The following is a 50,292-nucleotide window of genomic DNA, read 5'->3' on the forward strand; positions in this document are numbered from 1 at the left end:
AGACGAAGCAGATCGAGGCGGGTTTCATCGTGCGGCCGGAAGGCGGCAAATGGCCGCGAAAACAGAAAGCGCGCCATTATACAGGCGCGCTTCGAGTCCCGTGGCAGCCCAGCTCGGCATGGCTTACAGCGACTTTACCGCTGCGATCGGCGCACCCGACGCGGCGTCGGGCACATCGCCCACCAGCCCGAACGACACCGTGCGAGCCAGTTCCGCCGACACCTGCGCGATCGGTTGTGTTTCGCTGGGGCGCGCGGCGTTCGACGCGTACAGATAGGCGGCGGCGGCAAGCGGGACGATGATCGCGAGCGGCCAGTAGATCGATATTGTCTTTCTCATGATGCGACCTCCGGTTCAAGCCTGTCGAATCCAATGTTCGACATTGACAGAACCTATTCTATAGATCGCACCTATTGAGATAAACCATCAAATAGCGAACGCAGTGTTGTCGTGCGGCGAACAGTCACTCGCTATCTGCAATGTCCACCACGTTCCCATCAACGCGCCCCGCCCTGCTTTGAATTAACCGATGTGCGTCTTCGACGCGGCGTACAACTCGCGGAACGTGCGGCCGGTGGGGGTCGGCAGGTCGCGCGTGTCGGTCCAGCCGGCCGCGAACGGCAGTTTCGCGATGCCGCGGCCCGAAGGCTTGTCGCCGCCGACGCGTTCGAGAATCCGCACCGCGAGCTTGGTCGCGAGGCCGTACAGCAGCGGCCGGCGCACCGTGAAGCCCCACACCGCCAGCGCCGCGCGCTCGCGCCACGGCCGCAGCCCACGCTCCACCTGCTTTTCGCGCAGCGTGCGCAGCAGGCCCGACAGCGGGATGCCGACCGGGCAAACACTGTCGCACTCGCCGCACAGCGTGGCCGCCTGCGGCAAATCGAGCGCGCGGTCGAGCCCGACGTAGCTCGGCGTCAGCACCGAACCCATCGGCCCCGGATAGACCCACCCATAGGCGTGACCACCGACCTTCTGATACACCGGGCAATGGTTCATGCAGGCGCCGCAGCGGATGCAGCGCAGCATGTCCTGGAATTCGCCGCCCAGCAGGCCGGTGCGCCCGCCGTCGACCAGCACCACGTAGTTGTGTTCGGGGCCGTCCTCGTCCTGCGGGCCGCGCGGGCCGGTCAGCAGCGAGAAATAGTTGGAGGTTTTCTGGCCGGTGGCCGAGCGCGGCAGCAGGCGCATCGCCGTGGCGAGATCCTCCAGCGTCGGCAGCACCTTCTCGATGCCGGTCACGGCCACGTGCACACGCGGCATGACCGTGCACATGCCTTCGTTGCCCTCGTTCGTCACGAGCGCCACCGAGCCGGTTTCGGCCACCACGAAATTGCCGCCGGTCAGCCCCATGTCGGCGCCGAGGAAATGCGGACGCAGCACCTCGCGTGCTTCGCGCGTCATGGCCGGGATCTCGGTCAGGCGCGGCCGGTCGTGGGTGCGCGCGAACAGGTCGGCGATCTCGTCGCGATCCTTGTGCACCACCGGCGCGATGATGTGGCTCGGCGCCTCGTTGTCGTTGATCTGCAGGATGTATTCGCCCAGATCGGTCTCGACCGACTGCACGCCCATCTCGGCCAGCACCGCGTTGATGCGCATTTCCTCGGACACCATCGACTTGGTCTTGATGACCTTCTTCACGTCGTGGCGCCGGGCGATATCGGCCACCAGCTTCGCCGCGTCGGCCATCGATTCGGCGAACAGCACCGTGGTGCCGCGCCGCGTGGCCTCACGCTCGAACGCTTCGAGCCAGACGTCGAGATGCTCGAGCGCGCGGTTGCGGCGCGCCTTCAGCGCGGCGCGCGTGGCCGGAAAATCGATTTGTTCAAGCGATTCGGCGCGCGCCGACACGAACTTGGTAGACAGTTTCTTGAGGTTCTGCTGGAGGCGCTGATCGGCGAGCTTCTGGCCCGCGCGCGCCTTGAACTGCATCGATTGGACTTGCATGGCTGGCTGGTTCGGCTGGCGGCAAAGGTAACGGGGAACGAAAAACAGCGCTTACAGATCGCCGGCAAGCACCTGCGCGACGTGCAACACGCGCGTGTCGCGGTCGCCGGTGCGTCGCAGTCGCCCTTCGATATTGAGGATGCAGCCGAGATCGCCGAGCACCACGGTGCGCGCGCCGCTGGCCTGCACGTTGGCGCATTTTTCGTCGACGATCGCGGTGGAAATATCGCCGTACTTGACGGCAAACGTGCCACCGAAGCCGCAGCAGTGCTCGCAATCCTTCATCTCGACAACGTCCACACCGCGTTGCGCGAGCAGCGCGCGCGGCTGCGCCTTGACGCCGAGTTCACGCAAGCCCGAGCAGGCATCGTGATACGTGACGGGGCCGGTGAATTCGCCGAGCGGCAGCGCCACCTTGGCCACGTTGAGCAGGAAATCGGTCAGTTCGTAGGTGCGCTCGCGCAGCCGGCCAAAGCGCGTCATCAGATCGGGATCGTCGCGGAACAGGTCGCCATAGTGCACGCGGATCATGCCGCCGCACGAACCGGACGGCACCACCACGTAATCGAACGGCTCGAATTCGCGCAGCGTCTTTTCGGCCAGATCGCGCGCGAGGGCGCGCTCGCCCGAGTTGTAGGCGGGCTGGCCGCAGCAGGTTTGCGCAGGCGGCACGTCCACCTCGAAGCCGGCTTCGCGGATCAATTTCAGCGCGGAAAACCCGATTTCGGGCCGCATCAGATCGATAAGACAGGTAACGAACAATCCGACTCGCATGGCGGCTCCTTCCAGAAAACGTCGCTCATTATCCGTGGTTCGGCGCGCCAGACCAACGCCGGCCGCCCCGAATCGGTGAAAACACGGCCCGCGTCCCGTTCCGAGCCTCTCCTCGAACGGCGTTCGCTTTTTTCACCATACGAGATACAATCGGCTCCTCACCGCTTGACAGGTCAACTGATTTTTCACGATGAGCACTCCGACTCCGGACCCGAAGACGTCGATCCAGGTGATCGAACGCATGATGCGGCTGCTCGACGCCCTCGCCGACCACAGCGACCCGGTCAGTTTGAAGGAGCTTGCCCTGCGCACGGAGCTGCATCCGTCCACGGCGCACCGCATTCTCAACGACATGGTGACCTGCCGCCTCGTCGACCGCTCCGACCCCGGCACCTATCGGCTCGGCATGCGCCTGCTCGAACTCGGCAATCTCGTGAAGGCCCGCCTGTCGGTGCGTGACGCGGCGCTGATGCCCATGCGCGAACTGCATCGCACGACCGGGCAGACCGTCAATCTGTCGGTGCGTCAGGGTGACGAGATCGTGTATATCGAGCGCGCCTATTCCGAGCGCTCGGGCATGCAGGTGGTGCGGGCGATCGGCGGCCGCGCGCCGCTGCACCTGACCTCGGTCGGCAAGCTGTTCCTGGCGGCCGACGAAACCACCCGCGTGCGCGCCTACGCCACGCGCACCGGCCTGTCCGGCCATACGCAGAACAGCATCACCGATCTGGGCAAGCTCGAACGCGAGCTGTCGATCGTGCGCCAGCAATCGTGTGCGCGCGACAACGAGGAGCTCGAGCTGGGCGTGCGCTGCATCGCGGCCGGCATCTACGACGATTCGGGCAAGCTGGTGGCCGGGCTGTCGCTGTCGGCACCGGCCGACCGCCTGCAGGACGCGTGGCTCGGCCAGGTCAGTCATACCGCGCTGACGATTTCCGAATCGCTCGGCTACCGGCCGCCGAAGGAACCGGAAAGCCCGGCATTCGCGAAATCGGTCTGAAGGCGGCACGCCTTCCAAAGCAAAAGCCCCGCAACTGCGGGGCTTTTTCATGGCGAAGCAGATGAGCGATCAGGTGCCGCCGGTAGCCGTGTTGGCGGCCGTCAGGCGCTCGCCGCCGCCGGCGTCGAGCCAGTTGCGCACGCGCACCGCATCGGCCGTACGCGAGTATTTGCCGAAAGAATCGAGCAGCACCATCACGATCGGACGGCCGTGCACGGTGGTCTGCATCACGAGGCATTCGCCGGCTTCGTTGATGAAGCCCGTCTTCTGCACGCCGATATCCCACGACGGATTGCGCACCAGCGCATTCGTGCTGTTGTAGACCAGCGAACGCTTGCCGGTGAACACCGTATAGGTGTGATCGGTCGAGAAACGGCGGATCAGCGGATATTGGTAAGCCGCATCGATCATCTTCACGAGGTCACGCGCGCTCGATACGTTCAGAACCGTCAGACCCGTCGAGTTCTCGAAATGCGTATCGGCCATGCCGAGCGCCTTCGCCTTGGCATTCATCGCCGCGATGAATGCCGGACGACCGCCCGGGTAGTAGCGCGACAGCGCCGCCGCGGCGCGGTTTTCCGACGCCATCAGCGCGATGTGCAGCATGTCTTCGCGCGACAGGACCGACCCCACGGACAGTCGCGAACCGGTGCCCTTCTCGTAATCGCGGTCTTCATCGGTGACCTCGATCTGCTCGGTGAGCGGCGCCTTCGAATCGAGCACGACCATCGCGGTCATCAGCTTCGAAATGGAAGCGATCGGCACCACCGAGTGCGAATTCTTGTCGAACAGCGGCTCCGAGGTGCCCTGATCGACCACGTAGGCCACGCTCGAACGCAGCGCGAGCGCATCGGGCGACTCGTGCAGGCCGAAAGCCTGAGTCTGGCGCGGCTCGAACGCCACGCGGCGCACGGCGCCGTGATGGCGGCCCGGCACGGCGGCCAGCGTCACGCGCTTGCGGCCCTTGTGCGGCTCGGCGGCGGCGACGCGCGCGGTTTTCTTCTGCGCGGCGACGGTGCGCTTCTTGCCCTTCGCGGCGGCGACAGGCTTGGCGGCTTTCGAGGATGGATGGGTTTTGGCGGTCGCGGCCAGCGCGTCGACAGGCACGACGGCGGCCGACGCGACGAGCATCGAGACGGCCACCGACACCGCGGTGCCGAGGGCCGCGCCGTGCATCATCTTCAGCGGCGAGAACAGTGAGACTTTCATTGGGGTCTGAGCAGAGCGGCGAGAGGTTTCCGCAAGTGTAGTAAAACCAGAAAAAATAAGCAATTTTAGGCACTTACCGGCTTTCGTTAAACCGGATTGTAAGAGTTGATTGCTTTGAGGCAATCACCCTCCCATTTCCATCGAGAAAACCAATGGCGGCCACACCCTGCCTGCAACGGGGCACCGGCCGAATACCCGGTATAACGGCACCGCGACAACGGATTGCAGCGGGAAAACAGAAAGAGCTTGTAGCACGAACCGGAACAGCCTGCTTGGAGCAGGTCGGCCACCAGCCCGACAGCGGCAACCTGGATCGCGCACATGAATGGCGTTTTTCGACCGGGATGCATAGCAAACGTTCCATCTGCCGTTTCGGTTTACCTGAGTTGAGCGAGGTAAACCCCCAAACCCCCGCCCCCGGCGCAATCTGCGCCGACCTCGGATGGTGCAGATGCACACGTGACATGTGATCACGGTGTGACAGTTCGCGTACCGAAACCGATTCCATATGAAACGATCCAAGCCTTTGTTTTTCCGTAAGAATTGCAATTTTGTGCAGCGCACAAATAGCGCTTGACAAGCGCTGTGGACGCCCTAAAATGGGAACCGTTGTTGCGATGCACCAACGCATTGCGCCAGACATCGCATACCGTTTGTGCCTTCTAAGTTGAGCCATTCACTCACGCGATCGCCACCTAGCCGCGATCGTCATTCAGGAGCCTGACATGTCCGTGCTGACCCCGGAACAAATCGCCGCCGCCCAGAAAGCCAACCTCGAAAGCCTGTTCGGCTTGACGACCAAGGCCTTCGAAAGCGTCGAAAAGCTGATCGAATTGAACGTGCAAGTCGTGAAGTCGACGCTCGCGGAAAGCCAGGAAAACGTGCAGCGCGCGCTGTCGATCAAGGACGCGCAAGAACTGGTCGCACTGCAAGCCAGCCTGGCCCAGCCGGCCGCTGAAAAGGCCCTGGCCTACGGTCGTCACCTGTATGACATCGCCACGTCGGCTCAAGCCGAATTCGCGAAGGTTGCCGAAGCGCAGTACGAAGATCACAACCGCAAGGTCCAGGCACTCGTCGACAACGTCGCGAAGAACGCCCCGGCCGGTTCGGAAACGGCTGTCGCCGCGCTGAAGTCGGCGATCAACGCCGTCAACACGTCGTACGAAACGGTGCACAAGGCCACGAAGCAAGCGGTCGAAATCGCCGAATCGAACTTCAACGCCGCTGCCGCCGTCGCTACGAAGGCCGCCACGGCCGCCGCCGCACGCCGACCGGCTGCGAAGGCCTGAGTTTCAAAGCCACACCGTCGAGCGGCCCCGAACCTCGGGCCGTAACGAAAAAACCGCGCAGCCGCGCGGTTTTTTTTCGCCTGTCGCCCATGTCCGGCTGACGCACGCCCCAACGAAAACGGCCCCGCCCGGACGAACCGGAACGGGGCCGTACTGCCCGCAACGCGCCCGGCCCGCAGGCCGGAGCACGCACGCGGCGCTTACTTCTTCTTGCGCACCGGCGGCAGGTCGGTACACACGCCTTCGTACAACTCGGCGGCCATCCCGACCGATTCGCCCAGCGTCGGGTGCGGATGGATCGTCTTGCCGATGTCCTCGGCGTCCGCGCCCATCTCCACCGCGAGGCAGACTTCGCTGATCAGGTCGCCCGCGTTCAGGCCGACGATACCGCCGCCGATCACGCGATGCGTTTCCTCGTCGAACAGCAGCTTCGTGAAACCTTCATCACGGCCGTTCGCGATCGCGCGGCCCGATGCGGCCCACGGGAACACTGCCTTGCCATACTTGATGCCTTCGGCCTTGCACTGGTCTTCGGTCTTGCCGGCCCACGCCACTTCCGGATCGGTGTAGGCCACCGACGGAATCTGCAGCGCGTCGAAATACGACTTCTCGCCATGCGCCGCTTCGGCTGCCACGTGGCCTTCATGCACGGCCTTGTGCGCCAGCATCGGCTGGCCGACGATGTCGCCGATCGCGAAGATGTGCGGCACGTTGGTGCGCAACTGCTTGTCGACTTCGATGAAGCCGCGATCCGTCACCGTCACGCCCGCCTTGTCGGCACCGATCTTCTTGCCGTTCGGGCTGCGGCCCACGGCGACCAGCACCAGGTCGTAGCGCTGCGCTTCGGCCGGCGCCTTCTCGCCTTCGAACTTGACGTAGATTCCGTCTTCCTTCGCTTCGGCGCCCACCGTCTTCGTCTTCAGCATGACGTTGCCGAAACGCTTCGCGTTGTACTTCTCCCAGACCTTCACGAGATCGCGGTCCGCGCCCATCATCAGGCCGTCCATCATTTCGACCACGTCGATCTCGGCGCCGAGCGTCGAGTAGACGGTGGCCATTTCGAGGCCGATGATGCCGCCGCCGATCACGAGCATGCGCTTGGGCAACTGGCGCAGTTCGAGCGCGCCGGTCGAATCGACCACGCGCGGATCTTCCGGCATGAACGGCAGCTTCACCGGCTGCGAACCGGCCGCGATGATCGCCTGCTTGAACTTGACGACCTTCTTGCCGTTTTCGCCCTGCACTTCCATGTGGTACGGATCGACGAACGTGCCGAGGCCCGTCACGACTTCGACCTTGCGGGCCTTCGCCATGCCGGCCAGGCCGCCGGTCAGCTTGCCGACCACACCCGACTTGAAGTCGCGCAGCTTGTCGAGGTTGACTTCGGGCTTGCCGAACGAGATGCCGTGATCGGCCAGCGCCGCCGCTTCCTCGACCACCAGCGCCGTGTGCAGCAGCGCCTTCGACGGGATGCAACCGACGTTCAGGCACACGCCGCCGAGCGTCGCATAACGCTCGACCAGCACCGTCTTCATGCCGAGGTCGGCCGCGCGGAACGCTGCCGAATAGCCGCCGGGGCCGGCGCCGAGCACGAGCATGTCGCATTCGATGTCGGCACTGCCCGAGTAGCTGCCCGCCTGCGGCGCTGCCGCCGGAGCGGCCTTCTCGGCAGGCTTGTCCGCCGGCTTCTCGGCCGGTTTTTCGGCTGCCTTGGCCGGTGCCGCGGCCGCTGCTGCGCCTTCGAGCACCACGATCAGCGTGCCTTCCGACACGTTGTCGCCGACCTTGACCTTCACTTCCTTGACGACGCCGGCTTCCGAGCTCGGCACATCCATCGTCGCCTTGTCCGATTCGAGCGTGACGAGCGATTGCTCCTTCTCGACCGTGTCGCCCGCCTTCACCAGCACTTCGATGACGGGAATTTCCTTGAAATCGCCGATGTCCGGCACTTTCACTTCGATGAGACTCATGAACTGTCCCCTGATTGTATGGGCTACCGCCGACCGCACGAGGCGCCCGGCCGGCCGCGCGGCGCTTCGAAAGCGCACCGCATGCCGGCCAGGCGACCGTCGGGGATCAGAGAATCACGCGGCGGAAATCGCCGAGGATCGACGCGAGGTATGCGTTGAAACGCGCCGCCGCCGCGCCGTCGATCACGCGGTGATCGTAGGACAGCGACATCGGCAAGGTCAGACGCGGCACGAACTGCTTGCCGTCCCACACCGGCTTCATCGCACCGCGCGAGAGGCCGAGGATCGCGACTTCCGGCGCGTTGACGATCGGCGTGAAGTGCGTGCCGCCGATGCCGCCCAGCGACGAGATCGAGAAGCAGCCGCCTTGCATCTGGTCCGGCTTCAGCTTGCCGTCGCGGGCCGCCTTCGACAGATCCGCCATTTCCTTGGCGATGTCGGCGAGGCCCTTCTTGTCCGCGTCGCGAATCACCGGCACGACCAGGCCGTTCGGCGTATCGGCCGCGAAACCGATGTGGAAGTACTGCTTGAGGATCAGGTTGTCGCCATCGAGGCTCGCGTTGAAGTTCGGGAACTTCTTCAGCGCCGCGACCACGGCCTTGATCACGAACGCCAGCATCGTGAACTTCACGCCGGACTTTTCGTTTTCCTTGTTCAGCTGCACGCGCAGCGCTTCGAGATCGGTGATGTCCGCTTCGTCGTTGTTCGTGACGTGCGGGATCATGACCCAGTTGCGATGCAGGTTCGCGCCCGAGATCTTCTTGATGCGGGAAAGCGGCTGCGCTTCAACCGGACCGAACTTCGTGAAGTCGATCTTCGGCCACGGCAGCAGGTTCAGCTCGCCACCGCCCGCCGGCGCCGCAGCGGCGGCTGCCGGTGCGCGCTGGCCCGTCATCACGCCCTTCACGAACGACGTGATGTCTTCCTTCGTGATGCGGCCCTTCGGACCGGTGCCGCCCACGCTGCCGACATCCACGCCGAGTTCGCGCGCGAACTTGCGCACCGACGGCGAAGCATGGCTGGCCTTGCCGCTCGAAGCGGGGGCCGGCGCCGGCGCGGATGCCTGCGCGGCGGCGGCCGGCTTCGATTCGGCTTGCGCCGGTGCGGCCTTCGGCGCTTCCGCCTTCGGGGCCTCGGCCTTCGGCGCGGCAGCAGCCGGTGCGCCTTCGCCGCCTTCGAGCACGACGATCAGCGTGCCTTCCGACACGTTGTCACCGAGCTTGACCAAGATTTCCTTGACGACGCCGGCGGCCGGGCTCGGCACGTCCATGGTCGCCTTGTCGGATTCGAGCGTGACGAGCGATTGCTCCTTCTCGACCTTGTCGCCGACCTTCACGCCGATCTCGATGACCGGAATGCCCTTGAAGTCGCCGATATCCGGCACCTTCACCTCGATCGTGCCGCCGCCGGCGGCCGGCGCGGCTTGCGCGGCGGCCTGCTTCGGCGCCTCGGCCGGCGCGGCTTCCTGCTTCGGCTCCTGCTTCGGCGCTTCGGCCTTCGCTTCGCCCGCATCGCCTTCGAGGATCACGATCAGCGTGCCTTCCGACACGTTGTCGCCGACCTTGACCTTCACTTCCTTGACCGTGCCCGCTTCCGAGCTGGGCACGTCCATGGTCGCCTTGTCCGACTCGAGCGTGACGAGCGATTGCTCCTTCTCGACCTTGTCGCCAACCTTGACCAGCACCTCGATGACGGGAATTTCGTTGAAATCGCCGATATCCGGCACCTTGACTTCGATCGCTTGACTCATCTGTAAGTGTCTCCTGGGCCGCGCGCACCCTGGCGGGCTTGCGCGGCGTCACATGGCACGATTGCGTTAAACCGTCATCGGGTTGGGCTTGGACGGGTCGAGGTCGTACTTCTTGATCGCCTCGGCCACGACCTTGCGATCGATCGTGCCTTCGTCGGCCAGCGCGTTCAGCGCGGCGACGGTCACCCAGTAGCGATCCACTTCGAAGAAGTGGCGCAGCGCAGCGCGGGTGTCCGAACGGCCGTAGCCGTCGGTGCCGAGCACGACGAAGCGGCGTTCGACCTGACCGCGGATCTGATCGACCAGGGCGCGCACGTAGTCGGTCGAGGCGATCACCGGGCCTTGCGTGTCCTTCAGCAGCTTCTGGACATGCGACTGGCGACGCTCTTCGGTCGGGTTCAGCAGGTTCCAGCGCTCGACTTCGTGACCTTCGCGGGCCAGTTCGGTGAAGCTCGGCACGCTCCAGAGGTCGGCGGCGACGCCCCAGTCGTTCTTGAGCAGGGCGGCGGCGGCAATCACTTCGTTGAAGATCGTGCCCGCGCCGAGCAGTTGCACGCGCGGCGCCTTCGCATCGGCGTCGGCCTTCTTGAACGAATACATGCCCTTGATGATGTCGGCAGCCACGTGCTCGCCCTGCGGAATCGCCGGGTGCTCGTAGTTCTCGTTCATCACGGTGATGTAGTAGTACACATCTTCCTGATCCGCGACCATGCGTTGCAGACCGTTCTGGATGATCACGGCCAGTTCATAGCCGAACGTCGGGTCGTAGCTGACGCAGTTCGGCACCGAAGCCGCCCACAGCAGCGAGTGGCCGTCTTCGTGCTGCAGGCCTTCGCCGTTCAGCGTGGTCCGGCCGGCGGTGCCGCCGAGCAGGAAGCCGCGCGAACGCATGTCGCCCGCGGCCCAGGCCAGATCGCCGATCCGCTGGAAGCCGAACATCGAATAGAAGATGTAGAACGGCACCATGATCTCGTTGTGCGTGGAATACGACGTTGCCGCCGCGATCCAGTCGCACATGCCGCCTGCTTCGTTGATGCCTTCCTGCAGGATCTGGCCGGTTTCCGATTCCTTGTAGAACATCAACTGATCGGAATCTTCCGGCACGTACTTCTGGCCTTGCTGATTCCAGATGCCGATCTGGCGGAACAGGCCTTCCATGCCGAACGTGCGCGATTCGTCCGGGACGATCGGCACCACGCGCTTGCCCAGCGCCTTGTCCTTCAGCAGGATGTTCAGGATCCGCACGAACGACATCGTGGTGGAGATCTCGCGGCCTTCGCCGGTGCCCTTGAGCAGCGGTTCGAACGCCTCGAGCATCGGCACCGGCAGCGATTCCGCCTTCTGGCGGCGCTGCGGCAGGTAGCCGCCGAGCGCCTGGCGGTGCGCGCGCATGTATTCGAGTTCCTTCGAGCCTTCCTCGAACTTCAGGTAAGGCACGTCGGCGATCACGTCGTCGGCGATCGGCAGGCGGAACTGGTCGCGGAAGCGCTTCAGTTGCTCGACCGGCAGCTTCTTCTGCTGGTGGGTGATGTTCATGGCCTGACCGGCCTCGCCCATCCCGTAGCCCTTGATGGTCTTCGCCAGGATGACCGTCGGCTGGCCCTTCGAATTGCTGGCCTCGTGGAACGCCGCGTAGATCTTGTGCGGATCGTGACCGCCGCGGTTCAGGTTCCAGATGTCGTCGTCGGACCAGTCGGCGACCAGCGCCTTCAGTTCCGGCGAGTTGAAGAAGTGTTCACGGACATACGCGCCCGATTCCGACTTGTACGTCTGGTACTCGCCGTCGACCACCTCCATCATGCGGCGCATCAACGCGCCCGTCTTGTCGCGCGCGAGCAGCGAATCCCAGCGGCTGCCCCAGACGATCTTGATGACGTTCCAGCCGGCGCCGCGGAATTCCGATTCCAGTTCCTGGATGATCTTGCCGTTGCCGCGCACCGGGCCGTCCAGACGCTGCAGGTTGCAGTTGATCACGAACACCAGGTTGTCGAGGCGTTCGCGGCTGGCCATGCCGATCGCGCCGAGCGATTCCGGCTCGTCGGTCTCGCCGTCGCCGAGGAAGGCCCAGACCTTGCGGCCTTGCGTCTTGGCGATGCCGCGCGCTTCCATGTACTTCATGAAGCGGGCCTGATAGATCGCCATGATCGGGCCGAGGCCCATCGAGACGGTCGGGAACTGCCAGAAATCGGGCATCAGCCACGGGTGCGGATACGACGAGATGCCGTTGCCGCCCACTTCCTGACGGAAGTTGTCGAGCTGGTTTTCCGACAGACGGCCGAGCAGGAACGCGCGCGAGTAGACGCCCGGCGACGAGTGGCCCTGCACGAAGATCAGATCGCCGCCGTGTTCGGCCGACGGGGCGTGCCAGAAGTGGTTGTAGCCGACGTCGTAGAGCGTCGCGGCCGAGGCGAACGAGGCGATGTGACCGCCCACGTTGGTGTCCTTGCCGGCGCGCAGCACCATCGCCAGCGCGTTCCAGCGCGTGTACGAACGGATGCGGTGCTCGAGATCCTGGTCGCCCGGGTTCTTGGCCTGCTGGCCGACGGGGATCGTGTTGATGTACGGGGTGTTCGCGGAGAACGGCAGATGCTCGCCGTTCATGCGGGCGAATTCGATCTGCTTCTCGATGAGGTAGTGCGCGCGGCCAGGACCGACGGACGAAATCACGCCGTCCAGCGCTTCGAGCCATTCGACGGTTTCCTGAGCGTCTTCGTCGTGCTCGGCGGCAACATACTTCATCACTTCATTGGGTACGGCGGACATGCTCGTCTCCTGAGTCCTGAGTGTGAGGATTGCGCTGCGTGCAGACGACGCGATTCGACCGGCTGCGGCAAGCTCCCGGCGGATTGTACGGAGGCTGCGCGGGCCGATGCAACTAAATTTTCGGTTGGTGAGATTGTTTCTCATAATGCGAAATAATGCTGCGCCGCACCTATGAGGAATGACGCAGGCGCGACAAATTTCGCTTTCAGTTCAACAATGCGGCACACCGTTTTGTCGGCATGGCGCTGCGCTACAATGCGTGCCATGTTGACCGATCGGCTCTTTACTCGCTCGGCGCGAGCGTCCGGTGCCCCGGCCGATTCGCAGCCGTCCCGCTGGCACCACGGACCGTGGTGGTCCAACTCCTATCTATTGACGCCGCTGCTGTCGATCCTGGTGTTTCTGGTGGTGATGAGCCTGATTCTCTGGAGCCTCAACCGCCGCGAGCAGCAGCAGCAGGAAGACACCCTCTACCGCAACGTCGCCTGGGCGCAGCAGCAGATCCGCCTGTCGATGACGAGCGCCCAGGAACAACTGCAGGCGTTCTCGCGCGACCTGGCGCTCGGCCGCATCAATGTCAGCGGCTTCCAGGCCGCGGCCGGCGACGTGATGCAGGCGCACCCCGAAATCCTCTACGTCAACTGGTACATGCCGGCCGGCACGCCGCGCTGGCCCGACATGCAGTTGCCCGCGCTCGGCCAGCGGCTGTCGCGCCCGAACGACGCGCAACTGGCCGAGATCGTGCGCGGCGGCTATGCCGAAGCGCGCGAAACGCGCCGCCAGGCCTACTCGGCGATCGCCTACGACGATTTCGGCAACGGCTTCGTGACGCTGCAAACCCCGGTCACGCGCGACCGCGAATACCTCGGCTCGATCGCCGCCGTGTTCTCGGTCGAGGGCATTCTCAAGCACGACATCCCGCCCGAGCTGTCGGCCAAGTACAAGATCTCGATCACCGACGTCAACAACCGCGAGCTGGCCTCCACCTCCTCGCGCCCGCGCCTGCCGCGCGACGCCCATTACGATCTGCCGCTCGATCCGCCGGGCCAGGGCCTGACGGTACGCGTCTATTCGTACCCGCAGATGACGAACCTGACGAACAACACGCTCGTCTGGCTCGTGGCCGGCCTGTCGTGTTTCGTGTTGTGGAGCCTGTGGAGCCTGTGGAAGCACACACGGCAGCGTTTCGAGGCGCAGCAGGCGCTGTACGCCGAGGCGTTCTTCCGCCGCGCGATGGAAAATTCGGTGCTGATCGGCATGCGCGTGCTCGACATGCACGGCCGCATCACCCACGTGAACCCGGCGTTCTGCCGCATGACCGGCTGGGACGAGGCCGATCTGGTCGGCAAAGTCCCGCCGTTCCCGTACTGGCCGCGCGACGCCTACCCGGAAATGCAACGCCAGGTGGACATGACGCTGCGCGGCAAGGCGCCCTCCTCGGGCTTCGAGCTGCGCGTGCGCCGCAAGGACGGCTCGATGTTCCACGCGCGGCTGTACGTGTCGCCGCTGATCGACAGCTCGGGCCGCCAGACCGGCTGGATGTCGTCGATGACCGACATCACCGAGCCCAAGCGCGCCCGCGAGGAGCTGGCCGCCGCGCACGAACGCTTCACGACGGTGCTCGAAAGCCTCGACGCGGCCGTCTCGGTGCTGGCCGCCGACGAGGCCGAGCTGCTGTTCGCGAACCGCTATTACCGCCACCTGTTCGGCATCCGCCCCGACGGCCACCTCGAACTGTCGGGCGGCGGCTTCGACAGCACCCAGGCGTCCTCCGATTCGATCGACCTGGTTGACGCCTTCGCCGGCCTGCCCGCCACCGCGCTCACCGAAAGCACGGCCGACGCGCAGGAGGTGTACGTCGAAAGCATCCAGAAATGGTTCGAGGTGCGCCGCCAGTACATCCAGTGGGTGGACGGCCACCTCGCGCAGATGCAGATCGCGACCGACATCACCACCCGCAAGAAGGCGCAGGAACTGGCGCACCAGCAGGAAGAAAAGCTGCAGTTCACCAGCCGGCTGATGACGATGGGCGAAATGGCCTCGTCGATCGCCCACGAACTGAACCAGCCGCTCGCCGCGATCAACAATTACTGCTCCGGCACGGTGGCGCTGGTCAAGAGCGGGCGCGGCACCGCCGAAACCCTGCTGCCGGCACTCGAAAAAACCGCCCAGCAAGCGCTGCGTGCAGGCATGATCGTCAAACGCATCCGCGAGTTCGTCAAACGCAGCGAGCCGAAGCGCGAAGCCGCCCGCGTGGCCGATATCGTGGCCGACGCGGTCGGGCTCGCCGAAATCGAGGCACGCAAGCGCCGGATCCGGATCGTCACCGAAATCCGCGCCAGAATGCCTATCATCTATGTCGACCCCGTGCTGATCGAGCAGGTGTTGATGAACCTGATGAAGAACGCGGCCGAGGCGATGGGCGAGGTCAAGGATCCGAACACCGACGGCGTGATTCGCGTGGTCGCCGACATCGAGGCCGGTTTCGTCGACATCCGCGTGATCGACCAGGGCACCGGCGTCGACGAAGCCAGCGCCGAGCGGCTGTTCGAACCGTTCTACAGCACCAAGTCCGACGGCATGGGCATGGGGCTGAACATCTGTCGCTCGATCATCGAGTCGCACCGCGGGCGGCTCTGGGTCGTGAACAATATCGAGGCGGACGGCCGCGTTTCCGGCGCGACGTTCCATTGCAGTCTGCCCATCGGGGCACCCGAGGACCACGGCCGTGGCGGCCTGGCATCACATACTGTTACGGGAGAGATATGAATAGCCCAGTCACCACCCCTCAGGAAACCGTCTTTGTGGTCGACGACGACGAAGCCGTGCGCGATTCGCTGCGCTGGCTGCTGGAGGCAAACGGCTATCGCGTGCAATGCTTCTCGAGCGCCGAGCAGTTTCTCGACGGCTACCAGCCCGCGTTGCAGGCCGGGCAGATCGCCTGCCTGATCCTCGACGTGCGCATGTCCGGCATGAGCGGCCTGGAGTTGCAGGAGCGCCTGATCGCCGACAACGCGGCGCTGCCGATCATCTTCGTGACGGGCCACGGCGACGTGCCGATGGCGGTCTCGACGATGAAAAAGGGCGCGATGGATTTCATCGAGAAGCCGTTCGACGAAGCCGAGCTGCGCAAGCTCGTCGAGCGCATGCTCGACAAGGCCCGCAACGAAAGCAAGAGCGTGCTGGAGCAGCGCGCCGCGACCGAACGCCTGTCGAAGCTGACCGCGCGCGAGCAGCAGGTGCTCGAACGGATCATCGCCGGCCGCCTGAACAAGCAGATCGCCGACGATCTCGGCATCAGCATCAAGACGGTCGAGGCGCACCGCGCCAACATCATGGAAAAGCTCAACGTCAACACGGTCGCCGACCTGTTGCGTCTCGCGCTGTCCAAGAAGCAGGCGTAAGCCTGCGGGGCGGCCCGCGCGGCCGCCCCGCCCTGCTGCACCCTGCCTGCTGCTCGATCAAGCCGCGGCCCCCGCCTGGAGGCCGCGGCTTTGCATTGGGCAGCCGCCTCGTCATGGCGCGCCAGCGCTGCCCGATGTCGGGTATCGACAGGCGATGGGTATAATTCCGTGCCTTGCAGCGGCCGAACCGCGTTCGCCGCGCCCCCGCTTTCCCAATCCGGACCGAATTTCACCATGACAGCCACCCTGATCGACGGCAACGCCCTTTCCAAGACCCTGCGCGCGCAAGCGGGCGAACGCGCCGCGGCCCTGACCGCGCGCGGCCACCGCCCCGGCCTGGCGGTCGTCCTGGTCGGCGACAACCCGGCGAGCGAGGTCTACGTCCGCAACAAGATCAAGGCCTGCCAGGACAACGGCTTCTACTCGAAGAAGGACCTGTTCCCGGCCACGCTGTCCGAAGGCGAACTGCTCGCGCACATCGACGCGCTGAACCGCGACCCGCTGATCCACGGCATCCTCGTGCAACTGCCGCTGCCGGCCCATATCGACAGCCACAAGGTGATCGAGGCGATCGCGCCCGAGAAGGACGTGGACGGCTTCCACGTCGCCAACGCCGGCGCGCTGATGACGGGCAAGCCGCTGTTCCGCCCGTGCACGCCGTACGGCGTCATGAAGATGTTCGAGGCGCACGGCATCGATCTGACCGGCGCCAACGCGGTGGTAATCGGCCGCTCGAACATCGTCGGCAAGCCGATGTCGATGCTGCTGCTCGAAGCCGGCGCGACCGTCACGATCTGCCACAGCAAGACCCGCGACCTCGCCGCCCACACGCGCCAGGCCGACGTGGTGGTGGCCGCGGTCGGCAAGCGCAACGTGCTGACGGCCGACATGATCAAGCCGGGCGCCGTGGTGATCGACGTCGGCATGAACCGCAACGACGAAGGCAAGCTGTGCGGCGACGTCGATTTCGACGGCCTGCGCGAAGTGGCCGGCTTCATCACGCCGGTGCCCGGCGGCGTCGGCCCGATGACGATCACGATGCTGCTGATCAACACGCTCGAAGCCGCCGAACGCGCGGCCGACGCGGCGGCCTGAGCGCCGCGCGCTGTCATAACGTATTGTCTGTACCCGCTTCACGCCTCACCGCCCTTGCGGCCGCGCGCGGATCTTTCCCGCGCGCGGCCCGTCAAAACGCAGCATGCCGGCCGCTTCGGCGGCACGCTGCCTGCCGTTTCCAATCGCCGCGTTAGAAACTTCCGATTGGAAACCGGCAACACCGCCCCAATAATGTCGACATGCCGCGGCCACGCAGCCGCGCCGTTCATTCGCCATCCGACCCCGCAGGGAGCCCCATGTCCGTCAGCGCCAACGCCAATCCGCTTCTCGATTTCTCCGGCCTGCCCCGCTTCGGCGAGATTCGTCCCGACCATGTCACGCCCGCCCTCGACGCGCTGCTCGAGCAAGCCGAGCGCACCGTCGAACACGCGGCCGATCCGGCCACGCCGGCTACCTGGGCCGACGTGGTCGAAGCCGTCGAGCGCGTGACCGAGCCGCTCGGCCGCGCCTGGGGCATCGTCGGCCATCTGAACGCCGTCGCGGACACCCCCGAATTGCGCGCCACCTACGGTGAAAACCTGCCGCGCGTGACCGAGTTCTGGTCGAGCGTCGGCCAGAACCTCGCGCTCTACGAGAAGTACAAGGCGATCGCGGCCGGCGCCGAATACGCCACGCTGTCGGCCGAGCGCCGCAAGATCCTCGACAACTCGCTGCGCGATTTCCGCCTGTCCGGCGCGGAGCTGCCCGAAGATCGCAAGCCGCGCTTCGCCGAGTTGCAGGAGCAGCAGGCCGCGCTGTCGAAGGCGTTCTCCGACCACGTGCTCGACGCGACCAACGGCTATGCGTACTACGCGCAATCCGAAGCCGAACTGGCCGGCCTGCCCGGCGACGCGATCGAAGCCGCCCGCGAAGCGGCGCAGCGCGAAAGCAAGGACGGCTGGAAATTCACGCTGCACTTCCCGTCGTATTTCCCGGTGCTGCAATACTCGGAAAACCGCGCGATGCGCGAGACGATGTACCGCGCCTACGTGACGCGTGCCTCGGAACTCGGCCCGCAATATGGCGGCGGCAAGACCGAATGGGACAACACCAGGATCGTCGCGGAAACACTCGCGTTGCGCCGCGAGGAAGCGCAGATGCTCGGCTACGCGAACTTCGCGGAAGTCTCGCTCGCGCCGAAGATGGCCGAATCGCCGGCCCAGGTCACCGCGTTCCTCGAAGATCTGGCCGTGCGTGCGCGTCCTCACGCGGAGCGCGACTGGGAAGAACTGCGCGCGTTCGCCTCGGGCACGCTCGGCATGAGCGAACTGGCGCCGTGGGATATCGCGTTCGCGGCCGAGAAGCTGCGCGAGCAACGCTACGCGTTCTCGGAAAACGAGGTCAAGCAGTACTTCCCGGAACCGGCCGTGCTGCAGGGTCTGTTCACCGTCACCGAAACGCTGTTCGGCGTGAAGATCCGCCGCGACGACGCGCCGGTCTGGCATCCGGACGTGCGCTTCTTCCGCGTCGAGAACCCGGACGGCACGCTGGTCGCCCAGTTCTACCTCGACCTGTACGCACGCGAAGGCAAGCGCGGCGGCGCCTGGATGGACGACGCGCGCACCCGCGCCAAACGCGCCACGGGCGTGCAGACGCCGGTGGCCTACCTGACCTGCAACTTCTCGGCACCGGTCGGCGGCAAGCCCGCCTGCTTCACGCACGATGAAGTGATCACGCTGTTCCACGAGTTCGGCCACGGCCTGCATCACATGCTGACGCGCGTCGAGGAACTCGGCGTGTCGGGCATCAACGGCGTGGAATGGGATGCGGTGGAACTGCCGTCGCAGTTCATGGAGAACTTCTGCTGGGAATGGGACGTGCTGACCTCGATGTCCTCGCACGTCGAATCGGGCGCGTCGCTGCCGCGCGAGCTGTTCGACAAGATGCTGGCCGCGAAGAACTTCCAGAGCGGCCTCGGCACGCTGCGCCAGATCGTGTTCTCGATGTACGACATGCTGCTGCACATCGATTTCGATCCGGCCGGCACGGTGGGTGCGGTGGAATTCGCGCGCGACATCAACGAGCGCTTCCACGTGATCCCGCAATCGCCGTTCTCGCGCTGGCCGAACACGTTCAGCCATATCTTCGCGGGCGGTTACGCGGCCGGCTACTACAGCTACAAGTGGGCCGAGGTGCTGTCGGCCGATGCGTACGCGGCCTTCGAGGAAGCGGCGAAAGCCGGCGGCACCGTGCTCGATGCGGCCACCGGCACGCGCTACCGCCGCGAGATCCTCGAAGTGGGCGGCAGCCGCCCGGCGATGGAATCGTTCAAGGCGTTCCGCGGCCGCGAGCCGGAAATCGACGCGCTGCTGCGTCACAACGGCATGACGGCGACGGCGCACTGAGGCCGGCACGGCCCCGAACCAGCGGCGCACGACCGACGCGCTGCCGGTGCACGACGGCGCTCACTTCGCGGTGAGCGCCGTTTTTCATTGGCCGCAGCCGGGCGCTCGGCTCAAGGCGCGACGATGCCCTCGCCCGCGTCATCCTCACCGTCGCCGTCCTGGCCGTCGCCTTCATCGTCATCGCCGAACAACGCGATCTGGCCGTGCCGCTCGGCCGTATCCTCATCGACACGCACGCCCACGCCGAGCAGCCGCACCGCCTGCTGCCGCCGCACCAGCCCTTTTTCGAGCAGCGCCACGGCAGTATCGGCGTCGGTCGCCTCGGCCACGCATTCGACCGTGGTGCGCTGGAAATCGGCGAAACGGATCTTCACGAACAGCTTGCGGATCGTGCGCAGCGAATTGGTGCGCGCAATCCGCGCGTCGAGCTGGACCACGAGCTTGCGCAACTCCTCGGCGCATTGCGCGGGCGTGGTCAGATCGCTCACGTAGGTGTTTTCGACGCTGACCGACTTGCGCTCGCGATCGGCATGCACGCGCCGCTCGTCGATGCCGCGCGACAGCTCGAACAGCCGCCGGCCGAACGAGCCGAATTCGCGATGCAGGTCGATCTGCGACCAGCCGCGCAACTGCGCGCAGGTCTCGATGCCGAGCCGCTCCAGCTTCGCGGCGGTCACGCGGCCCACGCCGAACAGCTTGCGCACCGGCAGCGCGGCCACGAACGCGTCGATCTGCGGCGGGCGCACCACGAACAGGCCGTCGGGCTTGTTCCAGTCGGAGGCGATCTTGGCGATGAACTTGTTCGGCGCGACGCCGGCCGAGACGGCCACCCCCACCGTGTCGCGCACGCGCTCGCGAATCTCGCGCGCGATCAGCGTGGCGCTGCCCTGGCAGCGCTCGGCGCGGCTCACGTCGAGGTAGGCCTCGTCGAGCGACAGCGGCTCGACCTCGGGCGTGTAGTCGCGGTAGATATCCATGATGGCGCGCGACGCGATGCGGTATTTCTCCATCGACGGCGGGATGATCAGCAAGCCCGGGCACTTGCGCATGGCCAGCGCCGACGACATCGCCGAATGCACGCCGAAGCGCCGCGCTTCGTAATTGCAGGTGGCGATCACGCCGCGCCGGTCGGGCCGGCCGCCGACCGCGAGCGGCCGGCCGCGCAGCGAGGGATCGTCGCGCATCTCGACCGACGCGTAGAAGCAGTCGCAATCGAGATGGATGATCTTGCGCGCGAACGCCGCCGCACCGCCCGGCGAGGCGGGCGGTGCGGCGGAATCAGCGGAATCGAGGGGCGTGGCGGGCGTATCCAAGGTAGCGATACTGTACAAAAAAACAGTGCCGCCGTGTTGTCGCGTTGCGATTTTGCCTGCGTGGGCAAAACCGGCCGGCGGGGCCGGATCAGCGGTTTATCCGTGCCGAAACGCGGCCAGTTTGGCGGCCAGCCCGAGGAAGAACGCACCGAGCGCCCGGTCGAGCCACGCCGACACGCGGCGGTTGGTGCGCAGGCCCTGCGAGAGCCTGGCGCCGAGCACGATCAGCGGCGGCTCGATCAGCGCCGCCACGGCGATGATCAGCGCGCCGTGCACGCCGAGCTGGAGCGGTACCGGGCCGGCGCCCGCCACCACGAACTGCGGCAGCAGTGCAAGAAAGAAAATCGCCACCTTCGGATTGAGGATGTCGATCAGCACGCCCTGCCGGTAGACCTGCGCGACGGTGCGCGGCGGCAGCGCCGGGATCTCGAGCGCGCCGCCCTTCGAGCGCAGCGACTGGATGCCAAGCCAGGCCAGATAGCCCACGCCGATCCACTTGACGGCCAGAAACAGGCTGGCCGACGCATACAGGATCGCCGACAGCCCCACGGCCGCGCACGCCACATGGAACAGCGCCCCGCTCCATACGCCGAGCATGGCCGCGAAACCGTGCCGCCGGCCATTGCGAACGGTGTGCCCGAGGATGAACGCGATGTCCGGCCCCGGCGCGATATTGAGCAGCACGGCCATGCCGAAAAACGCCATCCAGTGAGCCGGGTCGTAGTGCAGCATGGGAGCCGTCCTTGCGCATGCAAGCGCCGCAGAGTGGTCAGGCCACGAGCATACGGCAGCCGCGCTCGCCCGATCAACCTTCGCCGTCATGGCCCGATCGCTCGATCCGTACCGGCCGTTCCCGCCCCGAACCGTACCGCCACCGCGGCGGCCCGCGACCTATACTCGGCAGCACCTCACGACCCACACGCACGGAGTACGAATGAAGACGATCGGCCTGATCGGCGGCATGAGCTGGGAATCGTCGGCGGAGTATTACCGGCTGATCAATCGCGAATCGAAGGCGCGGCACGGCGGCCATCACAACGCGAAAAGCGTGCTGGTGACGGTCGATTTCGCCGAGATCGAGGCCTTGCAGCGCGAGCAGGACTGGCACGCGCTCGGCGAACGGATGGCCGGCGCGGCGCGCCAGCTTCAGGCGGCCGGCGCGGACCTCATCGTGCTGACCACCAACACCATGCACCGCGTGGCCGAGGCGATCGAGGCGGCCGTCACGCTGCCGTTCCTGCATATCGCCGACCCGACCGGCGCGGCGCTGCAGGCGGCCGGCGTGCGCCGCGTCGCCCTGCTCGGCACGCGCTACACGATGGAACTGCCGTTCTACGCGCAGCGGCTCGCCGAACGTTTCGGCATCGAGGTGCTGACGCCCGATGCCGACGATCGCGAGACAGTACACCGCGTGATCTACGACGAGCTATGCCACGGCCGGATCGAGGCCGCCTCGCGCGCCGCCTACGCGGCCATCATCGGCCGGCTCGCCGAGCGCGGCGCGCAGGCCGTGATCCTCGGCTGCACCGAGATCACGCTGCTGATCGGCGAACAGGATTCGCCGCTGCCCGTCTACGACACGACGGCGCTGCATGCGCACGCCGCCGTGGCGTTCGCGGCGGATTGAGCTACAAGCGGCCCGTGGGCTCGGGCCGCTTGTGACGGCTCAGGGCCGCCCAAGGCCCGCCCGCGTCAGATCCCCGTCATGCCCTGCAGGCTGATCTTCGACTGGGTGTTGGCCGGCTGCTCGCCGAGCTTGGTCAGCGCGCCGTTCGCGCCGATCGCGTACGCGACGATCTTGTCGTCGCCGGCGTAGTCCTGATAGAGGAACTTGCCGTCCGGGCTGACCCACGAATCGTTCGCGAATGCCGACGTTTGCCCCGCAACCGGCGTTTCGGTGGCGATCGACGCGTTCACCAGCGCCATCTTCCCGGTGCTGTCGATCGAGAACAGCGAGATCGCGCCGCTGCCGTTGCCGATGTAGGCGAAGCGGTTGTCCGGCGTCACGGTGATCCAGCACGGCGCGGCCTGGCCGGTCACGGTGATCGGCGAACCGGTCGAGGCGAACGCGCCCGTCGACGACGAGAAGCCGAACGATTCAACGGTGCCGCCCGCTGCATCGGTCACGAAATAGCTCGACGCCAGCGCCCCCGAACCGAAGCGCGCGCCGAACGGGCCGACGCCGATCGAGCTGCTGTCGACCGGCGTGCCGAGCGTGCCGTCGGCCTGCACCGGGAAGGCCAGCAGCATGTTCAGCGGCGCGGTCGGCGTGACGGTGCGCAGGAAGCCGTTGACGATCACGTACTTGCCGTCGGGGCTGACCGACACTTCCGTCGGCAGCGCATCCTGCACCACCACCGCGTACTGGCCGATCGAGGTGAGCTTGCCGTCCGCGCCAAGGCGGTAGGCGCCCAGTTCCTGCGCGCCCTGCTGATGCGTGACGTAGAGCACGCCGTTCGCGAACGCGAGCGAAGTCGGCCGCACGCCGCCCGTGGGCGACACCGCCAGCAAGCTCAGATCGCTTCCCGAAATCGCGAACACGCTGACGGTGTTGTCGCCCGCATTGGCGACGAACAGGCGCGTGCCGTCCGGCGACACCAGGACGCTGTTGTTGCTGGTCAGCGCGTCGGGCGCGACGATGTTGCCCATGAAGTAGTTCACGCCGTTGGTGCCCTTGCCGCCCGTCGCCAGCACGGGCTTGGCGGTCAACGTGCCGTCGGCGTTGCGCACGAAATGCAGCACCGCGTTCTGCGTGTCGTTGGTTTGCGCGAACAGTTGCGCGGTCTTCTGCGGCGCGGGCGCCGGCGTGGACGCGGGTGCCGGCGCGGAGGCCGCGGCCGGCGGCGTGGGGGCGTCGTCGCTGCCGCCGCACGCTGCAAGAATGGCCGTCGTGGTCAGGGCCGTGATCAATTTGAGCTTCATCCGTTTCACCTTGGTCGTCAGTAGTCGGGTTAGCGATCGTTGCTTGCTGGTTTCTCTCGATCGCGCGCCCATCAATTCGGGTAACTGAAGGTTGCGGTTACAACGGATTAAAAAATTTCTGCATGATTTCCCGCTTGCAGGCAGGCATAAACGACGATGCCCGCGGGCCTGGCGGCACCGCGGGCATCGTCGTGCCGTGCGACGGCTTACTTCGACATGGCGTCCTTGCCCATCGAATCCTTGCTCATCGAATCCTTGCTCATGCCGTCCTTGCCCATCGCGTCATGCTTCATCGCGCCCTTGCCCATCGCATCGTGCTTCATCGCACCCTTGCCCATCGCGTCGTGCTTCATCGCGCCGTTGCCCATTGCGTCGTGCGACATCGCATCGTTCGACATTGCGCCGCTTGCTTGCGCGAATGCCGCCGTTGCACCGATGCTCAGCGTTGCCGCCACGATTGCCATTGCCAGTTTCTTCATGATTTGCTCCTTGCCGGGTGAAAAAAAGTCGGTCCTTTCGATGCGGACCTGTTGATGAATCGTTCGCACGCAGCCCGTCAGGACCCGCCGAACCAGTTGTAGCCCTGATCGACCCAATAGCCGCCCGGGTACACATTGGTGACGAAGATCTCGACGATATGCTTCGGGTTCTTGTAGCCCAATTTCGTCGGCATCCTCAGTTTCATCGGATAGCCGTATTTCGCCGGCAACCGTTGACCGTCGTAATCGAAGGCGAGCAGCGTCTGCGGATGCAGCGCGGTGGCCATGTCGATGCTTTCGTAGTAATCGTCCGCGCAGCGAAAGCCCACGTATTTCGCGCTGGTATCGGCGCCGATGCGGCGCAGGAATTCGGAGAACGGCGTGCCGCCCCAGCGGCCGATCGCGCTCCAGCCTTCCACGCAAATATGCCGCGTGATCTGCTCGGCGTGCGGCAGCGCATACAGCTCGGGCAGCGTCCAGGCGCGCTGCCCCGTCACGAGGCCGCTCACCTTCAGGCGGAAATCGCTGCCGTCCACCTCGGGCACGTCATCGATGCCGTAGAACGCGTTGAACGGAAACGGCCGCGTGATCTGCGCCTCGGTATAGGTAGGCGCCAGCGCGCGCGGATCGAACAACGCGGCCTGCACGCGATCGTTGAGCCGCGACACGGCGGAAAGAAAACCGTCCACCGAGGCGTCGTCGCTCAGCGTGCAGCCAGTCAGCATCGACAGGCCGCCCAGCGTCAGCATCCGTTTGCCGAACAGGCGCCGCGAAGGCATCGCGAGTTCGCGCTGCGCATCGGCGAGCACGATCTCGCGGTCGATGCCAGGTTGGGCGGGAAGGTCGTTCCGTTTCATTTCGAAGTCCTGATATCGCTTGGGGCGCGCCGGCTCAACGGCCGCGCAACATGGTCAGCAGCGAGCGCGGCACCAGCGCCACCATCGCCACGTGAACGATCACGAACGCGGCCATCACCGCCATCGCGCAGAAGTGCACCACGCGCGCCGTGTCGTAGCCGCCGAACAGCTCGCGCAGCAGCGGGAATTGCACCGATTTCCAGATTGCCAGCCCCGACAGCACCAGCACGATCAGGTCGACGATCACCCCCACGTAGGCAAACTTCTGCACCGCGTTGTAGTGAGACGGATCGTCGTGCTGAAGCTTGCCGCGCAGCGCCGCGGCCAGGTCGCGCAGCACCGCGCGCGGCGACAGCGGCAGGAAGCGCGCCGAGAAGCGGCCGGTCGCCACGCTCATCGTCAGGTACGTCAGCCCGTTGAACACCAGCAGCCACATCGCCGCGAAATGCCATTGCAGCGCGCCGCCGAGCCAACCGCCGATGGTCCACGACGACGGAAACACGATCGACGGAAACACCGGCGAGGCGTTGTAGATGCGCCAGCCCGACAGCATCATCAGCAACGCGGCCAGCGCGTTGAGCCAATGCGTGACGCGCAGCCAGACCGGATGCGCCGGCCGGGCACGCGGCGCGCCGGCGGGGGCAGCACGGCCGGATCGGGCCGGAGGGGCGGAGCGGGTCGAAAGCAGGGTCATGTCGGGCTCGCACGGCATCGTTCGATGCGCCAGGTTTCATCGTGGGTCGCCTGCTCGTCGAGCAATGCCACCCGTTACGACAAGCAATTCGGCGGCTCGAGCGTGCCGGTTACAGCGCCCTGAAAATATTTTTTGCGGAAGGGGAAATCGGCCCGGCCGGACGGGCGAGGCCGGCAGGCCGCCCAAAAAGGGAGCAAACGAGAAAAGTCGCGCCAGACAAGACGCGAAGCGCGCAACGGCGGGGCGATGCGGCCAGGCCCGGTGCTTGCAGGGGCCACACCGTTCGGCTATTCTAAAACACTTGCTCTAGAATCCTAGCCGTCGCACCCAGGCGCGCGATCCGCGCCGCCCAAGGTCGATGCCAGTCCGGCGATGCGCCCCGCCCGCATCAGCCGCCCCGTCATCACAGGACCACCCTTGTACGCAGCGGAAGACCGCCTGAAAGCGCTGTTCGTCAGCGGCCTCGACGGCAACGCCCAAGACTATCGCGGCTTTCTGCAGGAATTGACGCGTCACCTGCGCGGCTACCTGCGCAAGCGCATTCCCCAGATGCACGACGATGTCGAGGATCTGGTCCAGGAAATCCTGCTCGCCGTGCATCATGCGCGCCACACCTATCGAAGCGACGAACCGCTGACCGCCTGGGTCCACGCGATCGCCCGCTACAAGCTGATGGATTTCTTCCGTTCGCGGTTTCGCCGCGAATCGCTCAACGTGCCGTTCGACGACGATCACGAAGCGATGTTCACCGCGCCCGACGACGAGCCGGCGCAGGCGCGCCACGACCTCGGCAAATTGCTCGAACATCTGCCCGACAAGCAGCGGCTGCCGATCCTGCACGTGAAGCTGCAAGGGCTGTCGGTCACCGAAACGGCGGCGATCACCGGGCTGTCGGAATCCGCCGTGAAAGTGGGCGTGCATCGCGGGCTGAAGGCGCTGGCCGCCAAGATCCGGGGCCAGCGATGATCGATACCGACGACCTGATCGAACTGCTCGCGGCAGGCCTCGTACCCGGCCGCCGCGATCCGATCCCGCGTCACTTCGGCGTCACGCTGCCGCTCGGTTTCGCCGGTTCGCTGCTGCTGACCTGGTTCGTGTTCGGCTGGCGGCACGACCTGGCGCTCGCCACGCATGCCGCGCTGTTCTGGGTCAAGCTGGCGTTTCCGCTCGCGATCGCCGTGATGGCGTTCCTGCTCGTGCAGCGTCTCGGCAGGCCCGGGCTGCGCGGCGGCTACCGCTGGTGGCTGCTCGCCGTACCGTTCCTGGCCGTGTGGATCGGCGGGGCCGCGCTGTTGATCGCCGCCGCGCCCGACGCGCGGCTGCCGATGCTGCTGGGCCACTCGTGGCGCAGTTGCCCGTTCAATATCCTGCTGCTGTCGGTGCCGAGCTTCGCGGCCGTGTTCTGGGCCATGCGCGGCCTTGCCGCCACCCAGCCGCGGCGCGCCGGCGCCGTATCGGGGCTGCTGGCCAGCGCGATCGCGACCGTCGCCTACTGCCTGCATTGCCCGGAGATGAGCCCGGCGTTCTGGGGGGTGTGGTACGTGGCGGGGTTGTTGTTGCCGGCGGCGATCGGCGCCTTGGCCGGGCCGCGCCTGCTGCGCTGGTAGGCGCGAAGCGACGACGCCGCGAAGCGCGCGGTCGTTCTTGTCGTGTCTGTGGTTCGCTCAGGCCGCGCGGCGCGCGTCCGGCGCGGCCAGCGATGCGCCGATCATGGCCAGCATCGGCCGCACCGCATCTTCCAGCAGGTCGCGCTGCGGCCGCACGCGCGCCAGCACGCGCAGCCCCATCAGCATCGTGAACAGCATCCGCGACACGTCGCGCGCGGCCAGCGTGGCCGGAATCGAGCCGGCGGCCTGCCCCGCCTCGACGCAGCGCAGGAAAAACGCCTCGACGTCCTTCAGGATCGATTCGAGCACGGGCTGGAGATCGGCGTCGTGCGGCGCCAGTTCCACGGCGGCGTTGACGATCAGGCAGCCCTTGCGCTGCGCATCGTTGACGGTCAGGCGGATGATCTCGTCGAAGAACGCGACGATCGCGTCGCGCGGCGGCAGGCGATGCTCGAAGCGGCGCACGCGGTCGCGGAAGCCGCCTTCGACGTAGCGCTCGAACGCCCGCATGTAGAGCGCGCGCTTGTCGCCGAACGCGTTGTAGACGCTTGCGCCCGTCATGCCCATCGTGGCGGCCAGGTCACGCACCGAGGTGGACGTATAACCGTACGCCCAGAACTGCGCGATCGCGGCATCCAGTGCGGCGTCTTCGTCGAATTCGCGTGGGCGAGCCATCGCTGCTTGCTTCTCCGTGTCGTGGTGCGGCCGCCGTTGCGGGCCGCGCCCGACATTTTAGATCAATCGTTCTGGAACGTGCCGAGCCGCGCTCAGTCCAGCGTCGCGATCACCGGCGTATGGTCGGACGGCTGCTCCCACTTGCGCGGCTCGCGGTCGACTTCGCAGGCCGTGAGCGTGGTGGCCAGCGCCGGCGACAGCAGGATGTGATCGATGCGCAGGCCGGCGTTGCGGCGGAAGCCCATCATCCGGTAATCCCACCAGGTGAAGGTTTTTTCGGGCTGCTCGAAGCGGCGGAACGCATCGACGAAGCCCATCTCCAGCAGCGCCGCGAAATGCGCGCGCTCCTGCGGCGACACCAGGTTCTGCCCTTCCCACTTGGCGGGATCGTGCACGTCGCGATCCTCGGGGGCGATGTTGTAGTCGCCGAGCAGCGCGAGCTTCGGATAGCGCGCCATTTCGCTCTTGAGCCAGGCTTGCAGCGCATCGAGCCATTGCAGCTTGTACGTGAACTTCTCCGAGTCGGGCGCCTGGCCGTTCGGGAAATAGGCCGAGACGATCCGCACGCCATTCACGGTGACCGCGATCACGCGCTGCTGCGCGTCCTCGAAGCCGGGGATGTTCTTGACGACATCGGTTTCGTCGACGCTCAGGCTGTCGCGCACGAGAATCGCGACGCCGTTATAGGTCTTCTGGCCGGTAAACCAGCTGCGATAGCCGGCCGCCTCGAGATCGGCCTTCGGGAATTTCTCGTCGGGGAGCTTCAGTTCCTGCAGGCAGAGCACGTCGGTGTGGCTCGACGCGAGCCAGTCGAGCACATGCTGCTTGCGCACGTTCAGGGAATTGACGTTCCAGGTGGCGATCTTCATCGATGCGGAGTTCCGTGGTGAATCAGGGGCGGCGCGCGCATATCGCGCTTGCGCGGCGAGGCGGTTCGAAGGGGGTGCAGACACGCCGGATATCGCGCGGGCGGCCTGCGCCGCGCGGTCAGACCGGCTCGACGGGAGTGTACCAGCGGAGAGGATTTGTTCCGTTCGCACGGGCGCCGTGAAATTTTTTTCGCGCTAGCGTTTGACACATGCGCGTAATACCCCTATACTCGGTTTTCTCAGACGCGGGGTGGAGCAGTCTGGCAGCTCGTCGGGCTCATAACCCGAAGGTCACAGGTTCAAATCCTGTCCCCGCAACCAGATATTCAAAGGGTTACAGCTATCGGCTGTAACCCTTTGTGCTTTTCGGGCCGCTTTTCGTCTTGCAGTTGGTCGTGCAGTTGCCGCGCCTGCCTCAACGTAACGCCATCGCTTGCTTCGCAACCGAACGTGCGCCGCCCAACCGGCATCACGCCCGGGTTACGTCCCCTCCTCTCCATCGATCGTCGTCACAAGACGGCAGCACCACGTCGACGTTCAACCATGGCAACCGGATGACCGATCGCTAACGCGACGAATCAGCGGCCCCCCCACAGGCCAACACAATCTGATCGACCAATTCGAGCATCAGCGGCTTGCCCGCATCGAGCTTGTTTTTCTCGATCACGAATTTCCATCCATCGCCGCTACCGGGGTAACGATAGAACGCCACGACGGCAATAAATTTCGTGTCGGCCCGCATCGGCTGCGAAAGACTCGCGGCCCCGCCCGGGTTCAGCACCGTCGCGAGACTCGCCTGCAGATCCCGCGCCAGCACGACCCGGTCGTTTTTCAGCAGATCCTCATAGGACGCACCGTCGAACATCTTGCGATCCTTCAACTGATACACGCGCACGGCAACCGACGTCGCACGCCCCGCCTCGTCGGGATTCAACGCTTCGCGAGCGGACAGATCGACGTCGAGCACCTTGACCTGCTTGAAGAACGTTGCGCGGTACGCACTCGACGACGCATCGGAAACGGCCTGCCAGGCGCCGCATCCCGACAAAAGCGTGGCAACAGCCACGGTGAGCAAAATAAAACGAATAAGCATCGGCCATCTCCGATCAGGCAGGTTGAAGCAAATAGGGATTCGGCTCGGGTGCGGGAACAGCGAGGTAGCGACCGAGCGCAATGTTGATCAGGCGTTCGCCCTCGGCGGGCAGCACCGTAGTCCATCCCAATCGCGGCGCGGGATCGAGGTGCCCTCGGCCGATCGCCGGGCGCGGTACGAACCGTGACGACATCTCCATGCGCAGGTGGACATCGGCCTTGACGCCCACATACAACTGCACGAATGCCATCAGATCGCGGTGCAGCGCCCCACCGGGCAACAGGCCATTCGCCTGCCGCTCGTCGGCGGGTCGCAACGTCACACGCACAGCCCGGCCGCGGTAGGTCATTCGCTTGCCCAGGACATAGCCGCTACCCAGGCCGCCGCGCCGGCCGTTTTCCGGTTCGGCGCCGGCGCGCGCCGACGTCAGCGGACAGGGCCGGCCGGTCGATGTCATGACAGGCCAAAACTCGTCGACCCGCACGCCTACGCCCGGAATCGCCAACGCCACCACGCCCGCCAATCCTTCCGGCGTACGCGTGCGCTGAATCAGCAGCCCCAACAGCGCCAGCATCCTCGAATCGGGCAAGCCCGCGCGCTTCGGCTTGTCGCCCCAGCCGAACCCGGCCAGGCAAAGCAGGTTGCGCGAATGGACGTCCACGCCGCCGGGCCGGAAATGTTCGGGGTAACGGTACTTGCGCCACGCGCGATACAGCAACGTGACGTACCGGTGATTGAACTGATCGAGAAACGCCTCGACCGCCTCGTGCCCTTCCTCGCGCAAGGCGATCTCGTCGATCATGTGCGACGGCATCGCCGCGTCGACGCCATACAAGCCCATGAACGTCGTGCACACGACCGGCGGCGCATCCGGCCACACGTCGTCGAACTCGACCGACGCCACTTCGCCGGTCGGAAAACCCAGGCGCGGCCTCGGCCGGAAACGCACCGGCTCGTGATCGAGCGCATCGCGCGTACCGAAGCCGGCGCGATCGGGCGCGCGCAACTCGAGCAACCGGCAAAGCTGCATGAAGTTCATGCGCGGTGCGCGCGCCAGCAGCGACGCGACGAGCGGGTCGAGATTCGGAAGCCCGCTGTGTGTCATAGCGCGGCTCGCTGCGCCTTGCTTCGCGGCCATTCGATCCGCTCCTGCGAGGGCAGGCTGGTGATTGCGAGCTTCGTGAACAGGTTGAGGTCGGCATAGAGCGCGAAGAACCGGTGCAGCAGTTCGCCGAACAACATCAAATCGCCCTCCCCGACGAATGCGTGACTGTCGAGCGTGACCTCGATCGCGACGCCCCGCTCGACCGAGCCGCCCGATACCTCCTCGATCAGCGCCTGCGATACCCACAAGATGCCCGCGAGCCGACGACGGTTCAATTCGTCGTCGGTCCAGTCGTAGAGCGCGAGCGCGCCGCGCAATACTTCCGCGTTCATCATCGACAGGAAGTTCGGCGCCAGATGCGACAGCACGCGCCATTGGAACCGGTCGTCGGTCGGCGGATACAGCGGCAACGTCGGCGAAACGAGATTGCGCACCCCGGCGACGTTCTGCGTGCTGCCCGCAAGCTGGTCGAGGCTGGCTTCACGCAGGCCCTTGCGCGGCAGCATCCCGTTCGTGCCCGTTACACGCAGCGACAGGCTTTCCTCGGGAAGCGCCTCCCTGGCATCCCACGCGTGACCGCCGAGGATCACCCAGGTCTCGTGCAAGCCCGACATGCCGGGCCGCACCCGCGAATGGAAATAGCGCTCCGGCGCCTCGTGGCGCAGCATGCCGCCGCGGTGCCGGAACGTCGCGAACGGCACGTAGGCATATCGCTCGGCCGTTTCGTGATCGAACGCCTCGATCGCATCGACGCAATACGTTTCGACATGCTCGCGCTGATGGCCGGCCGGCACCACGCGATACTCGGTTTCGTGATGGTCGATCTCGATCGGCTCGGCATCGAGTTCGAACAGGTTGATGACCGGTGAACAGAACAGCCGGACGTTTTCCGCGCCGAAGCGCTGGTCGGTCGGGTAGGCCTGCGTCAGCACGATCTCCAGCTCGAAGCGGGTCGCGCCTTCGGGCAACGCTGCAACGTCCAGCCCGCAAAGATCGACAAACAGGAATTTGTCGCGGAACGTGAAATATTCGAGCAGCAGTTGATACCCCGAGAACCCCGCGTCGGCATTCGGCCACAACCGCTCCTCGGTCGAGAACCCGGCCGGCTCGATCGTGACGCCTGCGAGCGGCACGGCGTCTGCGTCGCGGACTTCCGGTATGCGCCAGACGATCGTGTCGATCCGACGCGTCAGCGCGAGGTGCATCGCGAACGCCGTCGGCAGGTCCGCGCTCAGATGCAGACGCAACCGTGACAGGTCCGTCTCCGTGCGAAGCGCCGATCCGTCGAGCGCGAAGCCGAGCCGAATCACCGAGCGGCCATCCTGGCGCAGAGCCGGGCCGGCATGCGTGATCGCGATCGGCTGCAACGCGACGGGCTGGGTGGTGCGATACAGGCACTGGACCGTCGTCGGTGCCGTGCCCTCCGCACCGGCGGCCGGCGGCACCGGGATCGGTGCGGAGCGCACCGGCACGCCGGCCGGCACGATTTCGGTCTTCTGCAACTTGCCCGCGAGCGGCGCCAGCTCCACGATCGACAACGACGGAATCATCCGCAGATAGTGCGGCCACAACAGGCTGACCAGCCCTTCGGTCAACTCGGGCAGTTCGTCGTCGAGCTTTTGCCGAAGCCGGCCGGTCAGGAATGCGAAACCTTCGAACAGCCGCTCGACATAGGGGTCGCGATCGCCGACGCGATCGAGGTTGAGCAGGCGGGCGCGATCGGGATGCGCCTTCGCGAATTCCTTGCCGGATTCACGCAGGTAACGCATTTCCGCTTCGTAATAGCGCAGGATCGGATCGTTGTTTTCCATGGACTTCCGTTACGAATGAGTCAGCGCGCGCGCCGGGTCGAGCACGGTCAGCTCCGCGTGCAGGTCGGCGATGCGGCGCGCCAGCGCCGGCTTGTCGGCATCCTTGCGGTGGCTCGTCGCCGTCAAGGTGCGCACGAGTTGCTGCTTGACCTCGAATGCCAGCGACGGCTCCCAGCGAATCAGAGGGAGCGATCCGGCCAGCGCGTCGAGTTCGGCCAGCAAGGCGAGCGCCGCATCGGGCCGCCCGGCATGGTCGGCCAGACGCGCCATCACGAGCCGTTGGAGATAGCGGTGCCGCGCGGTCTTCATGCCGGGCAGCGCATCCAGCCACGCGAACGCGGCCTCCACGCCATCGCGACCAGCGAGATCCCGCGCTTGCGCTTCGATTTCCGGCCAGTCGCCGGCCTCGCCTTCGCCATTCGCCGATACCGGCAGCGGCTCCACCGCCTCGCCCGCCTCCAGGTCGCGCACCACCGCGTGGCGCGCGATCCATTCGAGCGTCGTGTCGTCCGCGAACGGTGTGCCGTCGTCGAATGTCAGTCGTTCGATGCCGGGCAGCCGCGCCAGAAACAACGCGAAATCCGCGCGCAGCAATTCGCTCCATGCTCGGTATGGCGCGCCGACGTGATCGAGCGCGACGTGCTGGAAATATTGCAGATCGAACCAGAGGTGATTCACGCCCTCCATGAACGCCCCCTCCACGCGTTCGAGCAAGGTGTGCCATTGTTTCTGCAGCACAAGGCGCTTCATCTGCTGGCGCAACTCGGAACGCGGCGGGACGAGACGCGTATGCAACGCCGCATCCGATGGCGGCACGTCGTGCAAGGTGTCCCATCGGACGCTGCGCACAACGCGCGCCGCCGGCAGGTAGCCGTTTTCCTGATCGCGCAGCCACGCCGACATCGCGCGGGCCTGCTCGAGCAGATCGCGCGCCGACGCTATCGATCCGCCCACCGCGCTCGGCGAGACCACCATGGACGGGATTGCCGCGTCCGCACCGACGCTGCGAACCGGCTCGTCCTGGCCGTGGAAGCGGGCAACGAGCGGCTGCAGATTCGGACGCGCGGCTTCGGGCCACGCGCTCGTTCGAGCGACGAGCCTGTCGAGCGCCGCCATCACACGCCCCGCATCGGCGGGCGTGAACGCGTCCCGGCTATCCAGCGTTTCGATCATTCGGGCCGTTGCGAACATGTCCAGCGCGGCTCGCTTCGCTTCGGCGCGCGCCGGCGACATGGCTTCGCCAAACCGGTCGACCAGCCACGCAGCCAGCTCGATCGCATCGGCAAACCCGGCCGGACCATCCATGCGAAGCCGCGCGAACGCGTAGTAGCCGGCCAGACGCAGATCCTTGCCGGTCTCCTTGAGCAACTGCTCGCAGAGACGAGCAATCAATCCGTCGTCGATGCCCGACAGCTTGTTCGCCTCGTCCTTCAGTTCGAAGAACGCGTCTTCATAACCGGGGTCGCGACCGCATGCGTGCTCGCCCGCGATCGGGGCAAGCCACGCCGCCCAGGGTTCCTCATGCGAATCGAGCGGCGAATCGAGCTGCGAATCGCTGCGCGGGCCGACGACGAGCGTCTTTACGAAATGGGCAAGCGTCATTGAATGTCTTCGAGCGCCAATGCGTCGCCCAACAAGCGGAGGGCGTATCCGAACGGGCGGGACGCGGCATCGGACGATGACGCCATCGTCACCGGCGGCAACATCGCCGCGTGAGGATCGGTTGATGGAACACGGCCGCCGGACGTGACCCGCGGCGCCATCGTTTCAGGCGATTTCGTCGCGGTGAGTTGGCGGTCTGCCGTATCTGCATTCGTGGGCATGGCAGCGTCCGGCAACGGCACGTGGCCCGGAAGCCCCGGCGGCAACGGCACGGTGGCATGACGGGCGGCCACGATCGCCTCGGCCGGAAGTGGCGGCGGATTGGCCGTCGACGCGATCGGCGCGGCGTTCACGGCCCCAGTCACGAAAATCCGTGCCGGCAGCATGAAGCGGCGCAGTTGCAGCACGTCGAGCGGCCCCGCGCCGGCCTCGCTGCGCAGTTGCACCTTGAGCGCCATGCCCTGGCTCGTATCGGGCGCCCAGGTCAACAGATAGCGGGCGCTATCCTGCTGCGACACCTTCGCGTGCTCCAGCAACCGGATCAGACCGAATCGGCCCTGCGAATCGAGCGCCGTGCGCAAACCGCCCTGCTCGGTCCGCCATTCGATGTGCGACAGATTTTCGAGCGATTGACCGGGCCACTCGAACGGCGTCCACGCCTGTTTCTGATTGAAATAGTGCAATTCGCGCCCGGACAGCACGACCCTCATGTCGGTCACGCCCGGTATCGGCACGGCCTGCAGTTCGTATCGCACCTGCGCATCGCCCGACGGAAACAGGACGGTGGCGATACGCGTGAGCAGGTTCAGGCTGGCGAGGAACGCCGGGTCGATCGTCAATGCACCGTGGTTGGCGCCCTGCGCTGCCACCCAACGATCGCCCTGGCGCTCGACCACGCCGCCGAGCTGCGTCGCCACGAACTGCGTGATCACGCCGTGGTCGGTGCGCATGAAGCGCGCCATCTCGGGAAGCGACGCATCGTTATCGGAATCGGCGAACGGATAGCGGCCAGAGAACGTCCGATTCCAGTCCGCGACGATCGCGGTGCGCCAGATCTCGTTCAGGCTGGCGGCTGCCGGCTGCGCGACGACCTGCCATGTCTGATCGAACGGCGCACGAAACAGCTCGCCGAAACCCGACCACTGCTCGCCCAGGCTCGCGGCCAGCCGACTCGCGTAATCGCGACTGTCGGCAATCTCGGACGTTCTGCCTTGCAGGACCGATTGGGCGGCAAGCCGTGCCATCGCATCGGGATCGGCACCGGCGACGATCTGCGACGCCTTGAGCCGCATCGCCGTAACCCGCTCAAGGTATCGCGCGAGGCTCAGATCGCCCGTTGCGGCGAGCGGCGCCGCCTCGCCGCTCGCCGATACGCCGGCGCCCGGATCGCTGCCCGTCAGCCTCAGGATCGGGCCGAAGGCGCTGGCCAGCGGCGCGAACGGCGAGCGGGCCTGTTTCGACGGATCCTTCTCGCCGCCGCCGACGAGTTGTTGCGCCTTGCTGACCAGGTTGTCGGCAAGCGACTGCGCGTTCGCGCCAGCGCCGGCTTGATAAACCAGTGCGCTCATCAGCGCGACGAGCGGCGAGCGCTGCGGATCGCCAAGCAGCGTCAGTTGGTCGGCCGTGGCCGACAGCGTCGTCGCGCGCTGCCAGCGCAGGCCGTTGAGAAACAGCGCCCAGGCTCGCGCGTAGTCGTCGAAGTAACGCTGGCGCAGTTCGACCTTCAACGTCGATGGCGCCGGGTTCACGGCCTTCACGTCGGACAGCACCCAGTCGCCGGCCACGGTATGCCGCCCGCTCGCTTCGTCGATGGCCTTCGCGATCCGCTCGTCCCACGCGGCACGCGTGAACACGCCCGCCACGGTTGCCGTCGTGTCGAACAAGCCGCGGCTGCTCGTATCGCCCAGCAGCTTCACGAGCGAGACGGGCGGATATTTGGCCTTCGCGTCGTCGAGGATCTGCTGGTAGACCGCATCGGTGGAGTTCTGAATGCCGCGCACGCCGATCACCGTCTGGCGTGCCGAGGCAACCAGCGCGAGATCCGGCGCCATCGCCTGGCGTGGAGCGCGCCCCAAATGGTCGGCAAGAAACGTGATCGTGTGCTGGCGCAGGTCCTCCCAGGCGCCGGGCGACAGAGGCGAGTTCGCGGGGCGGGCAGGTTCGGCGGTCGCGAGCAGTTGCGGCGTCACGAACGCGGCGTCGGTGCGGTCGGGCCTGGCGAGCATCAGATAAGCCTTCAGCGTGTCGTAGGCGGCCTGCACCTGCGCGTTGCCGCCTACGGCGATCTCGGCGTCCGACAGGGACGCGAGCCGACGCAGACGCGCTTCGAGGTTTTGGCGGATCGGTACAACGAGGATAGGGCTCGCGGCGGCGGCGTAGTTTGGCCACAAGGCGTCGAGCAGCGCGCCATCGCGATTCAGGCCGAAACGCGCAAGCCACGGTGCGCCGTCGCGCCGATGGATTTCGAGCGTGTCGATCTGACGGTCGAGATCGTCGAGGGCTTGCAAGGCATGCGAGCGATCCTGAACGGCGGATAGCTGCACGACAGCACTGGACGCATGCTGGATGGTGGCTCGATTGGCCAACCCCGACAACATCGTGCCGCCGATCCAGCAGCCCACCAGGCCGGTCGCGAGCCAGGCGGCGACCATCGAAAACGAGAGGCCGACCCGGCGGCCGTGGATCGTGCGACTGTGGTTGGCGACGGTCTGCCAGATTGCCCGATGTTGCGGGTCGATCGGCGTTGCGGGGTTCGCGTCGGCGGAGATCGGTAACGTCGGCTCCTTGAAAAGTGGTGCGAACAACACCCCGTGGACAGCGCGGCACCCGATACGCGCCTGAGCGGTTTGCTTCACCCAAGCAGACAACGCGCTTCGCAGGCTTGAAATATGTTGCGACAGCTCGGCGGGATAACGATCGTCTGCACGCCGCGTCAGCCGGACGACGCCGGTATCCGCCAGATTGTCGGCCAGCGCCTGCAACGATGACTCGATCTGCTTCTCGCCGACACACGAGTCGGACCAGGTAAAACCGATCGCGTCATCGGGGCTCGACGTGTCGCTGCCGAAATCGGTGACGTTGAGCAGATAGATGGGGGCGGCCCAGCGCAAAACGCGTGTCTGGCGCGCGAGCTGTGCGGCGAGCGTGTCGGTGTCGAATGGCGGAACGGCCGAACTGCGATGTCGTGCCACCGCCACGACTGCGTCGACCGGACGGCGGCGACGCAAGCGGCGGATCTGGTCGAGCCATCCGGTGTCGAGCGTGTCGCGAGTTTGGCTGGCGTACAGCAGCACGATGTCGCCGGCAATCAGATAGCCGGTATCCACGAGCCCCGGTGCAAGACGCTTTACCAGCGATTTGTCGCCGGTGATGAGGACCCAGCGTGTGCGGGAGAGCCCGCGTCGGCCGTGACGGTGTTGGAGCGCATTGCGAAGCGCTGCGGCGCATCCCGCTTGGCCCGGTGTTTGCCTCGGCGCCTCGTGGCCCACTTGCGCTACAAGCCGGCCTGCATCGTATCGATCGAACCAGCGAAGCGCTTTCAGCGACGCGATCCACAGCAACAGGCCTTCGATATATTTAATCAGCAGGAGCGCCACCAGCAACGCTGAAAACAGCGAAATTTCGATGATGATCCGTGTGTCGAAGGACCATCCGTAACGCGGTCCCGCTCCCCATACCGCAATGCCCAATGCAAGGAAAACAATGGCGATCGCGATGCCGATGAAAAAAGCGGCCGATCGAGTCCAAAGATCATTTTTGTTGTCGTTCATCTCTGCTTTCTGCACACGAGGGCGGTCAGCCCGTTGCCTTCCCCGCTGACCACCATTTGCGGATCTCCTGTCGTCCGCGCGCGTTCTGCCGCGAGAGCGACGGCCAGCCAAGGCCCCGCCCCGGAGCAATCTCCGACCGATTCTTCGAGTACGTTCCATTGCGTTGCGTCGGCCGATGACGCGGCGGGTTGTACCGCGCCCGCGTTATCACGAGTCAACCCATGCGCCCAAACCGTATGCAATCGATCGCGCGAGGATTGCCCCCAACGGGCAGCCAACTCCAGCGTGGCACCAGCGGCATCCAGCGCGGCCGAGGCGGGACGATGCAACCGCAGCCTGCTCGATCCGGCGGCTGATGCAAGCGCCTGGTGCCCGACAAGCAACGCGACCCCGGCCTCCGCGACGCCATCGGGCAACGTCGAGCTAATGGCATCGCGAAGCTCGATGGCAACCAACAGATGAACCGTGTCGACGTCGCGATCGTCGAACCAGGCATCCACGCCGAAAAGGCTGGGCGAACGTTCTTCCGGCACCACGCGCACCGTCAACCCGGGCACACGTTCGGCAATCCGTTCGCGTATCAGGCCTTCGACTACATCGAATTTCAGCCTGGATCGATGATGAAACTCGATCTGCAATGTCACTCGCGGCGGAAGCGCTCCGAGTGGCAGCGCAATGCGGTCGATCAAGCGTTCGAGAAGCCATTCACCTACGCCACGATGACGAATATGTTCATCGACCTCGTTACCCGGCTGAAAATGCATGGCAGGAACGTCGAACCATCGCGCGTTGACGTCAGTAATGACGGATGCCGCGCTGGGTCGTAATTTCGCTGCGCGCGCTCCCGTCAATACCTGCTCAAGGGCGTTTTCCGACTCGTCCGCAGCAAAACACCAGCCATGACCCAATATCGCCAGTGGCCGGCTCGCGCGTGCATGGCACGCCAGCTCCGCGGCATCGCTCACGCGGTTCGTCGCAATGGCCTGATTCCGGCGGACGCTGAGAAATCCGAGCCATGCAAACAAAATCAAGATCCAAGCCAGAAACGGATAACCGGCGACACAGACCCAAAACCACGCCGTGCTGGCCGGACTGCCACTCGGCCAGAGCGTCAACGTCAACCCTGCCCCCGCTGCCATGACGAGTATCAGCAGGATTGTCCAGACAATCATCGAGGCCCGCGGAGGAGGCGGTACCGCTATCCGTGGCGGCACCCGCTTGAAATCGACAGGCATCGCTTACCGAACCTGCGTTCCATCGATCGAGGCAATCGGGAATGCTCCCCGCCGTGGGTGATCGTCATCGTGCGACAGCGGTGCCGTGCCGTCACCTTCGACACGCTCGCTGCGGTCATCCTTCACATCGACTTCAAATGATGGTTTTTTCATATCGTCAGCCACATCACGATGACATACGAGCTTTATAAGCACTCAAACGATCAAACACCCTCCCCGGAATTTTTTCTCCACGCCCAGCAGCAAACATTTCATCCCGATATTTCACATAGAGGCCGATACCTTGCTGCCGATACCCAACCTGCCAATAAACATCCGCGAGATTCAGTTTCGCAACGACTCTGCCTGGAAAATTCCGAACGATTTTTTCAAGAAGAACCATGGCGTCATCAAACCTATCGGCCTCGGAAAGATAAAAGGCAATATCATTGATATCGCGTACATTTTTCATATCAATATAATCAGACAACTCCGAAACACCATAAGAAGGAAGCATGTCGATATACCGCTTCAATCGCTGCCGGTCATTCACCGAATTTCTAAATTCCCTTAGCTCGACAACAATATTCCGAGCCACTTCCGCGCGTGACCGATATGCGTACTCGCCTTCCTCCCCGATGAAGGGACAGCCGGCCACCCTGGAAACCTGTTCCGAGGGCACCAACACGCCTGCCGCAACATCCGCCTTCTCTCCGGACACTGCTCTAATCAGACACCAATTTCCTTTCTTACTACTCCATTCATAAACATATTCATGCACTTGCCCCCCCGTACCGAAACAGCTACCGTCAATCACCACTTGATTGACAAACGGAAGCTGATACATTGCCAAGATACTGCATTCGTCAAATTTGACGACATGATAAGTAAAATTTTTCTTCACGGACGGTGAGTAATAATTAATCAGCAATCCAGCCCCATCCGCACTGTTTTCGTACTCGAACCGTCCCAATTCAGAGCCGCCCTCGAAGTGCCCAACCATGACGACTCGGTCATGAGCGGCGCTCACCGCCCCTCCCCAAAGGATCAACACAACAGCAATCCCAACACCCACCATTCGGGATAAATTCATGGCACCGCGCTCCTCAGGATTTCAACACTTTCAACCGATTTTCCACAAAGCGCCTTACCGACTCTTTTTTTGGAAGGCCATACCAACCATGATCCTCGGGCCTGTCGCTTTTTTTCAGGCGCTTTCTGGAAATATCATCGAGGTCGAGATATCGTTCATAACCCTTAAGCGCCTCCGCGACAGATTTCGCGCTTATTCCGGTTTTATCGAGGCCGGGATCATGCCACATACCCCATGCACAGGAAGCCCGCTTTTCGTTGTAGGCCTTGCTTTCCTCGAATTGATACACACCGCCCCTATTCAATTTCAAGCAACCTTCAATCCCTAGAACCTCGATCGCTTTATTCAGGTAAGACAGCCGATCGTCGTAACCCGTATACCCGCCGTTAATTTTCCTCGTGATCCATATGAAATCATCACGATCACTTGCCCCGACCAGCGAAGCATTAATCACATAAAACCATGCAGCCGAAAGAAGCGCATGAGGTGATCTTTCGAGCGTCTCCATCGCAGGCTTTCCCGATGTGACGTCTTCCCCCGAAAATGCTTGATAGGCACGGTAGTTTTTTTCATACGTGAGTTGCATGAGACCGCGCCCACGCCATGGATCGTATTTCAGTGTGCCTTTTCCATACGACTCCAACGTAGCACTCAATGCTCCGCTCTCATGAAGAAGCTGGGCCAGGAAGTGCGCTCTGGACAAGCAAGAGTCGAATTGATAGTCAACAAAAGATTTATTCAATGCATCGACATACTTGTTTAGCGTTTTTTCGCTCGTATGAACGGCAATTCGCTTCAGCATCGACGAAGTCATTTCCCGGCCTTTGCATGAGCATCCCTGTGACAACTGAAACCCTCCGACCAGGCCGATCGGATTAATATGAAAAACATCCGGCCCAGGAAAGCCCGGTATCGCGGATTTGACCGCATCCCACCAGACAAGATTGTCAATTCGCTTTTGCTCTTCCTCGTACTGCGGCTTCGGTCCTGTCTGCTTTTCCAGCTCGCTGATCAATCGCTTCCATTTTTCCGGATTCGCCCACTCGCTTTCATGTTTGACGATCAGCCGGGACGCAGCCTGCATCAGCCACGGATACCCACCTTGTTCCGTATGCGACAGCGTACAAAGCTCATCGGCCGCTTGCCTGCCATCTCCGTTCGAAAACAAGGCGTCATATACGCTCTGCATCAACGGGCTGAGGTTCGGTCGCGAAGCGGGCTCGGCAACATCGGCGTTGCTCATGTAGTCCATCCACTTCCCGGGCGTCGCGAAGATCGTATGTGCCGATTCATGGCTGTCCGCCAGGCACTCGAAATCGATCCACTTTTGCGCAAACTCTCGCGTCACCCTTCCGCCAGGGAAATTAAAGTCGCGCACCCAGCCGTCTATCGGTTCGCCCAGCGCATTGACGCCGTCAACATGCCACCAGTTCACCGGGAAGCCTGGATCAGGACTCGGATGTGGCTCGTCAAAACGACGGTTCGAGTTCCGCGCCAGTTCAGCGAGCGAATACCTTTGAACAGCGTTCGTTTTTCTCGAGTGTGGGTCCGAACCCGGGACAAACTTGTTGTCCGGCGTACGTCGATACAACACCGTGCCCGACGCAATTCGCAGCGTTGTCGGCTCGACCGGCAGACCCAGTTCTGCCCAATCCTCTTTGTGCGGACCGTGCTGGTTGACCCAGGCACGTCCTTGCTCAAGGAAAGAGCAGATGCTGTCGTCACAAAACACCTCGATATGCGCCATCCGGGTTTCGGACGAGCATTCGCTCAACGAGTCGTAGCGCCCGATGTGACCTATCAGATCACCGGCCTTGACAGGCACGCCACCGTCATTGCCTTGGGGATCGTCACGCGTGCACATTCGATCCGTCATGGTGATGACCTGGTCGAACATCGAATCCGGAATGAACGCTTCAACGACCGGCCCACCATGTTCCTGGCCGAGATAAATCCAGCCCCCGACAGCACGTGCCGGCTCGACATATTCACCGGACACGGGTGCATGCAACAACGCGCCATGCAATTCCGTCACTTGCCCCCAGCGCTTCTCTTTCTTGCCAATACTGACGCTTGCCCCTTGCGGAAAAATGCCGATGATTTCCCCATGCGGCACGCTTTTGCGCACCCGCAGCCCTTGCTGCGCCGGGTCCGCTGGCTGTCCATTCCGCCCCGAGGCCGGCCTGTCTCGTGCGTACTGCGTGACCTTCCACTGCCTCGGCCAGTACGAAGGCTTGTCGCGCTTCGGGAAGTTCTCGTAGTCCTCCCAGGACATCAAATGCATGGACAGGCTGTAGAACGTCAGTTTTATGTGTTGTGGAAACTCCATCGTGTGACGCACTAATGCAAAGCCGGTGCTGTACGGCGACTCAAACGTCAATCCGCCTTCGCTCGCAGCAAACTCGCTAATCGGGTATGACTTGTTTGCTCGAAATGCAATCAACACGCCGTCGGCGATGCAACGAATTCCCGCGTCGAGATCCAGCGACTGTCCTGCGCCACCCTCGGTAACGTGAATACCACCGTGCCACATCCCCCTGCGGCTAACGAGATAGGTGCCCGACTGCTCACGCTCGGCCAATAGCCGGTAAATCTCGTGCTCGCCCATAAACTGCGTCGCAACTTTTGAGCCGCCGTGCCCCTTTCGAATGAATGGAAAGACAAAAGGCAGCGGCTTCAGCTTGACCGTGGCCGATGCAGGTGGTCGTGGTAAAGAAGGGGCGCCAGTCATGATTGATATTTATTCCGAGAACCCGAAGTTCGGCGCGCCCTTCACGTCATTGAGCGGTGCCTTGGACCATGTGGGAAATCGGAAGCCGCCACCATCCGAGTTGCCGACGCTCAAATTCCCCCGCAGCTCGATTTCTCCGATCGGGCTGCCGAGCGTGATTTTGCCGCCCGAGAGCTTGATGTAGGCCCCTGCCCCATCGCCGATCGTGACGCCCTTGCGGCCTGTGACGACGATCGCGCCCTCCGACGAACTGACCGTCATGTCCTGCATCGACATCAATTCCATCGCGTCGGATTGCGCCTGCACCTGCACCTTGCCCTTGGCGGCAAAAAGCCGGACGCCAAACCGTGCCGCGAACAACGAGATTGCCTCGCCGGCAGCGACCGCGATACGTTTCATGACGCCGATATCAAGGCCGCCGCCTGCGGTAACGAACATCTGCTTGCGAGCCGCGACTTGAATTGGCCCACCGCTTGCGAGGCCGATGCCGTCGGGCGCGGTCGCCACGATCACCGGCTTCTGCAGGCCCTTGAGCTTTTGCTGGATCAACTCGCGCTGTTGATCGACGTCGGCCTGGAGTGCCTTCGCAGCGTTTGCCGATTCATTCAGTGCAATCAAGATCTGCTCGGCCTGTTCGAACGTCAAATCGGCATCCTGCATGGCGAGTTGGGTGCCTGCGGCGATGGGTTGTCGTTCGGCTGTGACAAGCACGCCTTGCGCGCCGCGAACTGCCGCGACGCCATCCGTTCGCAGTTCCGCCCCCCTCCCGCGCTCCTTGCGATCCGCATCGACCATATGCCCAAGATTCAGCTCACTGGCCAGGAACGGCGTGGTGAGGTGAATATGCTCGACACCTTCCCTATCCTCCATCCGCAACTCGTTGTTCGCGGCCGTCCGAACGATATTGCGCGTGTGATTGAGGTGATTGACCAGATCCGGATGCAGGCTGTCGTGCATCGCGCCTATGATCACGGGCCGGTCCGGGTTTCCCCCCGTAAAGACGATCGCCACTTCCGCGCCATCGATCAGCGGAAAGTGATACCCGTAGTTGTCCCCACTGTACGGTTTGGCAAACCGCACCGGCCGGCTCGTCCCCCCGGGGCTCCACGCGTCGAGATCGAACGGCAGCTTGATCACGTACCAGCCCTGCTCCGTCAGGTACGCGTACGGATAATTGCCCGGCGACGTCACGCGAGCCGGCAGGATGCCGCCGATCGACGGCCGTTCGATCGAGGCCATCGACGTACGCCAACGCCGGTCCGACGGAATCCCATCGAAGGTCACCGAATACGATTCGCTCCGGCCACCGCGCGATTGCGTCGACGTCACGAAAATCCCGTGCCGCGCATCGGCCGGATTCGGGTCGATGCGCAGCACCTCCCCCGCTTCGATCCAGAACGGATTACCCGTTCCCTTGAAGATGACCTGCTTCGCCAGGCATTCCTCGTGACGCAAGCGCGCTACGTTCTTGCCCTCTTCGGGCGTTTCGTAGTGCTCGCCCCAGCGGTAATCGATACCGTCCGTGGTCTTGTCGTCACGCGCGGCGTTCTCTTCAACGAACAGGGATACGCCGGCATGGCGATGGTTGTAGTCGTGCAGCCGCACGGCCTCGGGCACGCGCTGCGTCCGCTTTTCAAGGGTATGGATGGCGTCGGTGCCGGAACTCTCCAGCCCCGATTCCCGGCGGTACGAAACGATGCGTGGCTTGCGCGCGTAGGCATCCAGATCATCGCCGAACACGACCATCGCGTGATCCTTCTTTTGCTCCCAACGGAACCAGATCCCGGCTTCGGCGCAAAGGCGCCGGATGAACGCAAACGTCGTCTCGTGGTACTGAGTCACGTATTCGCGGCGCTTGTATTGGCTGCGCAACGCGAACCTGAAGTCGACCCCGGCGCGATAGCCGTGATGACGCAGCGTATCGGTCACGATCTCCTCGACCGACTGCTTCTGGAACAACCGACACGTCACACCACGGTTCAGATCGGCGAGCCGCGGTTCGAGCCGGACGCGATAATGCGTCTGGTCGGCCGAGGTGCCGAACTCGTCGAATTGCGTGATGACACCATGGACCGTATAGGCCGGCGGCATCGTGCTGAATTGCTCGGCGCTCTCCCCGAACATCCGGCGCAAATAACCCAGGTTCGGATCCACCGGCGCCACGATGAATTTGGCGGGGCGCCCGACGACCTGGTTCATCGGAATGCCGGCCATCGGGCTCGTGAACTCGATGTCGTAGCAGTACAGCTCGCTCACCGCATCGCGCCCCGCGAAGCGGAGTACGGAAGCTGGCGCCGGGTGCGGCGCCAGCTTCAATTCATATGCCTGCGACGGCAGTACCATCGACATTTTTTTCTCTCAGGTTCGCCCGCACGGCACCGACACCGGAGCAAGGTCAGGCGCTCCGGTACGTCATGCGACGGGAAACATCGATCAGCCCTTGGCCTTCGGCATCTGCGACACCAGCGACAGCCCGATATCCATGCCCTCCACCTGGAAATGCGGGACGATGAACAGCTTGATGCGGAAGAAGCCGGGGTTGTCGTCGATGTCCTCGACGCTCACCTTCGCATCGCGCAGCGGATGCGATGCCTGAAGCTCGTCGCCCGGGTCCTTCATCTCGGTCACCAGCCCCTTGATCCAGTTGTTCAACTCGAGCTCGAGCAGACGCCGGTCCTTGGTGGTGCCGATGTTCTCGCGCTGAATCAGCTTCAGGTAGTGCGCGATGCGCGAGAGCAGGAAGATGTACGGCAAGCGCGCATTGATCCGGCTGTTGGCCGTGGCTTCCTTGGTCTCGTACAACGCCGGCTTTTGCGTCGAACTGGCCGAGAAGAAGCAGGCGAAATCGTGGTTCTTGTAGAACGACAGCGGAATGAACCCGAGATTCGCAAATTCAAACTCGCGCGTTTCCGGGATCAGCACTTCGGTCGGGATCTTCGGCTGCACGCCCGTGCCGAGGTCGTACAGGTGCACCGGCAGATCCTCGACCTTCCCGCCCGCCTGCGGGCCGCGAATCTGCACGCACCAGCCGTTGTTGATGAAGCTGCGCACCATGTTGGCGGCGAACGCGAACGACGCGTTGACCCACAGATATTTATCGTGATCGGGGCCTTTGACCGCCTCGTCGTAGTTGAACGCGCGCACCGGCGTGGTGTCCTTGCCGTACGGCAGCCGACCCAGCACACGCGGCATGGTCAGGCCGACGTAGCGTGCATCGTCGGTATCGCGGAAGCTCTTCCACTTGATGTATTCGGCGCGATCGAAGTAGTTGCCGATGTCCTGAATCGCCGCCACGTCTTCCATCGACTGCTTGCCGAAGAACGCCGCACCCACCGAACCGATGAACGGCATGTGCGCTGCCGCCGCCACTTTCGAGATGTTGCGCAACAGCGCGATATCCACCGGCGAATTCGCGAACTCGAAATCGCTGATCATCGCGCTGATCGGCTGGCCGCCGGGCGTGTCGTATTCCTCGATGTAGGTGAGCCGATACAGGCCGCTCTGGATCAGCTCCGGCGTGTCTTCGAAGTCGCGCTGCAGCGCGTCCTTCGAGACGTCCAGCACTTCGATTCGGGCGTTCTTGCGGAAATCGGTGCGAGAAACCAGCATCTTGAGGCCGCGCCAGCGGCCTTCGAGCGCCTGGAATTCCGGCGTATGCATGACCGCATCGAGCTGGCGGCTGATCTGCCGATCAAGCTGGCCGATATGGAAATCGAGCAGCGACTTGTCCAGGCGATCGACCGGCCGGCTTTCCTTCGCGATCAGGTTGAGCAGCGCATCCATGCCGCGCGCGACACGCTCGTCGGCCGATGCCTCGGACAACGCATCGTTGTCGCGAAACGCCTCGATCGGCCGCGCTTCGGCCACCGGTTTCAGGTTGATCTTGTTGCACAACGCGGCGTACACGCTGTCGTGGTCCAGCACGAGCGTTTCCGTGATGCCTTGCTGCGATTCGTTCTGATGCATGGTTCTGTCGGCCTCGTTTCGAATGGATGAATGATTGCGGGAAGCGGTCACGGCCGTCTTCGGCCGGCCGCGATCACGCATGGCCTTCCTGTTGCAAGGTGGCCGTGGCGATCTGCCCGAGCTCGCCACGCAACTTGTCGGACAGGCGCCGATCCTTCAAAACCTTCTCGAACTCGCGGCGGAACGTGCCGTTATCGAGCAGGTTCGACTTGAGGTCTCGCAATAGATTGCGCATGGCCAGCATGGCTTGCAGCTCCGGAATCTGGCGGGCAACCTGCTCCGGCTCGAAATCCTTCATCGAGCGAAACGAGAGATTCACCGGCAGTTCCGAGCCGTCGCCGGCCAGGGTATTGGCCGCCGCCATCTTGAGATCGGGTGCGTAGTCGGCCAGAACGGCATCGAAATTGTTCTTGTCGACGTTGACCTTGTTCCGCTCGGCAAGCGGCGCCTGCTCACGGCCTGCGCTGAAATCGCCGGCAACCAGCAGCTTCAGCGGAAGCTCGACCTTCTTCCGGGCCCCGCCCGTATGCAGATCCAGGGTGATCGAGACGCGACTCTTCGGAATTTCGCGCTGAAAGCTATCCATAGGATTCCTTATCTATCTCTCAGGTTCATGACGCCTTCGGAGCGCCTTTTATGTGATGGCTGCCGTTCGTACCACTTCGATTCGAATCGGAATTAAACATGTTTACCTCATCAACGTCAAAGAATTTTAATTCCCAAAAAAATAATTGAAATTATCATTCCATCTTCACCAAAATTTCGTCAATCACCCAATTGCGAATTCCCACTCACATGGTGTAAGCATAATCATCGACGGGAATGACAATCAATAAATTTGACGGGAATCAAATCTAAGCAGATCCGCAACTATTCATCTTCGAAAATATCTTAAAAAATCCATCACCTTAATATCCAAACAAAAACTTAAGATCAGACCAAAAATATACCGACAAAGATAAAAATAATTACCTCGTAAACAGCGCACGACAAACCGACGACCACACCTATGCGGATCCACAAACCGCTCTGGCATGAGGGCTTGATCCTCACGCAACAACACTTCCAGCAACAGGAACGATGGGCCGGGTTCGCGATGCAGCAGATCGCGGCGGCGGCACTCGCCGAGCCATGGGGCACCCTCGCCGTCGAAATCGACGAAGAGGCGCTGGTCACGGCGCGCCTCAAGCTCACGCGGCTGATACTGCGCTTGCCCGACGGCACGCCGATCGACACGACCCTCGCCGATGCGCTGCCTGCCGCTCGCGACCTGACGCAGGGCGTGCCCGCCGATCTGCAAAGCGTCGTCGTGCTCGCGGCGCTGGCCTTACCGGATGCGAACGGCAGCAATTGCCGCTTCGACGAAACCACGCTGGCGCGGCCCCGTCGCGCATATCGAGAGTTCGCCAAGGTCACTGATCTGAATGGAACCGACGTGGCCGAAATCGCGGCCGAACGTCATGCGGTGCGGCTGCTGTTCGACTTCGAGTCGCACGCCGACGACACGGTCTGCGCGATCGCGCGACTCACCCGTGGTTCCAGCGGTCAGTTTCAGGTCGATCGTCGGTTCGTGCCGCCATGCCTGACGCTCGCCAGCCATGCGATACACCTCGAACGAGTCCATCGCCTGGCCGATATCCTGCACGCCAAGAGCCTGGCGCTCGGCAGCCGCCGCAGCGAACGCCTCGAGCAGGTGGCCGAATACGGCGTGGCCGACGTGCAGTTGTTCTGGCTGCTTCATTGCATCCACGCCGCATGGCCGCAGCTCAGGCTGTTCGCCACGCACCCGGGCCGGCCACCCGAGCACTTGTATTCGACGCTCGCCCAACTGGCGAGCGCGCTCATGACGTTCTCCACCAACGCCCGGCTCACCGACATTCCGGCGTACGACCACGCCTGCGCCGACGAGGTGTTCGCCACGCTCGAATCGATGATTCGCACGCTGCTCGACGCCATCATTCCGTCTCGGGTCGTGTCGATCGATCTCACCCGCAAAGGTCCGACCACCTGGTCCGGCCAGTTCCTCGACGAACGCATCGTGGCGGACACGGCAGACTGGTATCTGTCGATCAACGCGCCGCTGCCCGCGTTCGAACTGGTCGAACAATTCCCGCGGCTTTGCAAGATCGGCGCGCCCGACGATGTCGAACACATCGTCAATTCGGCGCTGCTCGGCATTCCGCTGAAGGCCGTGCAACGCGTGCCGGGCGCGATTCCCGTGCGCCTGGACAACCACTACTTCGCGCTGGACGCATCGAGCACGGTGCACGCGAAGATGCTTGCCGCGCGTGCCTGCCAGATCTATCTGCCCGCATCGATCCCGGATGCGTCGCTCGAACTCTACGCGGTGCTGCGTTCATGATCACTTCGCGTCCCGATCCCCAAGCGATGTCCCCGACGCCGAGCGTCTTGGCCGGCAATCCGCCCGGCGAAGGGATTCGCGATTTGCTGCGCGACACCGCGCTGCTGGTGACCACCCTTGCCTCGGGCGGACACACGCAGGACGCGCATGCGTTGCGTGAGCGCTGCAAGCAATTGGTCGAACAGTTCGGGAGCGATCTGGCACGACGCGGCTTTCCGGACGACGTGCGCAACGAGGCGCGGATCGCCCAATGCGGCTTGCTCGACGAAGCCGCGCTGCGGTATTTGCCCAGCGAATTTCGATCCGGATGGGAGCACACGCCGCTGCAAGTGGAGCAGTTCCATCTACATGACGCCGGCGAGCGCGTGTTCGAGCGGCTCGATGCTCGCCTGCTCGAAGCGTCGCCGCCCATCGCGCTGCTCGAGTGCTATGCGGCGATCCTCGGCATGGGCTTCGCCGGCCGATATGCCCGCTCCCGCGCGGCTGAACGGACCGTCCTGATCGAAGCGCTGAACGCCCGGCTCGAATCGCTGCCGGCCTCCCCGGATCGTCCGTTCATGACGCATCGCGGCGGCCGACGCGCGTC

General features: G+C 64.2%; 38 protein-coding genes and 1 tRNA gene. 12 read left to right on the forward strand and 27 right to left on the reverse strand.

The window, feature by feature from the left end; genetic code table 11:
* Positions 1-123 precede the first annotated feature (123 nt).
* The 3 genes from ACYP33_RS04885 to ACYP33_RS04895 form a co-directional block, all read right to left on the reverse strand.
* Entirely contained in the window at positions 124-339 is a 216-nt protein-coding gene (locus ACYP33_RS04885; RefSeq protein WP_414442522.1) for a hypothetical protein, read from the reverse strand.
* A gap of 183 nt (positions 340-522) precedes the next feature.
* A complete protein-coding gene (locus tag ACYP33_RS04890; protein WP_459620066.1) occupies positions 523-1,944 on the reverse strand; it encodes a lactate utilization protein B in 1,422 nt (473 codons plus the stop codon).
* Positions 1,945-1,995: 51 nt separating this feature from the next.
* On the reverse strand, positions 1,996-2,718 hold the full coding sequence (locus tag ACYP33_RS04895; RefSeq protein ID WP_459620068.1) for a (Fe-S)-binding protein: 723 nt from the start codon (positions 2,716-2,718) through the stop codon (positions 1,996-1,998).
* A 190-nt stretch (positions 2,719-2,908) separates the two neighbouring features.
* Between ACYP33_RS04895 and ACYP33_RS04900 the strand changes: the two genes are divergently transcribed.
* Positions 2,909-3,718: an IclR family transcriptional regulator gene (locus tag ACYP33_RS04900; protein WP_414451450.1), complete on the forward strand. Its 810-nt coding sequence runs from the start codon at positions 2,909-2,911 to the stop codon at positions 3,716-3,718.
* A gap of 69 nt (positions 3,719-3,787) precedes the next feature.
* On the opposite strand, the gene pbpG is transcribed toward ACYP33_RS04900, so the two are convergent.
* A complete protein-coding gene (gene pbpG, locus ACYP33_RS04905; RefSeq protein ID WP_459620070.1) occupies positions 3,788-4,927 on the reverse strand; it encodes a D-alanyl-D-alanine endopeptidase in 1,140 nt (379 codons plus the stop codon).
* Positions 4,928-5,652: 725 nt separating this feature from the next.
* Here pbpG and ACYP33_RS04910 point away from each other — a divergent pair.
* Entirely contained in the window at positions 5,653-6,216 is a 564-nt protein-coding gene (locus ACYP33_RS04910) for a phasin family protein (RefSeq protein WP_414442526.1), read from the forward strand.
* A 200-nt stretch (positions 6,217-6,416) separates the two neighbouring features.
* Here the strand turns inward: ACYP33_RS04910 and lpdA are convergent, their stop codons facing one another.
* The 4 genes from lpdA to ACYP33_RS04930 form a co-directional block, all read right to left on the reverse strand.
* Positions 6,417-8,186 (reverse strand): dihydrolipoyl dehydrogenase, encoded by a 1,770-nt coding sequence (lpdA, locus tag ACYP33_RS04915; RefSeq protein WP_414451448.1) that lies wholly within the window; start codon positions 8,184-8,186, stop codon positions 6,417-6,419.
* Between the two features lie 106 nt (positions 8,187-8,292).
* On the reverse strand, positions 8,293-9,936 hold the full coding sequence (gene aceF / locus ACYP33_RS04920; protein ID WP_414451447.1) for a dihydrolipoyllysine-residue acetyltransferase: 1,644 nt from the start codon (positions 9,934-9,936) through the stop codon (positions 8,293-8,295).
* A 66-nt stretch (positions 9,937-10,002) separates the two neighbouring features.
* Entirely contained in the window at positions 10,003-12,699 is a 2,697-nt protein-coding gene (gene aceE / locus ACYP33_RS04925; protein ID WP_414442529.1) for a pyruvate dehydrogenase (acetyl-transferring), homodimeric type, read from the reverse strand.
* A 140-nt stretch (positions 12,700-12,839) separates the two neighbouring features.
* A complete protein-coding gene (locus tag ACYP33_RS04930) occupies positions 12,840-12,965 on the reverse strand; it encodes a hypothetical protein (RefSeq protein WP_459620074.1) in 126 nt (41 codons plus the stop codon).
* On the opposite strand from ACYP33_RS04930, the gene fixL reads away from it, so the two are divergent.
* From fixL to ACYP33_RS04950, 4 genes are all read left to right on the forward strand, one after another.
* The gene (gene fixL / locus ACYP33_RS04935; RefSeq protein ID WP_414442531.1) at positions 12,964-15,468 is read left to right on the forward strand and encodes an oxygen sensor histidine kinase FixL; all 2,505 of its coding nucleotides are present in this window, start codon (positions 12,964-12,966) and stop codon (positions 15,466-15,468) included. The genes ACYP33_RS04930 and fixL overlap by 2 nt on opposite strands.
* Positions 15,465-16,103 carry an oxygen response regulator transcription factor FixJ gene (gene fixJ / locus ACYP33_RS04940; protein WP_414442532.1) on the forward strand — a complete coding sequence of 213 codons (639 nt, stop codon included), beginning with the start codon at positions 15,465-15,467 and terminating at the stop codon, positions 16,101-16,103. The genes fixL and fixJ overlap by 4 nt, the downstream gene beginning before the upstream one ends.
* Before the next feature lie 234 nt (positions 16,104-16,337).
* Positions 16,338-17,198, forward strand: coding sequence for a bifunctional methylenetetrahydrofolate dehydrogenase/methenyltetrahydrofolate cyclohydrolase FolD (folD, locus tag ACYP33_RS04945; RefSeq protein WP_459620076.1), 861 nt, complete (start codon positions 16,338-16,340; stop codon positions 17,196-17,198).
* Positions 17,199-17,455: 257 nt separating this feature from the next.
* Positions 17,456-19,543, forward strand: a complete 2,088-nt coding sequence (locus tag ACYP33_RS04950) for a M3 family metallopeptidase (protein WP_459620077.1) — start codon at positions 17,456-17,458, stop codon at positions 19,541-19,543.
* A 110-nt stretch (positions 19,544-19,653) separates the two neighbouring features.
* Here ACYP33_RS04950 and dinB read toward each other — a convergent pair whose 3' ends face one another.
* Both dinB and ACYP33_RS04960 read right to left on the reverse strand, forming a co-directional pair.
* Entirely contained in the window at positions 19,654-20,856 is a 1,203-nt protein-coding gene (dinB, locus tag ACYP33_RS04955; protein ID WP_459620079.1) for a DNA polymerase IV, read from the reverse strand.
* A gap of 96 nt (positions 20,857-20,952) precedes the next feature.
* The gene (locus tag ACYP33_RS04960; protein WP_459620081.1) at positions 20,953-21,588 is read right to left on the reverse strand and encodes a LysE family translocator; all 636 of its coding nucleotides are present in this window, start codon (positions 21,586-21,588) and stop codon (positions 20,953-20,955) included.
* Positions 21,589-21,790: 202 nt separating this feature from the next.
* Here ACYP33_RS04960 and ACYP33_RS04965 point away from each other — a divergent pair, with 202 nt between their 5' ends.
* The gene (locus tag ACYP33_RS04965; RefSeq protein ID WP_459620083.1) at positions 21,791-22,483 is read left to right on the forward strand and encodes an aspartate/glutamate racemase family protein; all 693 of its coding nucleotides are present in this window, start codon (positions 21,791-21,793) and stop codon (positions 22,481-22,483) included.
* A gap of 65 nt (positions 22,484-22,548) precedes the next feature.
* Here ACYP33_RS04965 and ACYP33_RS04970 read toward each other — a convergent pair whose 3' ends face one another.
* From ACYP33_RS04970 to ACYP33_RS04985, 4 genes are all read right to left on the reverse strand, one after another.
* Positions 22,549-23,778: a lactonase family protein gene (locus tag ACYP33_RS04970; protein ID WP_459620085.1), complete on the reverse strand. Its 1,230-nt coding sequence runs from the start codon at positions 23,776-23,778 to the stop codon at positions 22,549-22,551.
* Between the two features lie 206 nt (positions 23,779-23,984).
* Entirely contained in the window at positions 23,985-24,326 is a 342-nt protein-coding gene (locus ACYP33_RS04975; RefSeq protein ID WP_459620087.1) for a pentapeptide MXKDX repeat protein, read from the reverse strand.
* Positions 24,327-24,334: 8 nt separating this feature from the next.
* Positions 24,335-25,114, reverse strand: a complete 780-nt coding sequence (locus ACYP33_RS04980; RefSeq protein WP_414451442.1) for a molybdopterin-dependent oxidoreductase — start codon at positions 25,112-25,114, stop codon at positions 24,335-24,337.
* 34 nt (positions 25,115-25,148) lie between these two features.
* Positions 25,149-25,808, reverse strand: coding sequence for a cytochrome b/b6 domain-containing protein (locus ACYP33_RS04985; protein ID WP_459620089.1), 660 nt, complete (start codon positions 25,806-25,808; stop codon positions 25,149-25,151).
* A gap of 417 nt (positions 25,809-26,225) precedes the next feature.
* On the opposite strand from ACYP33_RS04985, the gene ACYP33_RS04990 reads away from it, so the two are divergent.
* Both ACYP33_RS04990 and ACYP33_RS04995 read left to right on the forward strand, forming a co-directional pair.
* Positions 26,226-26,774 carry a sigma-70 family RNA polymerase sigma factor gene (locus tag ACYP33_RS04990; RefSeq protein ID WP_414451440.1) on the forward strand — a complete coding sequence of 183 codons (549 nt, stop codon included), beginning with the start codon at positions 26,226-26,228 and terminating at the stop codon, positions 26,772-26,774.
* A complete protein-coding gene (locus ACYP33_RS04995) occupies positions 26,774-27,415 on the forward strand; it encodes an NrsF family protein (RefSeq protein ID WP_414445624.1) in 642 nt (213 codons plus the stop codon). Before ACYP33_RS04990 ends, ACYP33_RS04995 begins: the two co-directional genes overlap by 1 nt.
* A gap of 57 nt (positions 27,416-27,472) precedes the next feature.
* On the opposite strand, the gene ACYP33_RS05000 is transcribed toward ACYP33_RS04995, so the two are convergent.
* The gene (locus tag ACYP33_RS05000; protein WP_414451439.1) at positions 27,473-28,090 is read right to left on the reverse strand and encodes a TetR/AcrR family transcriptional regulator; all 618 of its coding nucleotides are present in this window, start codon (positions 28,088-28,090) and stop codon (positions 27,473-27,475) included.
* A 92-nt stretch (positions 28,091-28,182) separates the two neighbouring features.
* Complete coding sequence (gene xth, locus ACYP33_RS05005) at positions 28,183-28,959, reverse strand: exodeoxyribonuclease III (protein ID WP_414442544.1); 777 nt, start codon at positions 28,957-28,959, stop codon at positions 28,183-28,185.
* Between the two features lie 244 nt (positions 28,960-29,203).
* Between xth and ACYP33_RS05010 the strand changes: the two genes are divergently transcribed.
* Positions 29,204-29,280 (forward strand) — tRNA-Met (locus ACYP33_RS05010).
* A gap of 244 nt (positions 29,281-29,524) precedes the next feature.
* On the opposite strand, the gene tssJ is transcribed toward ACYP33_RS05010, so the two are convergent.
* From tssJ to tssB, 11 genes are all read right to left on the reverse strand, one after another.
* Complete coding sequence (gene tssJ, locus ACYP33_RS05015; RefSeq protein WP_459620092.1) at positions 29,525-30,052, reverse strand: type VI secretion system lipoprotein TssJ; 528 nt, start codon at positions 30,050-30,052, stop codon at positions 29,525-29,527.
* A gap of 13 nt (positions 30,053-30,065) precedes the next feature.
* Positions 30,066-31,190 (reverse strand): type VI secretion system baseplate subunit TssG, encoded by a 1,125-nt coding sequence (gene tssG, locus ACYP33_RS05020; protein ID WP_459620094.1) that lies wholly within the window; start codon positions 31,188-31,190, stop codon positions 30,066-30,068.
* Positions 31,154-32,968, reverse strand: coding sequence for a type VI secretion system baseplate subunit TssF (tssF, locus tag ACYP33_RS05025; RefSeq protein ID WP_459620096.1), 1,815 nt, complete (start codon positions 32,966-32,968; stop codon positions 31,154-31,156). Before tssF ends, tssG begins: the two co-directional genes overlap by 37 nt.
* Before the next feature lie 9 nt (positions 32,969-32,977).
* Complete coding sequence (gene tssA, locus ACYP33_RS05030; RefSeq protein ID WP_459620098.1) at positions 32,978-34,570, reverse strand: type VI secretion system protein TssA; 1,593 nt, start codon at positions 34,568-34,570, stop codon at positions 32,978-32,980.
* Positions 34,567-38,340, reverse strand: coding sequence for an ImcF-related family protein (locus ACYP33_RS05035; protein WP_459620100.1), 3,774 nt, complete (start codon positions 38,338-38,340; stop codon positions 34,567-34,569). The genes tssA and ACYP33_RS05035 overlap by 4 nt, the downstream gene beginning before the upstream one ends.
* Positions 38,337-39,512, reverse strand: a complete 1,176-nt coding sequence (locus ACYP33_RS05040; protein WP_459620102.1) for a hypothetical protein — start codon at positions 39,510-39,512, stop codon at positions 38,337-38,339. The genes ACYP33_RS05035 and ACYP33_RS05040 overlap by 4 nt, the downstream gene beginning before the upstream one ends.
* Before the next feature lie 229 nt (positions 39,513-39,741).
* Positions 39,742-40,647, reverse strand: coding sequence for a tetratricopeptide repeat protein (locus tag ACYP33_RS05045; RefSeq protein WP_459620104.1), 906 nt, complete (start codon positions 40,645-40,647; stop codon positions 39,742-39,744).
* Positions 40,648-40,660: 13 nt separating this feature from the next.
* A complete protein-coding gene (locus ACYP33_RS05050; RefSeq protein WP_459620106.1) occupies positions 40,661-43,378 on the reverse strand; it encodes a glycoside hydrolase family 19 protein in 2,718 nt (905 codons plus the stop codon).
* Positions 43,379-43,387: 9 nt separating this feature from the next.
* Positions 43,388-45,727 carry a type VI secretion system Vgr family protein gene (locus ACYP33_RS05055; protein WP_459620108.1) on the reverse strand — a complete coding sequence of 780 codons (2,340 nt, stop codon included), beginning with the start codon at positions 45,725-45,727 and terminating at the stop codon, positions 43,388-43,390.
* Between the two features lie 84 nt (positions 45,728-45,811).
* Complete coding sequence (tssC, locus tag ACYP33_RS05060) at positions 45,812-47,344, reverse strand: type VI secretion system contractile sheath large subunit (protein ID WP_459620110.1); 1,533 nt, start codon at positions 47,342-47,344, stop codon at positions 45,812-45,814.
* A 73-nt stretch (positions 47,345-47,417) separates the two neighbouring features.
* A complete protein-coding gene (gene tssB, locus ACYP33_RS05065; protein ID WP_459620112.1) occupies positions 47,418-47,930 on the reverse strand; it encodes a type VI secretion system contractile sheath small subunit in 513 nt (170 codons plus the stop codon).
* Between the two features lie 423 nt (positions 47,931-48,353).
* Between tssB and tssK the strand changes: the two genes are divergently transcribed.
* Both tssK and ACYP33_RS05075 read left to right on the forward strand, forming a co-directional pair.
* Complete coding sequence (gene tssK, locus ACYP33_RS05070; protein ID WP_459620114.1) at positions 48,354-49,706, forward strand: type VI secretion system baseplate subunit TssK; 1,353 nt, start codon at positions 48,354-48,356, stop codon at positions 49,704-49,706.
* 26 nt (positions 49,707-49,732) lie between these two features.
* The coding region (locus tag ACYP33_RS05075; RefSeq protein WP_459620116.1) for a DotU family type IV/VI secretion system protein at positions 49,733-50,292 on the forward strand (560 nt) is incomplete at its 3' end.

Source organism: Burkholderia sp. 3C, from assembly GCF_054589155.1.

What these genes read in the sequence shown, in the direction of transcription:
- ACYP33_RS04885 (WP_414442522.1), bottom strand. Translation starts at nt 339, where the DNA reads ATGAGAAAGACAATATCGATCTACTGGCCGCTCGCGATCATCGTCCCG.
- ACYP33_RS04890 (WP_459620066.1), bottom strand. Translation starts at nt 1,944, where the DNA reads ATGCAAGTCCAATCGATGCAGTTCAAGGCGCGCGCGGGCCAGAAGCTC.
- ACYP33_RS04895 (WP_459620068.1), bottom strand. Translation starts at nt 2,718, where the DNA reads ATGCGAGTCGGATTGTTCGTTACCTGTCTTATCGATCTGATGCGGCCC.
- ACYP33_RS04900 (WP_414451450.1), top strand. Translation starts at nt 2,909, where the DNA reads ATGAGCACTCCGACTCCGGACCCGAAGACGTCGATCCAGGTGATCGAA.
- pbpG (WP_459620070.1), bottom strand. Translation starts at nt 4,927, where the DNA reads ATGAAAGTCTCACTGTTCTCGCCGCTGAAGATGATGCACGGCGCGGCC.
- ACYP33_RS04910 (WP_414442526.1), top strand. Translation starts at nt 5,653, where the DNA reads ATGTCCGTGCTGACCCCGGAACAAATCGCCGCCGCCCAGAAAGCCAAC.
- lpdA (WP_414451448.1), bottom strand. Translation starts at nt 8,186, where the DNA reads ATGAGTCTCATCGAAGTGAAAGTGCCGGACATCGGCGATTTCAAGGAA.
- aceF (WP_414451447.1), bottom strand. Translation starts at nt 9,936, where the DNA reads ATGAGTCAAGCGATCGAAGTCAAGGTGCCGGATATCGGCGATTTCAAC.
- aceE (WP_414442529.1), bottom strand. Translation starts at nt 12,699, where the DNA reads ATGTCCGCCGTACCCAATGAAGTGATGAAGTATGTTGCCGCCGAGCAC.
- fixL (WP_414442531.1), top strand. Translation starts at nt 12,964, where the DNA reads ATGTTGACCGATCGGCTCTTTACTCGCTCGGCGCGAGCGTCCGGTGCC.
- ACYP33_RS04930 (WP_459620074.1), bottom strand. Translation starts at nt 12,965, where the DNA reads ATGGCACGCATTGTAGCGCAGCGCCATGCCGACAAAACGGTGTGCCGC.
- fixJ (WP_414442532.1), top strand. Translation starts at nt 15,465, where the DNA reads ATGAATAGCCCAGTCACCACCCCTCAGGAAACCGTCTTTGTGGTCGAC.
- folD (WP_459620076.1), top strand. Translation starts at nt 16,338, where the DNA reads ATGACAGCCACCCTGATCGACGGCAACGCCCTTTCCAAGACCCTGCGC.
- ACYP33_RS04950 (WP_459620077.1), top strand. Translation starts at nt 17,456, where the DNA reads ATGTCCGTCAGCGCCAACGCCAATCCGCTTCTCGATTTCTCCGGCCTG.
- ACYP33_RS04960 (WP_459620081.1), bottom strand. Translation starts at nt 21,588, where the DNA reads ATGCTGCACTACGACCCGGCTCACTGGATGGCGTTTTTCGGCATGGCC.
- ACYP33_RS04965 (WP_459620083.1), top strand. Translation starts at nt 21,791, where the DNA reads ATGAAGACGATCGGCCTGATCGGCGGCATGAGCTGGGAATCGTCGGCG.
- ACYP33_RS04970 (WP_459620085.1), bottom strand. Translation starts at nt 23,778, where the DNA reads ATGAAGCTCAAATTGATCACGGCCCTGACCACGACGGCCATTCTTGCA.
- ACYP33_RS04980 (WP_414451442.1), bottom strand. Translation starts at nt 25,114, where the DNA reads ATGAAACGGAACGACCTTCCCGCCCAACCTGGCATCGACCGCGAGATC.
- ACYP33_RS04985 (WP_459620089.1), bottom strand. Translation starts at nt 25,808, where the DNA reads ATGACCCTGCTTTCGACCCGCTCCGCCCCTCCGGCCCGATCCGGCCGT.
- ACYP33_RS05000 (WP_414451439.1), bottom strand. Translation starts at nt 28,090, where the DNA reads ATGGCTCGCCCACGCGAATTCGACGAAGACGCCGCACTGGATGCCGCG.
- xth (WP_414442544.1), bottom strand. Translation starts at nt 28,959, where the DNA reads ATGAAGATCGCCACCTGGAACGTCAATTCCCTGAACGTGCGCAAGCAG.
- tssJ (WP_459620092.1), bottom strand. Translation starts at nt 30,052, where the DNA reads ATGCTTATTCGTTTTATTTTGCTCACCGTGGCTGTTGCCACGCTTTTG.
- tssG (WP_459620094.1), bottom strand. Translation starts at nt 31,190, where the DNA reads ATGGCCGCGAAGCAAGGCGCAGCGAGCCGCGCTATGACACACAGCGGG.
- tssF (WP_459620096.1), bottom strand. Translation starts at nt 32,968, where the DNA reads ATGGAAAACAACGATCCGATCCTGCGCTATTACGAAGCGGAAATGCGT.
- tssA (WP_459620098.1), bottom strand. Translation starts at nt 34,570, where the DNA reads ATGACGCTTGCCCATTTCGTAAAGACGCTCGTCGTCGGCCCGCGCAGC.
- ACYP33_RS05035 (WP_459620100.1), bottom strand. Translation starts at nt 38,340, where the DNA reads ATGAACGACAACAAAAATGATCTTTGGACTCGATCGGCCGCTTTTTTC.
- ACYP33_RS05040 (WP_459620102.1), bottom strand. Translation starts at nt 39,512, where the DNA reads ATGATTGTCTGGACAATCCTGCTGATACTCGTCATGGCAGCGGGGGCA.
- ACYP33_RS05045 (WP_459620104.1), bottom strand. Translation starts at nt 40,647, where the DNA reads ATGAATTTATCCCGAATGGTGGGTGTTGGGATTGCTGTTGTGTTGATC.
- ACYP33_RS05050 (WP_459620106.1), bottom strand. Translation starts at nt 43,378, where the DNA reads ATGACTGGCGCCCCTTCTTTACCACGACCACCTGCATCGGCCACGGTC.
- ACYP33_RS05055 (WP_459620108.1), bottom strand. Translation starts at nt 45,727, where the DNA reads ATGTCGATGGTACTGCCGTCGCAGGCATATGAATTGAAGCTGGCGCCG.
- tssC (WP_459620110.1), bottom strand. Translation starts at nt 47,344, where the DNA reads ATGCATCAGAACGAATCGCAGCAAGGCATCACGGAAACGCTCGTGCTG.
- tssB (WP_459620112.1), bottom strand. Translation starts at nt 47,930, where the DNA reads ATGGATAGCTTTCAGCGCGAAATTCCGAAGAGTCGCGTCTCGATCACC.
- tssK (WP_459620114.1), top strand. Translation starts at nt 48,354, where the DNA reads ATGCGGATCCACAAACCGCTCTGGCATGAGGGCTTGATCCTCACGCAA.